This is a genomic window from Reinekea marinisedimentorum (assembly GCF_004341165.1).
In the GTDB taxonomy this organism is placed as follows: domain Bacteria; phylum Pseudomonadota; class Gammaproteobacteria; order Pseudomonadales; family Natronospirillaceae; genus Reinekea; species Reinekea marinisedimentorum.
The window spans coordinates 2,418-58,771 of sequence record NZ_SLZR01000020.1 but is presented as its reverse complement, the minus strand read 5'-3'; the positions used below and the strand labels follow the sequence as shown (position 1 = coordinate 58,771).

The 56,354-nt window shown below is 47.7% G+C and carries 54 protein-coding genes and 2 rRNA genes; 22 read left to right on the top strand and 34 right to left on the bottom strand.

What is annotated here, in order from left to right; all coding sequences use genetic code 11:
- The first annotated feature begins 63 nt into the window (after positions 1–63).
- Positions 64–792, top strand: a complete 729-nt coding sequence (locus BCF53_RS16790) for an IS4 family transposase (protein ID WP_424511409.1) — start codon at positions 64–66, stop codon at positions 790–792.
- A 68-nt stretch (positions 793–860) separates the two neighbouring features.
- On the opposite strand, the gene BCF53_RS16785 is transcribed toward BCF53_RS16790, so the two are convergent.
- From BCF53_RS16785 to BCF53_RS16755, 7 genes are all read right to left on the bottom strand, one after another.
- The gene (locus BCF53_RS16785; protein ID WP_132703491.1) at positions 861–1,901 is read right to left on the bottom strand and encodes a GMP reductase; all 1,041 of its coding nucleotides are present in this window, start codon (positions 1,899–1,901) and stop codon (positions 861–863) included.
- Positions 1,902–1,990: 89 nt separating this feature from the next.
- Positions 1,991–2,809, bottom strand: a complete 819-nt coding sequence (locus BCF53_RS16780) for a mechanosensitive ion channel family protein (protein ID WP_207902763.1) — start codon at positions 2,807–2,809, stop codon at positions 1,991–1,993.
- A gap of 93 nt (positions 2,810–2,902) precedes the next feature.
- Positions 2,903–3,157: a YfhL family 4Fe-4S dicluster ferredoxin gene (locus BCF53_RS16775; protein ID WP_132703489.1), complete on the bottom strand. Its 255-nt coding sequence runs from the start codon at positions 3,155–3,157 to the stop codon at positions 2,903–2,905.
- 34 nt (positions 3,158–3,191) lie between these two features.
- Positions 3,192–3,683 (bottom strand): pantetheine-phosphate adenylyltransferase, encoded by a 492-nt coding sequence (gene coaD / locus BCF53_RS16770; RefSeq protein ID WP_132703487.1) that lies wholly within the window; start codon positions 3,681–3,683, stop codon positions 3,192–3,194.
- A 64-nt stretch (positions 3,684–3,747) separates the two neighbouring features.
- Positions 3,748–5,181 carry a coniferyl aldehyde dehydrogenase gene (locus BCF53_RS16765; protein WP_132703485.1) on the bottom strand — a complete coding sequence of 478 codons (1,434 nt, stop codon included), beginning with the start codon at positions 5,179–5,181 and terminating at the stop codon, positions 3,748–3,750.
- Positions 5,182–5,209: 28 nt separating this feature from the next.
- Positions 5,210–5,803, bottom strand: a complete 594-nt coding sequence (gene rsmD, locus BCF53_RS16760; RefSeq protein WP_132703483.1) for a 16S rRNA (guanine(966)-N(2))-methyltransferase RsmD — start codon at positions 5,801–5,803, stop codon at positions 5,210–5,212.
- Entirely contained in the window at positions 5,775–6,668 is an 894-nt protein-coding gene (locus BCF53_RS16755) for a hypothetical protein (protein WP_132703481.1), read from the bottom strand. Before BCF53_RS16755 ends, rsmD begins: the two co-directional genes overlap by 29 nt.
- A gap of 79 nt (positions 6,669–6,747) precedes the next feature.
- On the opposite strand from BCF53_RS16755, the gene ftsY reads away from it, so the two are divergent.
- The 6 genes from ftsY to trmB all read left to right on the top strand — a co-directional run bounded on the left by ftsY (position 6,748) and on the right by trmB (position 11,649).
- Entirely contained in the window at positions 6,748–7,815 is a 1,068-nt protein-coding gene (gene ftsY, locus BCF53_RS16750; protein WP_132703479.1) for a signal recognition particle-docking protein FtsY, read from the top strand.
- Complete coding sequence (ftsE, locus tag BCF53_RS16745) at positions 7,812–8,495, top strand: cell division ATP-binding protein FtsE (protein ID WP_132703477.1); 684 nt, start codon at positions 7,812–7,814, stop codon at positions 8,493–8,495. The genes ftsY and ftsE overlap by 4 nt, the downstream gene beginning before the upstream one ends.
- On the top strand, positions 8,492–9,457 hold the full coding sequence (gene ftsX / locus BCF53_RS16740) for a permease-like cell division protein FtsX (RefSeq protein ID WP_132703475.1): 966 nt from the start codon (positions 8,492–8,494) through the stop codon (positions 9,455–9,457). The genes ftsE and ftsX overlap by 4 nt, the downstream gene beginning before the upstream one ends.
- 179 nt (positions 9,458–9,636) lie before the next feature.
- Positions 9,637–10,509, top strand: a complete 873-nt coding sequence (gene rpoH / locus BCF53_RS16735) for an RNA polymerase sigma factor RpoH (RefSeq protein ID WP_132703473.1) — start codon at positions 9,637–9,639, stop codon at positions 10,507–10,509.
- Between the two features lie 67 nt (positions 10,510–10,576).
- Positions 10,577–10,951: a DUF423 domain-containing protein gene (locus BCF53_RS16730; RefSeq protein ID WP_165901961.1), complete on the top strand. Its 375-nt coding sequence runs from the start codon at positions 10,577–10,579 to the stop codon at positions 10,949–10,951.
- Positions 10,948–11,649 (top strand): tRNA (guanosine(46)-N7)-methyltransferase TrmB, encoded by a 702-nt coding sequence (gene trmB / locus BCF53_RS16725; protein WP_132703469.1) that lies wholly within the window; start codon positions 10,948–10,950, stop codon positions 11,647–11,649. Before BCF53_RS16730 ends, trmB begins: the two co-directional genes overlap by 4 nt.
- A 175-nt stretch (positions 11,650–11,824) precedes the next feature.
- Here trmB and djlA read toward each other — a convergent pair whose 3' ends face one another.
- Entirely contained in the window at positions 11,825–12,628 is an 804-nt protein-coding gene (gene djlA / locus BCF53_RS16720; protein WP_132703467.1) for a co-chaperone DjlA, read from the bottom strand.
- A gap of 176 nt (positions 12,629–12,804) precedes the next feature.
- Between djlA and BCF53_RS16715 the strand changes: the two genes are divergently transcribed.
- The 8 genes from BCF53_RS16715 (at position 12,805) to BCF53_RS16680 (ending at position 23,386) form a co-directional block, all read left to right on the top strand.
- A complete protein-coding gene (locus tag BCF53_RS16715; RefSeq protein WP_165901960.1) occupies positions 12,805–15,237 on the top strand; it encodes an LPS-assembly protein LptD in 2,433 nt (810 codons plus the stop codon).
- A gap of 14 nt (positions 15,238–15,251) precedes the next feature.
- The gene (locus BCF53_RS16710; RefSeq protein ID WP_132703463.1) at positions 15,252–16,469 is read left to right on the top strand and encodes a peptidylprolyl isomerase; all 1,218 of its coding nucleotides are present in this window, start codon (positions 15,252–15,254) and stop codon (positions 16,467–16,469) included.
- Positions 16,456–17,463, top strand: coding sequence for a 4-hydroxythreonine-4-phosphate dehydrogenase PdxA (gene pdxA / locus BCF53_RS16705; protein WP_132703461.1), 1,008 nt, complete (start codon positions 16,456–16,458; stop codon positions 17,461–17,463). The genes BCF53_RS16710 and pdxA overlap by 14 nt, the downstream gene beginning before the upstream one ends.
- Before the next feature lie 189 nt (positions 17,464–17,652).
- Positions 17,653–18,762 carry an outer membrane beta-barrel protein gene (locus BCF53_RS16700; RefSeq protein WP_132703459.1) on the top strand — a complete coding sequence of 370 codons (1,110 nt, stop codon included), beginning with the start codon at positions 17,653–17,655 and terminating at the stop codon, positions 18,760–18,762.
- Between the two features lie 11 nt (positions 18,763–18,773).
- Entirely contained in the window at positions 18,774–19,373 is a 600-nt protein-coding gene (locus BCF53_RS16695; protein WP_243645855.1) for a polysaccharide biosynthesis/export family protein, read from the top strand.
- Between the two features lie 29 nt (positions 19,374–19,402).
- Positions 19,403–21,652, top strand: coding sequence for a GumC family protein (locus BCF53_RS16690; protein WP_165901959.1), 2,250 nt, complete (start codon positions 19,403–19,405; stop codon positions 21,650–21,652).
- Positions 21,653–21,668: 16 nt separating this feature from the next.
- On the top strand, positions 21,669–22,382 hold the full coding sequence (locus BCF53_RS16685; protein WP_132703455.1) for a tyrosine-protein phosphatase: 714 nt from the start codon (positions 21,669–21,671) through the stop codon (positions 22,380–22,382).
- Between the two features lie 8 nt (positions 22,383–22,390).
- Positions 22,391–23,386, top strand: coding sequence for a VanZ family protein (locus BCF53_RS16680; protein WP_132703453.1), 996 nt, complete (start codon positions 22,391–22,393; stop codon positions 23,384–23,386).
- A 402-nt stretch (positions 23,387–23,788) separates the two neighbouring features.
- Here BCF53_RS16680 and BCF53_RS19585 read toward each other — a convergent pair whose 3' ends face one another.
- The 15 genes from BCF53_RS19585 to BCF53_RS16605 all read right to left on the bottom strand — a co-directional run bounded on the left by BCF53_RS19585 (position 23,789) and on the right by BCF53_RS16605 (position 38,745).
- Positions 23,789–24,373 (bottom strand): DapH/DapD/GlmU-related protein, encoded by a 585-nt coding sequence (locus BCF53_RS19585; RefSeq protein ID WP_132703451.1) that lies wholly within the window; start codon positions 24,371–24,373, stop codon positions 23,789–23,791.
- A gap of 7 nt (positions 24,374–24,380) precedes the next feature.
- Positions 24,381–25,325 (bottom strand): hypothetical protein, encoded by a 945-nt coding sequence (locus BCF53_RS16670; protein WP_132703449.1) that lies wholly within the window; start codon positions 25,323–25,325, stop codon positions 24,381–24,383.
- An 11-nt stretch (positions 25,326–25,336) separates the two neighbouring features.
- A complete protein-coding gene (locus BCF53_RS16665; protein WP_132703447.1) occupies positions 25,337–26,209 on the bottom strand; it encodes a hypothetical protein in 873 nt (290 codons plus the stop codon).
- A 26-nt stretch (positions 26,210–26,235) separates the two neighbouring features.
- Entirely contained in the window at positions 26,236–27,072 is an 837-nt protein-coding gene (locus BCF53_RS16660; RefSeq protein WP_132703445.1) for a glycosyltransferase family 2 protein, read from the bottom strand.
- Positions 27,073–27,174: 102 nt separating this feature from the next.
- Complete coding sequence (locus BCF53_RS16655; RefSeq protein ID WP_132703443.1) at positions 27,175–28,377, bottom strand: hypothetical protein; 1,203 nt, start codon at positions 28,375–28,377, stop codon at positions 27,175–27,177.
- Complete coding sequence (locus tag BCF53_RS16650) at positions 28,367–28,990, bottom strand: acyltransferase (protein WP_165901958.1); 624 nt, start codon at positions 28,988–28,990, stop codon at positions 28,367–28,369. The genes BCF53_RS16655 and BCF53_RS16650 overlap by 11 nt, the downstream gene beginning before the upstream one ends.
- Positions 28,977–30,173, bottom strand: coding sequence for a glycosyltransferase family 4 protein (locus tag BCF53_RS16645; RefSeq protein ID WP_132703439.1), 1,197 nt, complete (start codon positions 30,171–30,173; stop codon positions 28,977–28,979). Before BCF53_RS16645 ends, BCF53_RS16650 begins: the two co-directional genes overlap by 14 nt.
- Positions 30,174–30,184: 11 nt before the next feature.
- Complete coding sequence (locus tag BCF53_RS16640; protein WP_132703437.1) at positions 30,185–31,729, bottom strand: lipopolysaccharide biosynthesis protein; 1,545 nt, start codon at positions 31,727–31,729, stop codon at positions 30,185–30,187.
- 66 nt (positions 31,730–31,795) lie between these two features.
- Positions 31,796–32,758 (bottom strand): GDP-L-fucose synthase, encoded by a 963-nt coding sequence (gene fcl, locus BCF53_RS16635; protein WP_132703435.1) that lies wholly within the window; start codon positions 32,756–32,758, stop codon positions 31,796–31,798.
- 177 nt (positions 32,759–32,935) lie between these two features.
- Positions 32,936–33,283 (bottom strand): four helix bundle protein, encoded by a 348-nt coding sequence (locus BCF53_RS16630; protein ID WP_132703433.1) that lies wholly within the window; start codon positions 33,281–33,283, stop codon positions 32,936–32,938.
- A 178-nt stretch (positions 33,284–33,461) separates the two neighbouring features.
- Entirely contained in the window at positions 33,462–34,580 is a 1,119-nt protein-coding gene (gmd, locus tag BCF53_RS16625; protein ID WP_132703431.1) for a GDP-mannose 4,6-dehydratase, read from the bottom strand.
- A gap of 19 nt (positions 34,581–34,599) precedes the next feature.
- Positions 34,600–35,355 (bottom strand): WecB/TagA/CpsF family glycosyltransferase, encoded by a 756-nt coding sequence (locus tag BCF53_RS16620; RefSeq protein WP_132703429.1) that lies wholly within the window; start codon positions 35,353–35,355, stop codon positions 34,600–34,602.
- A gap of 137 nt (positions 35,356–35,492) precedes the next feature.
- Positions 35,493–36,536, bottom strand: a complete 1,044-nt coding sequence (locus BCF53_RS16615; RefSeq protein WP_132703427.1) for a nucleotidyltransferase domain-containing protein — start codon at positions 36,534–36,536, stop codon at positions 35,493–35,495.
- 17 nt (positions 36,537–36,553) lie between these two features.
- Entirely contained in the window at positions 36,554–37,942 is a 1,389-nt protein-coding gene (locus tag BCF53_RS16610; RefSeq protein ID WP_207902762.1) for an undecaprenyl-phosphate glucose phosphotransferase, read from the bottom strand.
- 179 nt (positions 37,943–38,121) lie between these two features.
- A complete protein-coding gene (locus BCF53_RS16605) occupies positions 38,122–38,745 on the bottom strand; it encodes a hypothetical protein (RefSeq protein WP_132703423.1) in 624 nt (207 codons plus the stop codon).
- Between BCF53_RS16605 and BCF53_RS16600 the strand changes: the two genes are divergently transcribed.
- Complete coding sequence (locus tag BCF53_RS16600; RefSeq protein ID WP_132703421.1) at positions 38,740–39,093, top strand: hypothetical protein; 354 nt, start codon at positions 38,740–38,742, stop codon at positions 39,091–39,093. The two genes, BCF53_RS16605 and BCF53_RS16600, sit on opposite strands and share 6 nt — an antisense overlap.
- Before the next feature lie 73 nt (positions 39,094–39,166).
- On the opposite strand, the gene BCF53_RS16595 is transcribed toward BCF53_RS16600, so the two are convergent.
- Both BCF53_RS16595 and BCF53_RS16590 read right to left on the bottom strand, forming a co-directional pair.
- Positions 39,167–39,337, bottom strand: a complete 171-nt coding sequence (locus BCF53_RS16595; RefSeq protein ID WP_132703419.1) for a lasso RiPP family leader peptide-containing protein — start codon at positions 39,335–39,337, stop codon at positions 39,167–39,169.
- Positions 39,322–39,990 carry a PEP-CTERM sorting domain-containing protein gene (locus tag BCF53_RS16590; protein WP_132703417.1) on the bottom strand — a complete coding sequence of 223 codons (669 nt, stop codon included), beginning with the start codon at positions 39,988–39,990 and terminating at the stop codon, positions 39,322–39,324. The genes BCF53_RS16595 and BCF53_RS16590 overlap by 16 nt, the downstream gene beginning before the upstream one ends.
- Positions 39,991–40,419: 429 nt before the next feature.
- Here BCF53_RS16590 and BCF53_RS16585 point away from each other — a divergent pair, with 429 nt between their 5' ends.
- Positions 40,420–42,306, top strand: a complete 1,887-nt coding sequence (locus BCF53_RS16585) for an asparagine synthase-related protein (protein WP_132703415.1) — start codon at positions 40,420–40,422, stop codon at positions 42,304–42,306.
- Positions 42,307–42,329: 23 nt separating this feature from the next.
- Here the strand turns inward: BCF53_RS16585 and BCF53_RS16580 are convergent, their stop codons facing one another.
- The 3 genes from BCF53_RS16580 to BCF53_RS16570 are packed head-to-tail and all read right to left on the bottom strand — an operon-like array spanning position 42,330 to position 44,769.
- The gene (locus BCF53_RS16580; protein ID WP_243645856.1) at positions 42,330–42,794 is read right to left on the bottom strand and encodes a lasso peptide biosynthesis B2 protein; all 465 of its coding nucleotides are present in this window, start codon (positions 42,792–42,794) and stop codon (positions 42,330–42,332) included.
- 10 nt (positions 42,795–42,804) lie between these two features.
- Positions 42,805–43,074, bottom strand: a complete 270-nt coding sequence (locus BCF53_RS16575) for a PqqD family protein (protein ID WP_132703411.1) — start codon at positions 43,072–43,074, stop codon at positions 42,805–42,807.
- A 39-nt stretch (positions 43,075–43,113) separates the two neighbouring features.
- On the bottom strand, positions 43,114–44,769 hold the full coding sequence (locus tag BCF53_RS16570; RefSeq protein ID WP_165901957.1) for an ABC transporter ATP-binding protein: 1,656 nt from the start codon (positions 44,767–44,769) through the stop codon (positions 43,114–43,116).
- Positions 44,770–45,178: 409 nt separating this feature from the next.
- Between BCF53_RS16570 and rsmA the strand changes: the two genes are divergently transcribed.
- Together rsmA and BCF53_RS16560 are read left to right on the top strand one after the other, a co-directional pair.
- The gene (rsmA, locus tag BCF53_RS16565; protein ID WP_132703407.1) at positions 45,179–45,979 is read left to right on the top strand and encodes a 16S rRNA (adenine(1518)-N(6)/adenine(1519)-N(6))-dimethyltransferase RsmA; all 801 of its coding nucleotides are present in this window, start codon (positions 45,179–45,181) and stop codon (positions 45,977–45,979) included.
- Positions 45,979–46,839: a symmetrical bis(5'-nucleosyl)-tetraphosphatase gene (locus BCF53_RS16560; protein ID WP_132703405.1), complete on the top strand. Its 861-nt coding sequence runs from the start codon at positions 45,979–45,981 to the stop codon at positions 46,837–46,839. Before rsmA ends, BCF53_RS16560 begins: the two co-directional genes overlap by 1 nt.
- Before the next feature lie 42 nt (positions 46,840–46,881).
- Here the strand turns inward: BCF53_RS16560 and BCF53_RS16555 are convergent, their stop codons facing one another.
- Positions 46,882–48,108: a flagellar assembly protein T N-terminal domain-containing protein gene (locus BCF53_RS16555; RefSeq protein ID WP_132703403.1), complete on the bottom strand. Its 1,227-nt coding sequence runs from the start codon at positions 48,106–48,108 to the stop codon at positions 46,882–46,884.
- Positions 48,109–48,138: 30 nt separating this feature from the next.
- Entirely contained in the window at positions 48,139–48,735 is a 597-nt protein-coding gene (locus BCF53_RS16550) for an LPP20 family lipoprotein (protein WP_132703401.1), read from the bottom strand.
- 209 nt (positions 48,736–48,944) lie between these two features.
- Between BCF53_RS16550 and BCF53_RS16545 the strand changes: the two genes are divergently transcribed.
- Positions 48,945–50,165, top strand: a complete 1,221-nt coding sequence (locus tag BCF53_RS16545; protein WP_132703399.1) for a multifunctional CCA addition/repair protein — start codon at positions 48,945–48,947, stop codon at positions 50,163–50,165.
- 1 nt (position 50,166) lies between these two features.
- On the opposite strand, the gene BCF53_RS16540 is transcribed toward BCF53_RS16545, so the two are convergent.
- Positions 50,167–50,763 (bottom strand): flavin prenyltransferase UbiX, encoded by a 597-nt coding sequence (locus BCF53_RS16540; RefSeq protein ID WP_132703397.1) that lies wholly within the window; start codon positions 50,761–50,763, stop codon positions 50,167–50,169.
- On the bottom strand, positions 50,760–51,626 hold the full coding sequence (locus tag BCF53_RS16535) for an acyl-CoA thioesterase (RefSeq protein ID WP_132703395.1): 867 nt from the start codon (positions 51,624–51,626) through the stop codon (positions 50,760–50,762). Before BCF53_RS16535 ends, BCF53_RS16540 begins: the two co-directional genes overlap by 4 nt.
- 225 nt (positions 51,627–51,851) lie before the next feature.
- On the opposite strand from BCF53_RS16535, the gene BCF53_RS16530 reads away from it, so the two are divergent.
- A complete protein-coding gene (locus BCF53_RS16530; RefSeq protein ID WP_132703393.1) occupies positions 51,852–52,445 on the top strand; it encodes a hypothetical protein in 594 nt (197 codons plus the stop codon).
- Between the two features lie 112 nt (positions 52,446–52,557).
- The gene (locus tag BCF53_RS16525; RefSeq protein WP_132703391.1) at positions 52,558–52,893 is read left to right on the top strand and encodes a hypothetical protein; all 336 of its coding nucleotides are present in this window, start codon (positions 52,558–52,560) and stop codon (positions 52,891–52,893) included.
- A 297-nt stretch (positions 52,894–53,190) separates the two neighbouring features.
- On the opposite strand, the gene rrf is transcribed toward BCF53_RS16525, so the two are convergent.
- A 5S ribosomal RNA gene (rrf, locus tag BCF53_RS16520) occupies positions 53,191–53,306 on the bottom strand.
- A gap of 145 nt (positions 53,307–53,451) precedes the next feature.
- A 23S ribosomal RNA gene (locus BCF53_RS16515) occupies positions 53,452–56,339 on the bottom strand.
- Positions 56,340–56,354: the final 15 nt, after the last annotated feature.

The window sequence follows — 56,354 nt, the reverse complement described above, 5'->3', positions numbered from 1 at the left end:
GGCCTGGGCTACGAGTGGACTCATGGCTGTCATAATCATCGAACGCACGGCCTAAAAGTTCACATGCTTTATGAAGCTAACAGCACGCTCCCTATGCATGCATCCATTACACCGGCCAACATCAATGACATTAATGTTGGTCGAACACTCCCAATTGAAACTGGTGCAACCTATGTCTTCGACAAGGGTTATTACGACTATAACTGGTGGTTTAAGCTGGATCAGGCGGAGTCTTACTTTGTGACCCGATTTAAACACAATGCCGGATTAAATCAGCTTAAAACTCGATCTTTAACTCAGAAAGATGAGGACTACGGCATCTTAAATGATGAGGTCGTTGCGTTTAAGAATCGTCGCCCTGGTGGTGGGAGAATCAACCATTATCATGGCACAGCCCTGAGACGGGTAACCGTCTCTCGACCCGATAAAACAACGGATTTAGTGATTGCAACAAACGACTTCCAGCGCTCAGCGCAAGAGGTTTCCGAACTTTATAAAAAGCGATGGGGCATTGAATTGTTCTTCAAATGGTTGAAACAAAACTTAAAGATTAAGCGTTTTCTTGGTCGTAGTGAAAATGCTGTTCGCCTTCAAATTTTTACTGCCATCATTACTTATCTGCTGGCGTATTTAGCCCACCGAAGATCGAGTACCCACCAGAGCTTAACACTCTGGCTAGTTGAATTAAGAGAAGGACTTTTTCTCCGTAAGGATACAGCGTATGCCACCGAGAAAAGGCGAAGGCAAGAAGTGCAGGAACTGGCCAGAACCCAGGGAGCATTACTGCTATGAAATTATTCCGGACAGTAGTGGGGGTGCGCGGGCGTCTCGCCCGCGGTTCAAACCGGGTACGCTTTAAATTAGGAGGTGAAGACCCGGTTTTCCTGTTCCTGAACGCGAATAAAGGTGGTGCGCTTGGAAAGCTCCTTCAGCTCTGAAGCCCCCACATAGGTGCAGGTTGAACGAACGCCGCCCTGAATATCCAGCAGCGTATTGGCGATCGGCCCGCGGTAAGGCACCTTCACGGTTTTACCTTCACTGGCGCGATAGTTGGCCACGCCGCCGTGGTATTTTTCCATCGCGGTATCCGAGCTCATGCCGTAGAACAGCTTGAATTGCTTGCCGTCTTCTTCCACCAGCTCACCACCGCTTTCATCGTGCCCGGCCAGCATGCCGCCAAGCATGACAAAATCGGCACCGGCACCAAAGGCCTTGGAAACATCACCCGGGCAGGAGCAGCCACCGTCCGAGATCACATGACCGCGCAAGCCATGCGCCGCATCGGCACATTCGATCACCGCCGAAACCTGTGGATAACCCACACCGGTTTTCACCCGCGTGGTACAGACAGAACCGGGGCCAATGCCAACCTTTACAATATCGGCACCGGAAAGCAGCAGTTCTTCGGTCATCTCGCCGGTCACCACATTGCCGGCAACAATGGTGATTTCCGGGTAGTCGCCTCGCACCCTGCGCAGAAAGTCGACAAAGTGCTGTGAATAGCCGTTGGCAACATCGATGCACACAAACTCAATGCCGGCATTCAGCGCGAGAATCTGCTTCAGGCGCTCATAGTCATTATCGGATGTACCGGTACTGACCATGATGTAGGGCAGCTGGTCGGCAGGCAGCTCAGCTAAAAACGCCTGCCATTGCTCAACGCTGTAGTGCTTGTGCATGGCGGTAAGAATTTTGGACTGAGCCAAAACCCTGGCCGCTTCAAAGGTACCCACGGTATCCATATTGGCGGCAATCAACGGCACGCCGGTCCAGCGCTTACCGCTGTTCAGAAAGGTATAGGTACGTTCGAGGGAAACCTGGGATCGGGATTTCAAAGTAGACCGCTTCGGGCGGATCATGACATCTTTAAAACCCAGCTTAATATCGTTTTCAACGTGCATTCGGAGACTCCGGCTGTAGATTTTTTGCAAACCGGAGCTGAAGGCTAGCACGTCAATTTGCATTCAACAAATAATTTTTGACCAGGTAGTCAACCCAGCATACGAACCTCGCGCTGAGGGAATGGAATCTGAATATTCGCCTCACGCAGTGCGTCCCAAACGGCCCGGTTGGCGGCATACTTAAGCTCAAAATGCCGGTCAGTCGGTGCCCAAAAGCGCACGCCAAAGTTAATCGAGAAGTCACCAAAGTTATCAATACCCACCTGAACCGAAGCGTCAGCCGCCAGGCCTTCAACCGACTGCACAGCGCTCTTGATCACACGGGTGACCTGCTCCGGGTCGGAGTCATAGGTGACGCCGATTTTTAGCTCAATCAGCAGGTTTTTCGCAGAGTTGTGGATAATCTCACCAACGATGTGGCGGTTGGGAATTTGAATGCGAACGTTATCTTCATCAATCAAAAAGACATACCCCAGGTGCACCGAGTCGACAATGCCGGTCACCCCTAAAAGCGAGATGGTATCGCCAACAATAAAGGGCCGGGTAATGATGATGGTAAAACCGGCGGCATAGTTCGAGAGCATGCCCTGAACCGCCAGACCGGCACCAATACCCAGTGCACCAATGGCTGCCACAAAGGGCGTGACGCTGATGCCCAAGTTACTCAGCGAGATCACCAACACCATCACCAGCAGCACAATCTTGGCAATACTGCCGGTAAAACGACTCAGGGTTACGTCGATCTTCTTACCCAGCATCAACCGCTCAACAAGGTTCCCTACCTTGCTGGCCAGCCAGTAGCCAATGATGATAATGATAAACGCGCCAAGAATCTGAAAGCTGTAGGTCACAACAAACTCGGTGAGCATGTCGTAGATTTTTTGCGCCTGTTCGAGTTCTATTTCCACCTTCTGCTCCCTGCAAAGTTAATCAGTGTAGCGTTTATTTTCAGCAGATAAAAAAAAGCCCGACATCTGCCGGGCTCTTATTTTCGCTGTCTATCAGGCCTGAGCGGCCATAATACGCTCGTATTTTTCCATCAGCTGGTCACGGTTTTCGACGTGCGCCGGATCGTTAGGAATACAATCCACCGGGCAAACCTGCTGACACTGAGGCTCATCGTAGTGACCAACACACTCGGTACAGAGGTTTGGGTCAATCTCGTAAATCTCGTCGCCTTCAGAAATCGCGCTGTTCGGGCACTCCGGCTCGCATACATCGCAGTTAATGCATTCATCAGTAATAATCAGTGCCATTTTGTAGTCCTCAATATTTATCGCTTGCGCAGCGTTATCGCCCTAAATCGGCAAACGTTTTGTTCAGAGCCGCTTCCACCTTGGGGTGTACCATTTTTGAAACATCCCCTTTCAGGAATGAGATCTCCCGAACAAAGGTGGATGAAATAAATGAAAACTGCTCTGAAGGTGTTAGAAACAGGCTTTCCAGATCAGGTGCCAATACGCGGTTCATGTTCGCCAGCTGAAACTCGTATTCAAAATCGCTGACGACCCGCAAACCCCGCAGAATGGCCTTTGCACCGTGCTCGCGGGCGAAATCCACCAGCAGATTGCTGAAGCCAATCACCTCGATATTGCCCATACCTTCGGTGACGTCTTTGGCTAAGGCGACCCGGTTTTCAAGGCTGAACAAAGGCTTTTTCTTGGGGCTGGCAGCAACCGCAACAATGAGTTTGTCGAAGTGGCGTAAACCGCGCTCGATCAAATCCATATGACCCAGGGTAATAGGGTCGAATGTACCTGGGTATACAACTATTCTGGACATTGACTTTCCATTATCTGAACTAAAAAGCGCGCGAATGTTACCGTAAGCACGGGCTGCAAACAAATCAGCCGCGCATCAGCTTCAGCAGCAGGTTCAAAAGCCAGCTTTTATAGGGCGGATACATCAGCTTCAGGGTACTGATCCGCTCTTTCGAAACCACCGGTTTGAACTTGGAAAAGGTGTTGAAGCCATACTTGCCATGATAGTGCCCCATACCACTGGCCCCCACACCGCCAAAAGGCAGGTTTTCCATGGCGACATGAATCAGCGCCTCGTTGAACAGCAGTGCGCCGCTCTGGGTTCGGTGTTCAAACAGCTGGCGAAGCCGGGCATCATAGCCAAACACGTAGAGCGCCAGCGGGTGCGGCCGGGAATTAATGTACTGCAGCACATCGGGTAAATCACCGTACTCCACCACCGGCAGGATCGGGCCGAAAATCTCCTCGGTCATCACCTTGCAGTGGGGCGGTACGTTTTTCAGCAAGACGGGGGGCAGCTTATTGCCGTAGTCGTTCAGGTTTTCGGAGTCACCGGCAATATAAACCTCGGCCCCTGCCGCCTTCGCTTCATCGATATAGCCGATCAGGCGCTGGCGCTGCGAGCTGTTGATAATGCAGGAGAAATCCTCATTCAGTTTTATATCACCGTACTGACGCTTGGCTTCCGCGATATAGCGCTGAATAAAGTCATCCACCTGCTCTTCCGGACACAAGACATAATCCGGCGCGACACAGGTTTGGCCAGCGTTAAGGCATTTGGGGAAGACCAGTCGTTCAACGGCTTCAGCAATGGGCATAGAGCGGTCGATCACCGCCGGGCTTTTACCGCCCAGCTCCAGCGTCACCGGTGTCAGGTTGTCACTGGCGGCACGCATCACATGCTTACCCACTGCCGTTGAGCCGGTGAACAACAGATGATCAAACGGCAGCGCACTGAACGCCCGCGCGACCTCAACCTCGCCGTTAACGACCGTAATAAGGCTCTGCGGAAAATAGCGCGCCACCAAATCGGCAAACAGCTGACCAAACTGAGGGGTGAATTCCGACATCTTAATCATGGCGTGATTGCCCGCCGCAAGCGCACCGACCAGCGGGCCGATTGCCAGGTACAGAGGGTAGTTCCACGGCACAATAACACCAACAATACCCAACGGCTGCGCGACCACCTTGGCCATTGCCGGCTGAAACATCCAGGGTGCCATTTTATGCTTTGGTTTCATCCAGCCTTTAACATGCCAGAGCGCATCATTAATAGACATGATGCTGGGCAGGTACTCTGCGCTCAGGGTTTCATGGCTGGAACGACCCGAAAAATCGGCATCGATGGCTTTGCAGATATCGTCTTTGTTTTCCACCAGCATTTGCTTTAACCGGCGCAGACGCTCGCGACGCAGGGCCGCACCGGCGCAAGGGGTTTCACGAAAAGCCTCGTACTGATTCAGTAAAATATCGGCAAGGCGTTGTTCAACGCTGCTCTCAATTGTGGTGTGAATCGCCATGTTACTTACCTCTGGTCATGCACTGCGTTCAGGCAGCTGTTAATTTCAGCAACCTGAAGCGCACCTGACCTGCAGTTTTATCTTTAATGGTTTCCAGCTCATCGGGAATCTGAATCTGCTGATTTTTCGGGCACTCAACGTAAACATAGCCATTTTCGGCCACGGTGCCATTAGCCAGAAGTTGGGTAAGGATTGAATCCCACAAATTCAGCGCAAACGGCGGGTCAACGAAGATCAGATCTGCGGTTTCCTGATAACCGTTGAGAAATACCTCAGCTTTTTGCGCCACCACCTCGGCATTGCTCTGGTTCAGGGTTGCCAGCGACTGGCGGATAGCACTCGCAGCGGCACTCTGCGGCTCAACAAAAACCGCGCTCGCGGCACCGCGGGAAAGAGACTCCAGCCCCAGGGCGCCGGTTCCGGCAAACAGATCAATCACCTTCATACCGTTGATGTCGAACTGCAGCCAATTGAACAGAGTTTCTCGTATACGGTCGGCCGTGGGCCTTAAGCCCTCCAGCTCAGGAATGGGCAATTTGCGGCCGCGATGACTGCCACCGACAATGCGAAGTGTACTGCCAGCCTGTTTCGGGCTAGCGCTTTTCTTTCTGGATCTGTTCAAGTGCGTCTTCTCTTACTTGGTTTACGGCATCTAAGCTGATGGCCTGCAGCCGTTGCTGCTGATCAACAAAGAAGCTGAATGGTAGTTCATAAGCCACCGCGGTAACGGCGTAGCGATGCAACTGGGCGGCGCTGCGCTGACGCTGTTGCGCTGTTTGCAGGTAGGCCTGAAGAATCGGGTCGAGTTCGTCGTTTTCAACCGGGCGGAAATCTTCCGTATGCAGTGTACTGGAAAAGCTGACATAGCTGGCACTGCCGCGATGATCCCACTGAAGGGTGACATCGTAACCGGCCAGGCGCTGCTTGAGTACCTCGACCCACATTAAAAAGGGTAACTGCTCGCTACTGCCCAGCGGCGGGCTTTGCAAAACGCCCAGCCCGGAGGCCTGGCCAGGCTGGTATTCAGCGCCGGTGCCAATGTAACCGTCGCTAAGGCTTTCCAGCAGCTCGGTGGTATTGCCATCCAAATTGCCTGACACCACAATCTGCTTGCCGGCTTCCGGCAGCCACTCCCGCAAAAAACTGATCGCCGTTTTAATATTTGCACGGCTCGCCGCCGTTGTGACCGTCACAATAAACTGGCCGCCCTGTGCCGTGGCCGAAATCTGCAGGGCCGAAGGCACCTCCAGCCGGGTCGTAGGCATCATGCCGCTCAATACGCTGATTTGCAGCGTTTCTGCGCCGGGCAAAGGCAGCGAACACAGCTGTTCGGCACAGCTCATCTGTACCTCATCGAGCGACCAGCTGCTGACCGATTGAGCATCCGGCTGGTCGGAATCATCTGGCCCCAGGCTGTTCAAAATAATTATCAGTGGAATCGTCACGTAAATAATGATCCAGAGCGTACGACGACTGAAATGAAACATGGACCCATCCGTTTTTTAGTGACTCTGTTCTATGTTAGTGTAGGCGACCTTTTTAACTGTTTATTGGCACCTTCACACCATGTTCGGATTTTCAAAACGCAAAGACAAGACCCCAGCCCAGGAAAAGCCCGAAGCGCAAGCCCAAACACCCGCAGAGCAGCCGCCAGCGCCGGCGCCTGAGCAACCCGTCGCGGAAGCACCGGCCGAGCCTTCAAAGAAGCGTTGGGTCGACCGGGTTAAATCCGGTTTAGGCAAAACCCGCGAGCAATTCTCCAGCGGCGTGGCAACGGCCGTTCTGGGTAAGAAAACCCTCGATGAAGACATTCTCGACGCCCTGGAAATGCTGCTGCTGACCTCCGATGTAGGCATAGAATCGACCAAAACCATTCTCGACAGCGTTATTGAGCGCCTGTCGCGCAAAGAACTGGGCACCGATGGCAACGCCATTATGATGGCCCTGCGCGATGTGATGGTTGAAATTCTCACCCCGGTTGAGGCCCCGCTGGTGATCGATACCAGCAAAAGCCCGTACGTCATACTGGTTGTCGGCGTGAATGGCGTTGGTAAAACCACCACCATCGGCAAGATGACCAAGCGCTTCCAGTCGGAAGGCCACTCGGTGATGCTCGCCGCAGGCGATACCTTCCGTGCTGCCGCCGTAGAGCAGCTGCAAACCTGGGGCGAACGCAACAATGTGCCGGTGATTGCCCAGCATACCGGTGCCGACAGCGCCTCGGTCATTTTTGATGCGGTACAGGCAGCCAAAGCCAGAAATGTAGATGTTGTCATTGCCGATACCGCCGGCCGTCTGCACAACAAAGACAACCTGATGACCGAGCTGGAAAAGGTTCAGCGGGTAATTAAAAAATTCGACCAGGACGCGCCGCACGAAGTGTTGCTGGTCTTGGATGCCGGTACTGGCCAGAACGCCGTGAACCAGGCCGAAGCTTTCACCAAAGCGACACCGCTGACCGGCCTGGCATTAACCAAGCTGGATGGCACCGCCAAAGGCGGCATTATCTTCTCGCTGGCCAACAAACTGGATATTCCGGTGCGCTACATTGGCGTTGGTGAACAGGCTGAAGACCTGAACCGCTTTGCGGCTCAGGAATTTGTCCATGCCATGCTTGGTTTAAAGGCACCATGATCCGATTCGAGCAAGTCAGCAAACGCTACGATGGCGGGCACGAAGCGCTTTCGAGCCTGTCGTTTCATATTGAAAAGGGCGAACTGGTGTTTTTAACCGGCCGCTCCGGCGCCGGTAAAAGTACCCTGCTGAAGCTGATCACCGCGATTGAAAAGCCCTCGTCCGGTTCGGTACGCGTCAATGGCGCACTGCTGAAAAACTACAACCGCAAAGACATCGCCTTCTATCGCCGCAGCCTGGGCATTATCCATCAGGACCACCAGCTGATGATGAACCATTCTGTGTTCGATAACGTCGCTCAGCCGCTCTATATTGCCGGTGAAAAACCAGCCGATGTGAAACGCCGGGTGCACGCCGCGCTCGATAAAGTCGGCCTGCTCAGCAAAGTCAGCTTCCGGCCCATTCAGCTTTCCGGCGGTGAACAGCAGCGTGTGGGCATTGCCCGCGCGGTGGTGAAACGCCCTGTTCTGATCCTGGCCGATGAACCTACCGGCAACCTCGACCCGGAGCTTTCCAAAGACATCATGGAGCTGTTTGAACAGTTCAACCAGCTGGGCACCACCGTGCTGATTGCCAGCCACGACCTGGGCCTGATAGCCCGTTTGAATTACCGGGTGATGTCGCTCAGCAACGGTCAATTGGTAGAAACACCTTTCGCGAGTCGCGGAGGCCAATCTTGAGCAACACTAAAAAAACTTCGAACCGCAAGCGTCAGCAGGTCAAGCCGCAAACCGACATTGGCGGCTGGGCCCGCCACCACCTGAAATGCGCAAGCGATGCCTTTCTAACACTGGTACGACAGCCAATATCCAGCGCCCTTACCTGGCTGGTGATTGCCATTGCCCTGATGTTGCCAGCGCTGTTTTACATCATGCTGCAGGCCGCAGCCAGCCAAACCAGCCACTGGCAGGAAGGCGGCCAAATTACGCTGTACCTGGCCGATGCCACCAGCGAATCTGCCGGCACCACGCTCGCCAACGAGCTGGCATTACGGCCAGAGGTTCTGAAAACCGAGTTCATCAGCAAAGAGCAGGCGTGGCAGAGCTTCCGCCCGGTCATCAGCGAAAACACTGAGCTGCAGCTGGAAAGCAACCCACTGCCCGCCAGCGTGGTCGTGATACCCACCCTGCAGGATCAGGCCGATCTGGAAGCGCTGATACTGACGCTGCAGGATTTACCGGAAATTAACGACATTCAAATTGATCTGGCCTGGATTGCCCGGCTGAACAGCCTGCTGGATATCGCCCGCTCAACCGTTCATCTGCTCGGCATTATCCTCTCCGTAGCGGTGCTGTTGATTGTCGGCAATACCATTCGACTGTCGGTTGAGTCACGCAAATCCGAAATTGAAATCACCAAGCTGCTGGGCGCAACCGATGCCTTTGTTCGCCGGCCCTTTCTGTATCTGGGCGCGTGGTACGGGCTTTTCGGCGGCATTGCAGCCTGTGTGTTACTGACACTGATCAGCGTAAATTTTCAGTCAGTGCTGGAACCCTTCCTGGCAGGCTACGGTCTGAGTGCTCCGGCCATCTGGTTAAATGCAGGCGAACTGGGAACATTACTTTTCGCATCTATACTTGTGAGTCTGGCAGGCGCAAGAATAGCGTTATGGCGACATTTACGGGATACAGACCCTAAATAGCCAAAAGTCTCCATATTTCTTGCCATTTACCATGAAAGAATGAGTGAAACGCCGTCGAACAGCGGTACATCACCCCTAAGTACTATGTTCGGGTATGAAATGGGGTTTAAACTTATGATTGTTACAGCCTATAATTGACGGCTGGCAAAAATTACCACCCTATCCAATAAGGAGTGAGTGTGAAATTAAATAATAGCGTTCCGACATTAGCACTGGATACATTATCACCAGGTCAGAACCTCGAAGCCTATATTCAAACGGTAAACACCTTCGAGCTGCTCAGTGCTGAGGAAGAAAAGGCGTTAGCTGAAAGCCTCTATTATGATCAGGATCTATCCAGTGCCCGTCGCCTGGTTATGTCCCATCTTCGCTTTGTTGTGCACATTGCGAAAACCTATTCCGGTTACGGACTGAACCAGGGCGACCTGATTCAGGAAGGCAACGTTGGCCTGATGAAAGCAGTACGTCGCTTCAACCCTGAAGTGGGTGTACGCCTGGTCTCCTTCGCCGTTCACTGGATTAAAGCTGAGATTCAGGAATTCATTCTGCGCAACTGGCGCATTGTGAAGATCGCCACCACTAAAGCTCAGCGTAAGCTGTTCTTTAACCTGCGCAGCTCTAAAAAGCGCCTTGGCTGGCTGAACGAAACCGAAGCTCAGGATATCGCCGACGCGCTTGGCGTAACCAAGAAAACGGTTTACGACATGGAAGGCCGGTTAACCGCTTCCGATGCCGCCTTTGATGGCTTCAACGACGATGATGATGACGGTGTTGCATTCCACCCTTCAGATTACCTGCAGGATGAAAATGACGACCCGGCACTGACCGTTGAACGCGCAAACCACACAGATGACGCTAACAGTCAGCTGTTTACCGCGCTGGAAGACCTGGACGACCGCTCACGCGATATTATCCAGCAGCGCTGGTTGAGCGAAGAAAAGGCAACATTGCACGATCTGGCCGAAAAGTACGGTGTTTCTGCTGAACGTATTCGTCAGCTGGAAAAGAATGCAATGAACAAAGTTAAAAAGGTGATGACGATCGAATTCTGATCCGCATCGACCTGCTAATAAATTGATAAGCCGCTTATGCGGCTTTTTTGTTGTAATGAGCAAGCAAATGAACCATAAAACCGCAGCCCTGGGCGCACTGCTTTGTGCCGCATCTGTCGCCCTGGGGGCCTTTGGTGCACACCTGATAGCCGATCATGTCAGTGCCGAGCGACTGGCCACCTGGCACACCGCGACCCGCTATTTGGGCACGCAAGGCCTTGGCGTTCTGCTGCTTAGCCTGGCAAAACAGGAGATGAAGCTGCCGATAATACTGCTGATTTCCGGCACACTCGTGTTCTGTTCTGCTTTACTGTTGATTGTTTTAACCAATACCAGCTGGCTGGGCGCCATAGCCCCTATTGGCGGGCTGTTAATGATAGGCGGCTGGCTAACGGCTGCTTTTAAATTTTATCGCTGCGAATCCCCTGAGAATTCAAAATGACCTCTGAAACCACCCCATTCCCAAGAAAGATCAAAAGCTTCGTTTTACGCGCCGCACGCATGACCGAAAGCCAAAAGGCCAGCCTGGAGCAGAACTGGCAAACCTATGGCAAAACTATCGATCAGGGCGTATTAGAAGCCGAGCCAACCTTTGGCCGTGAAGCCGATACCGTACTGGAAATCGGCTTTGGTATGGGCGATTCACTGGTCGATATGGCCATTGCAGCACCGGAAAAAGACTTCATCGGCATTGAAGTACACCTGCCGGGCGTCGGCCGAATGCTCAACCGCGTTGAAACCGAAAATGTGCCCAACATTCGCTGTTACAAAGAAGATGCCATTGAAGTGTTAAACCAGTGCATCAAAGATGAAAGCCTGGCCACCCTGCAACTGTTCTTCCCCGACCCGTGGCACAAAAAGCGTCACCACAAGCGCCGCATCGTCAACGCTGAATTTGCCCAACTGGTGCGCAGCAAACTGAAACCGGGCGGCACCTTCCACATGGCGACCGACTGGGAAAACTACGCCGAGCACATGCTGGAAGTCATGGAAGCCGCTGAAGGCTTTGAAAACACAGCCGGTCAAGGAAATTTCCAGCCGGGGCGCCCGGAGCACCGCCCGGTCACCAAGTTTGAAAAACGCGGCCAGCGCCTTGGGCACGGGGTTTGGGATTTAATTTACAAGAAGGCTATGTTTTAAGATGCTAGATGGCTAGATGGCTAGGTGCTAGATGCTAGATGCTAGATGCTAGATGCTAGATGCTAGATAACTAGATGCTAGATGCGAGATGCTAGATTCTAGTATCTCGCATCTCGCATCTCGCATCTCGCATCTCGCATCTCGCATCTCGCATCTCGCATCTCGCATCTCGCATCTAACGTCTCGCCCCCTTCACCTGCTCATAAGCCTGCTGAATTTCCTGCGTGCGCTCTTTCGCCAACTGCATCATCTGCTCTGGCAACCCCTTAGCCACCAGCTTATCCGGATGGTGCTGGCTCATCAAACGCCGGTAAGCGCGCTTCAGTTCCGCATCGGAAACATCCGCCTCAACGCCCAGCACCTTGTAGGCATCTGCCAGTGAGCTTGCCTGCGTAGCCGAAGAGGAAGAGCTGCGGCGATGCTCCGAAAAACGCATCTGAGCCCGAATACGCTGATGAATAATCTCGAACTGAACCCGGTTGATCCCCAAGTGCATACTGATGCTGTGCAGCAGATCGCGCTCGTTCACCGTCAACTGACCATCGGCGTATGCCGCCAGCAGCTGAATTTCCATGAATATCTGGGCCAGCGTTACCCTCCGGCCAATAACCTCGCCTAAATCGGCCAGAATGGCATCCGCTGAAAAATCCGGAGACTTACCTTCGTTAAATAGGCGCATGGCCTCAAGACGCTGATTTTCACTCAACGCCATTCGCGCCATTATGTGGCGGGCCAACTCAATCTCTTTTTCACTGACCCGGCCGTCGGATTTGGCAATTTTACCCATCACCATAAAGGTGGCCTGAAAAAAGGTGGTTTGCAGTACGCCCAGAGAGCCTTCAGCAACATCACCACCAAAGCGCCTTTGCGCCGTTCGGTCGAAGGCGTTGCCCAATAAAACACCCAGCACCAACCCCACCAGGTTACCGGTGTAGAAGCCCACGGCTCCGCCTATTATCTTGCCTGTCCAATACTTCATGCTGTTAATGCCACTCGGTAAATCATCACCCGCCCTTATCCTGCATCCGTCTTGTAAGAAATCTAATTTTTACGCGCTAAGAACTGCGCTTATTGAGTAATTTCGCTATGATCGCAGCTTTTGTTAAGACAAGAATATTTGTGCCTTACCCATCATTCAAACAACTTAGCATTTTAGTGACATTTAGCGCCTTTGGGCCAGCGTTTGCCGAATCTGTAACGGTTACCGACTGGCAGGCGTGGGAATCACTGTCTGATGCAGAAAAAGCCAATATCGCGCCCTATTGCGGCGGCAGCTTTGTTGCACCTGTGGTTGCTGTTCCGGCAGACCTGCCTGCCCAGCAAACCTACTTTACGTTTAACCAGAGCGTCAGTGACAAAGAGCTAAACCATACCCTAACCGGCGATGTGAATATTCACTCCGCGCAAGGCACCCTTGCTGCCGATGAAGTCTTTTACTCGACTACCACCCGCAAAGGTGACCTGCAGGGCAACGTGGTGATGCGGACAGAAAATGAAGGCATTAGCGGTAACGATGCCGAGGTCAACCTGGAAACCTACTACTCGCTGATCAAAGAGGCTCAGTTTGTCCTGTACGAGCAAGATATTCACGGCGAAGCCAATGAAATGGAACGCACCGATCAGGACACCTACAAGGCAAGGCAAATTACCTTTACTCGCTGCGTACCTTCTTCCAATGCCTGGAACATCAAAGCCTCCAAGCTGACGGTGGATAACGAAGAGGGAATGGCCACGGCCTGGAATGCCCGCATTGAAGTACAGAACGTTCCGGTTTTATATACGCCCTATATCGCCTTCCCGCTGGATGACCGGCCAAGAACCGGCCTGTTAACGCCAACCTTTGGTAGCGCCAACAGCTTGCCGTATTATATTCACCTGGCACCCAACTATGATGACACGGTCACCCCGATCATCACCGCAGATGACGGTACAGTTCTCGATAACGAATTCCGTTTTTTAACCGAGAACCACAGCGCCACCAATCAGATTGCCTATCAGGTGATCGATGGCGAAGACAGCAGCGACCGCTGGGGCGTCTCGCATGAGCAAACGGGCACACTGCCCGGCGACATCAGCTACGATTTCAGCACCAAATGGGTGAGCGACGTCTACTTTGATTCCACCTATTACCGGGGCTCGGATGAAGTTGACGAGCAGGAGCTTTCTTTCGACCTGAAAAAGAAGCTGGCAGGCTTTAACAATACCCTTGCCTTCGACTACACCCGCCCGGTTGACGATAGCACCGAAGACTTTGAAACCTACAGCACTAAGCTGAGCACCAGCAAAGGCATTTTCAGCAGCACCCTGCTCTATGAAACGCAGGAAGAATACGAAGAAACCAGCGATGCCGATGCAGACGATTACGACTACATGCGCGCACCGGAGCTGGCACTGACCTTCAAGCCGAAGACAACGCTGCTGGGGTTCAGCACGCAAGAGAAATTCCGCGCCGGTTACTTCACCCGCGAGCTCTCCGATGCCCAGATCGATGACCTGAGTGGTGACGATCTCGATTACGCCACCAACGCCTACCGCGCCCATGGCTCGCTGCAGCTGTACCGAACCTACAAGGCGGATCGCGGCTTTTACTTCAAGCCGAATCTGGAGATGTTTGCCACCGGCTATGACATGAGCAACGATGAAGGCTTTGACTTAGAAGAGGAATACGGCGGCAGCTCAGTTTCGCAGTATGCCTGGCGCACCAGCTTTGATACCGGCTTCAATCTGATCAGCGGCATCAATACGGTGTCACCGCGGCTCTACTATGCCTATGCGCCACTGACCGATCAGGATGGCCCGATACTCGACAGTGATGAATCAACCAGCTTTAACCTGTTTACCGCCAGCCGCTTTTCCGGTTACGACCGGGTGGGCGATATGAGCCGGCTTTCCGGCAGCCTGACCTACAAATACCGACCGGATAGCCGAGACACCGATCTGTTCAGCGCCACCTTCAGCAAGGGCATAATGCTGGCTCAGGAGCGCCTAACCGAAGACGGGGTAGATGACGTTGATGATGACTGGAGCCCGGAATACAGCGACTGGAATCTCGACCTAACCTACACACCCGGCACCGACTGGACCTTTAAAGCCTCTGCCGAGGTTTACCACGACTGGGACGACTTCGAAAGCTACTCAGCCTCTGCCCATTACAACCCTTCCGGCAACGGCTTCGCCTATTTTGAAGCCCTGCGCGAAGAGGAAGATGATGAAGACGATGAAGATTACGAAACCGTATTCGACTACCTTTCCGCCGGCTTTTACCTGCCCGTTTGGCAGAATATTGCGGTCATCGGCTATGCCAGCGTAGAGAAAGAAGCGGAAGACATCGGCCTGGATCAGTACCAGTTTTCCAAACTGCTGTACGGACTGGAATACGACAACTGCTGCTGGAGCTTCCGCTTCGCGACATTGGAAACCGCCTCAGATGACGATGAAAGCAATGCACTTTACCCAACCAGCACCGACACAAGCTATTATGTTGAGGTTACGCTGAAGGGCATCGGTACCGATACCGGTAGCAGCATTGAATCTATATTGAACCGCCTGGACTTCGGATACACAGGCAGACTCTTTAACTACCAATAACAGATATAAAAAACATGACAAAACTGTCCCTGCTCAAAGCTGCTTTAGTAAGCAGCCTTTTAATTACCGGCGCGCTGGCTGTTGCCAAACCGCTCGATCGCATCATTGTTGTTGTTAACGATGACATCGTCACTCAGCAGGAGCTGGATCAGCGCACTGCCTACATTAAAGATCAGTACAAGGCTGCAGCACGACGCATGCCCGCGGACGACGTTCTGCAACAGCAGATTCTGGATGCACTGATTCTGGAATCACTGCAAATGCAGCTGGCGGAAAAAGGTAAAATCACCATTTCTGACCAGAAAATCGATGCCGCCATCAGCAACATCGCCAAGCGACAAAAACTCACCACGGCTCAGTTTTACCAGGCCATGAAGGCCAATGGCCTGGCAGAAGCGGATGTTCGCAAACAGATCACAACCGAGCTGACACTGAATGAACTGCAGCAAAAGCTGGTTGCCCGTCAGGTTTACGTTTCCGATGCCGAGATTGATCGCTTTATGGCGACCCAATCCGGTCAGTCATTCACCGAAACCGAATACCAATTGGCTTACAAGCGCTTTGAGCTGACCGAAAAAGAACAGGCCAATGCCCTGCTGAAAAAAGTGAATGCCGGCACGCCCCTGCTCAGCGAAGAAGACGCACGCGATTTGGGCCTTCGCCAACTGGAGGAAGTCCCCTCTATTTTCCGTACGCTGGTTCCGGTACTGAAAGATAAAGAAGCCGTGTTGATTGAAAAGAACGGCGCGCTGCATATGGCACAACTGGTGGATAAAACCGAAGCCCAATCGATCAACGTTGAAGAGTTTGCGATCCGTCATATTCTGATTCAAACCGATATCGTTTTTGACGAACAGGCGGCGCAAAGCCTGCTTACAGAGCTGCGCGAAAAGATTCTGGCCGGTGAATCGATGGCAGACCTTGCCGATGAATACAGCCAGGATGAAGGCACCAAAGGCCGCGGTGGTCTGCTCGACTGGAGCACGCTGGATGCCTACGTTGCTGAGTTTTCCGATGAGGTAAAAGCAACCCCGGTTGGCGAGGTTTCTGAGGTGTTCCGCTCGCCTTATGGCTTCCATATTCTGCGGGTTGAAGACAGCCGAGTGCGCGATGTTAGCGTTGATGTGATTCGCCAACAGATTCGCGCCCAACTGGGGCAGGCACGCTACACCGAAGCACTGGAGCGCTGGAAAACCGAACTGCTGGCGGAGTCTTTTGTTGAGTACCGTTAAACCTGCCCCCATCGTTATTACTTCCGGCGAACCCGCCGGAATTGGGCCCGATATTGTACTGATGCAGGCCGCTCAAGGCTTTGATAAGCCTACGGCCGTTATTGGTAATTTGGCACTGTTTGCTGAAAGAGCAAAGCAGCTGGGGCTGGGCATTACCATCCGCGCGGTTTCAGAAGACGATTTAGCGCAGCTTAAAGTTGAAGCCAACACACTGGCCGTTCTGGATATTCCATTACAAGCCGAAGTTGTACCCGGCGTGTTGAACAAAGCCAATGGCGCTTACGTTATAACGATGCTGGATAAGGCGATAAAACTGGCGCTGAGCAACAAGGCATCGGCCATTGTCACCGGCCCGGTGCACAAAGGCATTATCAACGACAGCGGCCTGGCCTTTACCGGCCATACCGAATACCTGCGCGACAACAGCCGCACGGAAGAAGTGGTTATGATGCTCGCCACCGAAGGGCTGCGCGTTGCATTAGTGACCACTCACTTGCCGCTAAAAGACGTAAGCGCGGCCATTACCGGCGATAAAATTAAGCGTGTCAGCCGCATTCTGCACCGCTCGCTGATCAACCAGTTTGGTTGTGAAAAACCCAACATTCTGGTCACCGGGCTGAACCCGCATGCTGGCGAAGATGGCCACCTGGGTATGGAAGAAATCGACACCATTATTCCGGCACTGCAACAGCTGGCGAACGAAGGCATTGAAACGCAAGGGCCATTACCGGCCGATACCCTGTTCCAGCCGCACTACCTGGAAAAGGCCGATGCCGTTCTGGCGATGTATCACGACCAGGGCCTACCCGTTTTAAAGTACAAAGGCTTCGGCAACGCGGTGAACATTACCCTGGGGCTGCCGTTTATTCGTACCTCGGTTGATCACGGTACCGCGCTCGATTTAGCCGGCACCGGCAAAGCCAACCCGGGCTCACTGCAGGTTGCTTTAAACTACGCGAATCAAATGGCGGCGCAGCAACAAAGAACCTTGTAAAAGCGTTAACTGGCTCTGTTTAAATTACAGACTAATCGGTAGCACGCATTGCTTCGGGATTGGTTTTTGGCATACTCTGTACGTAAAGGAATTACATAACAGGAATATTAAGTTGTGACTTCTTGTTTTAGGAAAAAGCAGGGGCATTTCAAAAAGCATTCTCTCGTTGCTTTTATTTCGTCTTCTATTATGTTTTCAAGTTCTTGCCTGTTCGGGCAAGATCAGCAAAACATAGGCTATAACATTGGTTTAACCGCCCTTCACGAAGACAATATTTTCAATCAATCGTCTGCCGTTGGTGATAATTCGTTATCGCTTACGCCAGAGGTTGCCGCCCTAAAATATTTTGGTAAACACCAGCTCACCGCAGGCTATGAAGGCGAATATACCGCCTACGCTGATTACGATGAATTGAATTACATCCTTCACACTATAGGCTCAGAGTTTATTTACGATCACTCTCAGCGCATCAATTTAGAACTGGGGCTCACACACCAGCAAAATAAAGAATCGCCCGGCACAACCAATGCTTCGACCAATACCTTAGATGACTTTGTTTTTTATGACCAAAGTGGTGCATCGGCAACATTAAAGTATGGAACAAGCGACAGCGTGGGGCAGATTGTTGGCAGCTACAAATACAGCCAAAAGCGCTTCGACGATTCAGACCAGACCTACCGGGATGTAAACCTAAACGCCTTTACGGCGGCTTTTTACTACCGAGTGGCACCAAAAACGCGCACTTTTCTGGAAGTAACGCTGGCCGATTACAACTACATTGATACCTCTGGCGCCAGCGATCAAAGCAGTAATAATTACCTCTACCTAGGCGGTATAGAGTGGGACCTTGCCAATAAAACCACCGGCGTTTTTAAGCTGGGTTATCAGGATAAAAACTACGACGCCGATTACTTTTCAGAAATTACCAACCTTTACTACTCGCTGGATATGATCTGGCGGCCAAACACTTACTCTACAGTAACGCTCACCGCAGGCCGCGAGAATCAGGAATCGGCCCTGGAAGGTTATAGTGGCTATGTCAGCAATTTTTATTCTTTAGAGCTGAGTCACGAGTTTACACATCGACTCAACGTTGGCATTGAATATCAGTACGATACATACGAGATTTCAGACAGAACGGATAACAGTCATGATCTCGCAATCAACCTAACGCACTCTTTATCAACCTGGTTAGAAGTGAGCCTGGCATACGACTACCAGCAGAGGGATTCCAACTACGATGAGTACGCGTACACTTCAAATAGCGTGGCACTTTCTTTGCAGACCAAATTTGAATAACTGGACTTTACATGGATTTAAGTAGGTTAACTTTCACGATGAATAACATATTCTCTTCATATAGGGTTAATAACATCACCCTGCAGTACTTGTTGATAACACTTATGATTTTTTCCTGCTTTGGGGCTGCCGTCGGAGCTTCAGCAGAAGAATATGAATACCGTTTATCCTCAGACGATATCATCTCCATCACCGTATTTAACGAGCCCGATTTAGACGTAAATGAAGCGCGGATAAGCAACGAAGGCACTGTTTCGTTACCGCTGCTGGGTCAGGTTGTGGTTGAAGGTTTAACGACACTGCAAATTGAACAAAAGATCGCGTCCTTATTACTCGATGGCTACTTAAAGAAACCTAACGTCACCGTCTCTATTGCAGAATACCGGCCTTTTTATATTAATGGCGAAGTGGTTAAACCGGGCAGTTACCCTTACAGAAAGGGGCTAACGGTTGAAAAAGCAATCACGCTGGCCGGAGGCTTTACAGAAAGAGCCTCGCGCAAAAACATCCGATTAATCAGTGAAGATGACCAGGAAGAATCAGAAAAGGTTTCATTAAACGAACCTGTGAGCCCTGGCGATATCATTACTGTGAGCGAAAGCTTCTTTTAAAACCTGTTTATCGAATTATGGACAATCATATGAACCAGCCAATAACGGACAAAACCTTCAGACAGCCGGTTGCAGGCAATGAGAGCTTTATAAGAGCCACCCCTTCGGAAGAAGTGATTGATCTTTCGGCCTATATCAGCCTGCTTATACGCAATATTTGGGGCATCGCTGCCATTACCCTTCTTTGCCTGCTGATTGGCGGCTATGTTGCCTTCTCTTCAACGCCTGTTTACCGCGCTACCGCCACGGTTAAGGCTTCGCCGCTGGAATCTAACGCAAGCAATACCGAGCAATACCTTGCCACCGCGCTTGTGCTGCTGTTTTACGAAACACAGTACGAAATTATCGGTTCGCGCAATGTGGCTGAAAAGGTTGTCGATAAACTAGACCTGATAACACTCTATAAAGAAAAACAAGCCGCACAGGCCGCAGAAGAAAAGAGTTTTGTAGAGCAAACCATCGCCACCGTTAAAACCGAAATTAAAGCTCTGCTTGGCTCTGTGGAAGAAACGACCGAAGAGAAGAAAGAACCGACTGATGATCAGCTTAGGGTTGCTATTGCGAAAAGCATTCAGGCAAACCTTAATGTTTCCGGCGGTACCCAAAGCCAAATTATCAACATTAGCTATTCCAATGAAGACCCAGAGCTGGCTACCGAGGTAGTAAACGCCATAGCCGAAACCTACATCCAGTTTGGTCTGGATGCCCGCCTGGCCGAGTTTAGAAATACCGGCTCGTGGCTGAGCGACCAGTATGAAGAACTAGAGCAACAACTGAGAGATTCTGAAGACCGCCTAACCAAATACACCGCCGAAAATGGCCTGGTAGACACCGCACAACAGGAACGTGTGGTGAATTCCCAGCTGCAAACGCTAAACACCGAGCTGATAAGAGCACAAACCCAGCTGAGCTCTATTGAAGAAGAGTACCTTGCAATTCAGGGCGCAGATGCCAGCGACCTTTACTCCATCAGCGCGGTTATTTCTAACAACAGCGTACAAGACAGAATGCAGATTCAGGCGCGCCAACTTCAACAGGTGAATGAACTCTCTGAACGGTATGGTGAACGCCACCCAACCATGATTAAGGCAAAATCTGAACTGGCCAGTGCCATTAAGAACACCGATGCTGAAGTTGCAAAAGTGGTCGAAAACATTGAAAAGAATTACCGGCTGGCACAGGTTCAGGTAAGCAACATCAAAAACCTGATCAACGAACAACAGCGCAACATTCAAGGCTTACAGGATAAAAACTTAACCCTGGTCAGCCTGGAAAGAGAAGTAGAGAACAACCGCACCGTTTATGAAAACTTCCAGTCGAGCCTGTTAGAAGCCAACCTGCGCAGTGAATATACCGGGTCTAATGTGCAAATACTGGATTCCGCAACCACACCTGACGCACCGTTTGCACCCAACACCAAGCTGATTATTGCGTTATCTGGCATTATTGGCCTGTTTATTGGTATTGCCATCGTATTCTTAAGAGATGCGCTGGATAACACCTTTAAAACCCCTTCCGATATTGAAGACAAACTCGGCGTTCCTTCTTTGGGTATTTCCCCTAAAGTGCAGAAGGGTAAACGCAATGCTCCGCCGCAAATGCAATACCTGGAAAACATGCGCAGCCCGTTTTCAGAGAACATTAATACCATTCGTACCGGCTTGCAGTTTTCTAATATCGATTCGCCACCAAAAACTATTCTGGTGACATCTGCGACCGGTTCGGAAGGTAAAACCACCTTATCAATTAACCTGGCGGCAGCCTTTAGCCAACAGGGTAAAACCCTATTGCTGGAGCTGGATTTACGCAAGCCCAGCATCGCCCACTACCTGAAGCTAAAAGAGAAAAAGGGCTTTACCGATTTAATGCTTTCTACCAAACCGTTAGAAGAAAGCATTACTTCAACAATAGGCAACCTAACCATTCTTACCTGTGGCTCACAGCCACCCAGCCCGCAGGAACTCATTTCATCTGAAAAGTTCAGCAAACTATTGAGTACCTTAAGCAACCAATATAGCCATATCATCATCGATGCCCCGCCTACCCTGCCGGTGAGTGATTCTTGCATACTTGCCAACAAAGTCGATGGCGTCATACTGGCCGTGAAGGCGAACGAAACAGCCATTAAAGCCTCTAAAGAAGCGATAGACAGGTTGCAAAGCCACAATGCCAATATCATTGGTGCCGTACTGAGCGTTGTTGAACCGAAGAAGATGAGTTACTACGGCTCGCACTACTACGCGGGCGAGTACTACGGCAACGAAGCGACATCTTCCTAAGGGTGCAGGCCGGCAAATGATTGATATTCACAGCCATATTCTGCCGAGTGTAGACGATGGCGCTAAAACGCTGGATATGGCCCTGAGTATGCTGCGCACAGCAGTAAAAAGCGGGGTCTCGACTCAGGTATTAACCCCGCATATTCAGCCAGGGAAGTTCAACAACAATAAAACCGACCTGGAAAAGAAGTTCAACGCCTTTAAAGCCGTTGTTGAAAACCTGAAGATTGGCATTAACCTGAAGTTAGCGGCCGAGGTTAGAATTGGCCCAGAAATAATCGCCCTGCTGGATAACGATGAGATACCTCTGCTAGGCGAATACCTGGGCAGAAAAACCTTTTTGTTAGAGTTCCCCGCTTACGATGTGCCATTTGGCAGCGATAACCTGGTGAAGTTTTTAATGCAAAAGGGTTACCTGCCCATCATCGTACACCCGGAAAGGAACCGTACCTTTACCGACCACCCCAAAAAGCTGCATCCCTTTTTAGACCTTGGTTGCCCGGTACAGATTACCGCCGCCAGCCTAAGCGGCAAGTTTGGCGATGAAGCCAAAGCCTTCTCTTTAAAGCTGCTGGAAAGCTACCCGAACAGCATGATCGCAACGGATTGCCACAACTTAACATCCCGAGCGCCAGACTTCGACACCGGCGTATCTCTATTAGAAAAGCACTTCAGCCCTGATAGAGTGCAAAGTATCTTAGCCATGCCTAAACAATTTATTAGTGCATAAAAAAATCCATGAGCACAGAAACAAAAAATATAGAAAAACAAATTCAAAAGACTTTCATGTACTGGGCTTTGTACAGTTTAGTTTGTATTCTTGTTTATACACTGTCGCCTTTTGAATTTAAACCTAACCAGGTAACGGAGTTTTCTTGGAAATATAATTTGCGGGACATTTTACAAAACATACTATTAATGCTCCCCTTAGGTTTTTTTGGCGTACTCAGTTCAAAACGATTCAAACCTAAAAATCTGATTACTTACTTTATTTTCGGCATATTATTAAGCAGCTTAATTGAATCAATTCAACTTACCATAGGAGATAGATATAGCCAATATTGGGATATTATTTGCAACTCTGTTGGATTGCTTATTGGCGCAATTACTGCCTCGTTACTACAAAAAAAAATTTTCGCGCATATGACCATATTAAACGAAGATACTTTCTTTCTAATAAATATCCTATTCTTAAACGGCATCATTATTAAAACTATTCAACTCCAAACACTAGATGAATACCCGACTATTATAAGACTTTTCATGCTAGGCTCAGCTGGCGTTATTGCTTTAGCTTACTATCACTCAAAAAAAATAAGAACCTGGGAATTAATTGGCAAGTCTTTCATTTTTTCTGCTGGTTACTACAGCCTTTTAACAACACCCTACTTTTTTATAAACCCTAGGCATGCGTTCTCAGAAGTAATCTTTTTTGCAATAGCAAGCTCTTTTTTGATATTCATTCTTTCGTGTAATAGAAATATTAAAATCAGCGCACCAAAAATATTAGCCACGCTAGGGCTTACGTACATCCCAATTCTCGTTTATTCTCTATTTATCTCATTGAATATCGGCGGAAGCCCATGGCTTCTGAATAATTTAACACTTACGGACATTTCTGGTAGAGAGCTTGGTATTTATATAATGCTAATATTGACCGTATTGCTAACCTTTATACTGGTTTTCCATTATGGGTACCTAACCATTACAAAGCTCAGAAATAATAATTTATAATAGCTCCGCATAATCTTCCAAAACTTTCACTAATATAGTTTAATTCGAGCGAATCAAGCATAGGCATGTTTTTTTGGTTTGTCTGATTGGAAATCAAGCCATACAAAAAAATTAACTTAAGATAAATTAGTTCAGATTTATTTTAAAAGACTCTTTATTCCAAGCTACTCCTCAATAAAATGTTATCAAAGATCCTAAGCTGCCGAAGATAAGTAGTGAGATCTGGATATCAAAGCACTCTTCTACAAAATACATATTAGAGCTCTAATAACTGACTACGGTTTACGTCTAATTTTGACATTAGTCCCAAAAACTACGAGCGACGTACAAACTCAAATCAAAATAATGAACGATAATCGCCTAAAAAAGTTATGACAAAGATTTCAAACAATATTGAAACGGCTATTTCTTGTTGTGACCATCAGCCAACATAATTTCATGGGATACTATTTCATCGGCACTAAATCGCTTTTTAATCTCTCTTGCCGGGTTACCGGCTACGATAGAATATGGCTCTACATCTTTTGTTAAAACTGACCCTGCGGCAACTATAGCCCCCTTTCCAATCCTAACGCCGGCAATAATAATTGCGCCATGCCCAATCCAAACATCATCTTCAACATAGGTTTTATAGCTATCTCCCCTAGGAGAATCCCATATGGTTCTCCCGAGAGCATCAAACCGGTGATCATCTCGCCCTACAAAAGCAACGTTTCTAGCCACCAAAATATCATTAGCAAAATGAATATCGCACTGAATAAGACTATTCTTACCTAACTGAACTCTATGACCGAAGGTCACATCTTTGTGAGGAGCCCAAACATCAACTGACCATGGAATTCTTAACATTCCTTCTGTTTTAACCCAACGACAACGAAAATTAATAAACATAAAGCTACGAATTGAGTTTAAGACCAGCCTAGCTTTAAAAATAATCGGGTTGGTTCCAGGCCTGACATTCGTTGATTCTGCAATAGTATTTTTCATAGGGCACTTAATCTTGATTCTTAAACAATCGCCGCTTTAACCACTCCAGCCTAACGCCAACGGATTTACTATAAATGTTATCTTCAATCCATGTATCTGCTAAAGCAAAAGCTACCTTTTCTACATGAGAAGACAGAACTGGAAATGATAGATCGCGGCCATAAACCCGCGGCATATAGGGCTCAGTAATCGATGTATGAGTAGAATCCGCACCGAAGCCATTATTTACTACCAAGTTTGAAGCAGGATACACGTGAAGACCGCCTTTTAAGAAGCAAGTTATCATCCAGCAGTATGCCCAGGAGCTCCGTTTACCGGTTACAACCATTTGATAAAGAATAAACCAGTAAAAACCCGCACGATAACTTCCCAGAATACCTTTTAGGGTTCTAATAAGTTGAAAGCTCGAAAGATATCCAAAATTATCACTATAGTGAGTCCAAGCTCTTCTCCAAGTAGCCCATCCCCAACAATTATTATAGGTTGAAAAGAAGTACTGGCTTTGTTCAATTACTCCAGGGTAAGTTTTTGTGCCACACACAGACATGACCTCTGGTGAATCAGCGTAAGCCTCCAACATTTCATCACAGTATTTAAAAAACATAGGAGAGGGAGATAAATCGTCTTCTAGAATGATGGCTCGCTCAGTTCTTTCAAATACCCAATCAAGCCCAGTAGATATTCGAACTTTGCATCCTAGGTTTTTATCTGAAATATTAAACTGAACCTGCCCCGGCCAATCCTTAAAAATTGATACGCACTCCTCAACAAGCGCACGTTCACCTACCTTACTACCTCTTGGCCCATCGACTATTACGTACAGGTCACGACTTTCCTGATCAACTAGCAACCTACGTAATGCGCGCGCATGATCTGGCCTATTGAAAACGACGACAACTAAAGGAGTACTACTAGAATTCATGTTCATATCACTCACTTTTGAAATTTTCATTAGTGAAACTGTTACCAATAGCAGCCTTGCTCAACTTTATCTGCCTGTGTGGGGATATCTTCACTGGAAGGCCGAACCCAATAGTCATTGTAGAGAGAGCTTATAACAGGGTGATTATCCCAACGCTTCCCTTTTATACCAAAGAGGATTTGGGTTGCCCCACCAAGGTGAATTGCTGTCTTGCCCATTCGCTTAATATGAGCAGCTAGAGGAAAGCCGTATGCACCGCAGCCTAATATAGCTACATCATAATCTATCACATCTATACTGCTTTTCATGAAATCTAAAGCTTCAAACCAATTAGCAAACTCAGACTTAGTACCCGCTATAGTTTGCACCGCCTTTACTACTTTCAGAGATCTAAATTCAGGCAAGACATTCTTATCACTGAACAAATGAGCTCGATTTGAATAGTACTGCTGCTCGATAGTTTTATTAAATGGATGCACAACTAGAACTTTCTTTCCTACTAAGCTTTGAGACCAAGGCTTCAAAGAAAGATAAGGTTCTAGATAGCTTAGTTTTACTTTCGTTGCGTTAGGATAGTTCTTATTAAGAAGCTTTTCTTCTAACCTCCATGATCCTAGTACATCCAATTGTTTCATATCTTCTATCATAATCGATGAAAATTGCCCGACTTCTTCATCAGAAATAGAAAAGAAACCTGCGTTATTATACATTGAGTTAAATACACGATTCTTAAAGATGGCTCTAATTAAAGTTGGCATCATAGGGTAAAGAACGCCCTTAATTTCTACGGAACCGAACCTCGCAATCATAGAAGGCTTACCACTATCAACTATATCTATAATTGCCTCCGATACTTCACTTATATCCATATCTGTAGAATTAAGGTTACTATTTATAAAATCGTGAATACTCAAATTACTACCCCCTTATACATGCAAAATCACCATGAGGTTTTACGCCAATTCCAAACAACAGGAAACAGTAACCTCAAATGTATTGATACATAATGCTTAACCGCAGTGCCAATACCAAAGTTTCTTTTCTCATATATAAAAAAGTAATATGGATGTGAATTACCTAGTGGGGAATAAAGTGATTTAACTCGCTTAAAAATATTGGTTTCGGGCAAACACCATGCTGGAGCAGAATCGTGACTTTCGCAGGTACCAACATATTCACTAGCAACGAACGAACTAATATTCTTACGATATGCCCTCATAGCATAATCAAAATCTCCAATTGCATGAATATAAACAGAGTCTAGTATTCCGATATTTTGGTAAACATATTTAGGGACTAAAACTACGTTCCCATTAAACTCAATACATTTTTGAGCCTCGCCATTTGGCACTATCTTAGGCCCGCTTGGAATTGAACCACCATAGGTGATCTGCTTGTCTTTCCCAGACTGTACACTTCCACATATTATTGAATTAGGTTCTCTATTATGGTCTCTTATCAGGCATTCCAGTGAGCTGTTGTATAGAATGACATCATCATTAAGCCAGAGATAAAAGTCGTAATCATCATGAGCTATAGCTCTCTCCCACGCCAGAACCATACCGCGATTCCAATAGAGATCACCGCTGCCGGTTATTACTTTTACATTAGGAAATTCACTGGTAACGGCTTGTTTAGTTCCATCTGTGGAACCATCATCTACCAAGTAAACATCAAACTCATAACCTGCCGGAATCTTTGCATCGTATAGTGATTTTAAGCAACTAATCGTTTTTAGTCGCCTATTGAAGCATGTTAATAAAACTGCAATTTTCATTAGCAATATAACCTCTATAAATATACGTAAAATACTATTCTGTTATATTAAGTTAAACTTCCTTTGATAGAGCCTCTACATTCAAATCCAACTTAATCAACCCTACTCAAATTTACCTTTCACCCTCTTTGAATAGACGAATGCATAAGTACAAAGAACGAACATCACCCAGGGTTCGAAGCTTGACAAACTATTATTCATCATTCCAACACCAAAAAATGAAGTAATTATGTGAAGTTTACCAATGCTAGTATTATTTGAAATTAAGCTAACTATCCACCCAAACCAACATATAACTAGTGGCAGTACAATTACGACACCAAACCTAAGAATAATTACAATTAAAGAGTTTTCGACACCTGCTGCGCCGATTCTATAAGTCAAGTATGAATACGTAGATGGGTCACCAAAAAATAGCTCAAATGGTGAGAGATATTTAAGAGCAAAAAGTGAGTCTATACGTGCTAGAGCACTTGCATCTATAAGTTGCGAATTAAATAGCCTGCCGCCTATATCAAAGTGAATTATTGAGAAGAATAGTGTAAGAATTAACACAACCGAAAATCCTAAAAAACTGATCAATATGAGAGGATTGCCTTTACGCTTTCTGACTTGGTTAAATATAAACAATGAAATATTAAAAGCCCCCATAATGGCAGCCCCACGAGCATTGAAAGAGAGGATAGACAGAAAGCCAATTATCGACAAAACGAGCTTAGAAGAGATAGATAAGTTATGTGATGCTAAAATAAATCCAATGAAAGTACTAACGATTAATGCGTTGTTTAGCGGGTGACCTAATAAAGAGTTACTCCTGAACTGCCATGTTTGAATATCAATATAACCAACAATATCTTCAGGGGTAAAATAGGGGAAAAGAAGATCTTGGACTGCACGCTCATAGATAGCTAAGAAACACTCTATCAAGTAAAATAATATCAGTAAATTTCTTAGCGTAACGGCCCGCCTCTCATACTGAAACCGAATTGCAGCTGATATTAAAGGAGGAAATATGATGAAGAAAAAGGCTAACTTAAAACCACTGTAACCATCTGCATAAACTCTCATGGCGAGACAGAAAAAACCTACGAATACAATGTAAAATTCACTTTTATTAGCAGAAAAATACATGCTGCCTTTTCTAAGAAAGGCTATAAAGCAAAATAAAGCAACCAGAAACGTCTTGGGTAAAAGAACTGAATCTATTCCAATACTTTCGGCTGTAGTTTCCGTTAAAAATAAAAAAACTATGACGCCGCTGACGAACACAAATGATTCGAACTTTGCAAAGTAGCTATTGATCATCAAGCGTCCCAATTAGTTTTGCTGGCTGGCCCGCCCAAATTTCATTCGCTGGAACATCTGACCTTACTAAAGAACCAGCTCCTATTATTGAATTTTCTCCAATAGATGCACCTTTCAAAACAATGCTATTTGTTCCTATGAATATGTTGTCACCAATATTTACAGGGTTTACCTGAATGTCATCCGGGTCATTATTGTAGCGCCGACCTTCTGGTTTAATTGGGTGAAAGTCCGTATCTGCAATAACTACATTTGCACCAATCAAACACTCTTTACCAATTGAAACCTTTTCTGCTGAACAAACCGTAGTACCACTTAACCCGGAGTTATTTCCTATCGACAATAAAGCACCAGATCTCATAGCTCTTAAGATAACTGGGTGATTTACACCCAGTGCAGTAAATCTTGAGTCAGAACACAGAGTGACATTATCTCCAATACAAATACGAGCGCCCTTCTCCTTAGTGACTATAGGCATCCCATAGAATGTTACATTTTTGCCAAGCTCTACACCGATAGCTTTCAACCTTAGAGGAACTATAAAATTCCAATATATTGTTATTACTTTATTCCAGGCTCGACGGAAGAATGAAGCTATATTAAATATGGACATCTGGATTACTCTTGCCTTTCTGCAATATGGATTCATACAAATCTATGTGTTTCTTGCCAACTTCTGTTAATTCAAAATTGGCTATAGCATGGGACATTCCTGACTTTTGAAACGCCTCATACTTACTTTTATCAGTAATCAGCTCAATTGCTTTCTCGGCTATCTGGTTAGCATCAGTAATATCTGTTAATACACCAGCACTGCCAAACCCAAGCACCCATGGCACAGCTCCACTAGACTTCCCTGCAATAACGGGTATAGAAAGCGCCATGGCCTCTACAAGCACATTACCGAATGACTCCTCTATTGAAGGGTGGATCATAATGGTTGCTTCCTTTATAACCTTCATCACTTCTGAATAGTCTAATGGCCCTAAGAAAGATATGTTCTCGCTATATAATTCATTTTTCCTAGCCCAAAGTTCTGCATCTCCACCTTTTTCATAGCCAAAACCCACAAGATACAGCTCAACATCCTTAATCTTTGAGCTAATAATCGAATATGCCCGAAGCAACTCCTTTGTGTTTTTTCTATCATCAAACCCATTATTAACACTGACGATATATGTTTTTTTACCTTCGCCTATCCGCTCAGCTACCGGCATTTTTAATAGTTCATCGTTCATAGGGTTAGGAATGATTGGAGTTTTAATTGAATACTTCTGCGATATTAATTCACTCATATAGTATGAATTAGAAACAATGTTTTTAGCTTTTGAAAAAACCCAGTTATTCATAAGCAGACGGGGGAATCGATAATAGTATGGAGGCACAGTCTTCAAGACTAATGGTGCCCAGTCTCGAACTGTTATCACATGAGGGACATTTGCTTTAACAGCTGCGATAGCGAATTCATATGTCCAGTGGGCATGAATAATATCAGGCGGATCCTCTGCTATCATTTTTTCCAAGTCATGAATTTCTTTACGAAAGAAGTCTATAAATCTAAACTTTCGCGTATAGCTGCCATAATAGATTGTCAGCTTCCCATTTTTTAATACCTTATTTTGGCTAACATCTGGGGATAACGTATACACAATAACTTCATGACCAAGAGATACTAAAGACTTTATCAACAAGTTTACCGAAGTCCCGCCTATTCCAACTGGTATTTCGTCAATTGGCGATTTCAATAGGCTTTGAAGCTCAGCTCTTGATATTGGAGATGATATTCCTATTTTCATATTACCCTTTTTTAACTTTGGGAGTGTTTTCGGCGTATTAAGGGTAGTCTTCTGCTCAGTAGAGACTTTAAATTAATTCTTTCCGCGTGAGTTAACCCTAAAATCGAAACTAGTATTAGCAACGTTAAATTTGAAGTTAGAAATATAAATAGAAGCCTTAGAACACCTTCGTTAAACATTAGCGTTATGCACCAGTCTATAAAAAAAGTAATGATGGCTATGGGTAAGCATTTAAGTATAACCAAGCTTACATAATCACTAATGATTAGGCCGCATTTCTTTGAACAAAAATATAATGCGACCGCCATTCTCACTAAAGAAAATATTATGAATATTAAGTAAAGGGACCATGGTTGTGCTGAATAGTAAAATGCTAAGCATGACAAAACTAGCGGGCAGAGTGAGACGAAGGACAATGTAATTTGAAATGCCTTAATGTCTCCTACGGCCTTAATAGATTCAAATAAAGTTATAAATAACTGCTCTACAAGACTTCTTATAAGTAAGAGGCTGCAAAAAGCGACTGCATACTGAGGAACATTCTTAAGCCATAAGGATAAAATGAATGGCATCTCCACTATCGCAGGAACACATAAAATGCAAAGGAGGTAAAAACCAAATTTACTACCAGCTAGAGAGGCCTTTAGCATTTGTTCTCGCGCCCCACTTCCTTCACTCTTGACAAGCATAGGGTTTAAGGCTTTAAGCATGGTTGTGCCAAGCGCGCATACTTGACCGTTTAATTGTAATGCAATGCCTTGAGCTGAATTGACAGTAGTTCCAAAGAACTTGTTTATAGCGATGCTTTGCCCGTAGGAAGCAATCATTGTGGATGCACTTCCTAATAACGACCACCCTCCAAAAAATAGCATTTCAATAAATAATGGGCGTGAGTAATACTTTCTTGGTGCAAATTGACATTCAGAATACTTCGATTGGCAATATAGAACTCTCACTAAAAACAGAATAGCCATCATGCAGGCCATTAGTAGCCCGTAAACAGCTAATTTGTCAGATGATGTATATGAAACATACAACGCAATTGCTAGTTTGCTAAGTGATTCTAGTGTACTTAAAATAGCAAAAAACAGCATATTCTCACGGGCGGTAATTACAGCATCGTAAGGCACTGAGATAATCGTAAAGAAGGTACTAATCACCACAAAGTGATAGACTATTTTTGCAATTTCCAAACGGTCCGGGTCAATATCAAGGAACCCACTGAATAGAAACAGGCCAATTAGCTCCAAAACTAAAGCCATGATAGCGCCAATACTTATGTGTATCAGAAAACTGGTATTGAAGATTGCTATCTGCTTATTCTCATCTCGCTGACCATGCGCATATGACATAAAACGTTGACTTGCAGAAGACATACTCGCATTAAGAAAACCCAGCATCGCAACTGCACTACCAATTACAGCAAAAATACCGAAGTCATTAGCACCAAGAGATGCCAGTAAAATTCGAGTTGCATAAAGAGATATGAATACCGTAATCGCCATCCGAACGTACAATATTCCTGTATTCTTAATGACTCTATTTGCTGCTTTCATATGGCTCGATGCTTACCTATTACACAAAGTAGTTACTAGATGCTAGATGCTAGATGCTAGAAAATATTAAGACTCTCGGAACTTGTCCTGGTTTTCCAAAAACCAGTCATAAGCATGCTTTAAACCCTCACTCAGGTTATAGCTGTGCTGCCAACCCAGGGAATGCAATCTACCTACATTCATCAGTTTACGCGGTGCGCCATCTGGCTTAGTGCTATCAAACTCGATATCACCTTTAAAGCCGGTAACGGCTGCTACTGTTTCTACCAGTTCACGGATGGTGCAGTCTTCACCCGTACCTACATTTATGTGGCTCAACATTGGCTGTGTATGCTCTTGATAGGTACTTTCTGGCAGGTTCATAACGAATACCGAAGCTGCGGCCATATCATCTACATGCAGGAACTCTCGCATAGGCTTACCACTGCCCCAGGCAACTACCTTAGCGTCGCCATTCATCTTGGCTTCGTGGAAGCGGCGTATAAGGGCGGGTATTACGTGGGAGTTTTCCGGGTGGAAGTTATCGTGCGGCCCGTAAAGGTTAGTGGGCATTACGCTTCGGTAATCTACGCCATACTGCCGGTTATAAGATTCGCACAATTTAATGCCCGCGATCTTGGCGATGGCATACGGCTCGTTAGTCGGTTCCAGCGTGCCCGTTAACAAGGCAGATTCCGCCATAGGCTGTTCGGCCATTCTGGGGTAAATACAGGAAGAGCCTAAAAACAGCAGCTTGGTGATTCCGCTTTTGAATGCAGAGTGAATAATGTTGCACTCTATCATTAGGTTTTCGTAGATGAACTCGGCTGGGTAGGTGTTGTTGGCATGTATGCCTCCGACCTTCGCCGCAGCAAGGTAAACTTCATCGATCGCTTCCTGCTGAAAGAAGTCACTCACAGCCTGCTGATTGGTTAAATCCAGTTCTGAGCGAGATTTGGTTACAATCTCGATTGATTGATCGGATTCCAATTGACGTACGATGGCGGATCCAACCATGCCGCGGTGGCCAGCAACGAATACTTTTTTCATAGTTGAAGGGCAGATGCTAGGTGTTAGATTCTAGATGCTAGATGCTAGATGCTAGATGCTAGGTGCTAGGTGCTAGGTGCTAGATCTAGGCTCTCGTATCTAGTAACTCGTATCTAGTAACTCGTATCTAGTAACTCGTATCTAGTAGCTCGTATCTAGTATCTAATCTCTAAAGCTCTACCCCTTTCTCCTTATTGATTCAATTAAACTTGATAGCATTTTGGCTAGCTCTGAAGATTCATCTAGCCACTGTGCTGCAATATTCGGATTCAAAAAGCCTGCATCAATTCCAATGCCTGCTTGAGTTTTGAATTCACCTAAAGATCCTTTAGCAATATCCAAAAATCGGATTCGTTCTTTCAGTGAAGAACGTTCGCAGCCTTCTGCAATATTGCTAGGTACCGATAACATTGAACGCGTTATTTGATCCCTAAAGCCATAGTTACGGCAATTGTCTAGCTCTTTATAAACAGCTACAGACATTGCTCGGCTTCGCTTCCATACATCCAGGTTTTCGTAAAGCATCCTTGCTTTTCCTTTTTAGTTAGATGCGAGGAGATAGATGCTAGATGCTAGGTTCTAGATGCTAGAATCTCGCATCTAGAATCTCGTATCTTTCCCTAGAATCTCGTATCTAAAATCTCGCATCTAAAATCTCGTATCTTTCCCCTAGCATCTCGCATCTAGAATCTCGTATCTACTATCATTCTTTAGCCACCGAAACCTTATAACCATGCTCTTTCAACAATGCATGCTGCTTAGCTACCTGAAGGTCTGATGCGACCATTTCACCGCACATTTCTTCAACGGTGATCTCCGGTACCCAGCCGAGTTTCTCTTTAGCTTTGGCAGGGTCGCCCAGTAGGGTTTCTACTTCGGCTGGTCGGAAGTAGCGTGGGTCTACTTTCACAATTACGTCGCCTACGCTCACGCCTGGTGCTGTTTCACTATTTACTGCGGTTACTGTGGCAATTTCATCGACACCTTCGCCAGAAAACTCAAGCGTGATGCCTGCTTCCTGTGCAGACATGCGTACAAATTCACGTACGGAAATCTGCTTACCGGTGGCAATAACGAAATCTTCTGGTTGGTCTTGTTGCAGCATCATCCACTGCATGCGTACATAATCTTTTGCGTGGCCCCAATCCCGCAGCGAGTCCATGTTGCCCAGGTACAAGCAAGGCTCTAAGCCCTGTGCAATATTGGCAATGCCTCGGGTTATTTTACGGGTTACAAAGGTTTCACCACGGCGGGGTGATTCGTGGTTAAACAATATGCCGTTACAGGCATAAATACCGTACGACTCGCGGTAGTTTACCGTTATCCAGTAGGCGTACATCTTTGCTACGGCGTAAGGCGAGCGCGGGTAAAAAGGTGTTGTTTCTTTTTGGGGTATTTCCTGCACTAAGCCGTATAGCTCTGAAGTAGAAGCCTGATAGAACCGGGTTTTCTTTTCCAGCCCTAAAAAGCGTATGGCTTCCAGCAAACGCAGTGTTCCCATTGCGTCTACATCTGCCGTGTACTCAGGGGATTCAAAAGAAACCGCTACGTGCGATTGCGCGCCCAGGTTGTACAGTTCATCTGGCTGAACTTCCCGCAGAATACGCGTTAGGTTTGAGGTATCGGTTAAATCGCCATAGTGTAGCTTGAAGCGTGCGTTCTCTATGTGTGGGTCTTCGTAGATGTGATCTACGCGTTCGGTGTTAAATAATGAAGACCGGCGTTTAATACCATGAACTTCATAGCCCTTTTCCAACAGGAATTCCGCCAGGTATGAACCATCCTGACCTGTAACACCGGTGATTAAAGCAACTTTAGCCAAAGCAAACTCCTTTTAATTTCTAATCAAATGCTCTTTTAAACAGCCATTGCTGCATAAAGTACCAAATATAACGGGGGTTATGTTTGAAGTAACGCTTCCATAAGCGCTTAGGTTCAGAAAGCAAACGGAACAGCCATTCAAACCCAATTTTTTGAATCCAACGCGGTGCATGTTTTTTGTTGCCTGCGATAAAATCGAATGCGGCACCCACACCCAGCATCACACAATTTAGTTTCTCTTTGTGCTCTGCCATCCAAATTTCTTGTTTTGGGCAGCCAATACCCACAAACAACACATCGACTTCACTGCTGTTAATGGTGGCTACAACTTCATTATCTTCGTCAGCTGTGAGTGCCCGGAAAGGCGGTGAGTAAGCGTAAGTGATGTTAATTCCCGGGTAGCTGGCTTTTAGGTTGCCTTCTACCTGTTTCAAAACAGAATCGGAACTGCCACCGTAGAAGCCTATTTTAAGGTTCTCTTCGCCGCTGAGTGCGCACAGTGCGTTCATAATGTCTTGCCCACGCACCTGATCCGCCTGTTTTTGGCCTAATAGCTTTTGGGCTATTGATATGGGCTTGCCATCGGGGATGACCATATCTGCGCCGTTTACTACGCTTCTAAAACTTTGAGAATCAAAAGCTTCCATACACATATGGACATTTGAAACACAAACATAGCGGCCCGCTTTTTCTTTAGACCAGTCTGAAACGGTTTTAACGGCTGATGCGATGTTTACAACATCAACTTCCATATTAATGATTGGGATACGCTTCATTCCTTATCTGTACTCTTAAAATCGATGTTCAATTAAAAACAAATATTTATACGATATTCATTTAGCCATTCAATTGACTGTTACCACCGGCCGTGAATTCAAGCCTGGAATTCCACTATTTAACCTTAAACACCTTACTAATAAGCCTTAACCGACCTGGAGATAAAACGATTATACAGACTGATAACGCCTCTTTTGTTATCGGGTAACAGGTAAAGCAGTATGGCCTGCACTACTCTCGATACAAATGAGTTTCGCGTTTGCCTTTTAGTCTTCATTAACCATTCAACTAGTTTGAAATCAACACCTTTTGAGTGTTGGCTGTTTATGCCGCCTTTCACCGAGCCTTCCAATACACTGTAGGATGCTAAAAACAGCGAGAGCACTTTAGAGCAGCCTAGCGCCTTGGCGCGGGCTTCAACGCTCTCGAAGATGACATCGTGAGATTCTTTAAGGCAGTGAAAATCGACAAGTGAGTATCTGTTGAAATCAAAATCCCGGTAGCAATGAATAGCCTGGTGGATGATGCTGTCTTCTTTCGATAAAACTCTGACGTACTCACTGCAATAATTAGGGTGTTCCAGGCTTCTTTGCCACAATTGGCATTCATCAATATTGAATACTTGCGGGTAAGTAATGGATTTGTGCAGGTCGATAGCCATACCCGATTTACCCTTGGGTATAAATGACTCTTCATATAGGCCAATGAGCGGCCCGGCGCCGGGGGCTGTGTAGCTATCCATTATTTCTTGCAGAAGGGATTTGGCTTTTTCGAAATCCTTTTCTTTTACCAGCATGTCTATATCCCTTGAACCTCTGGGGTAGGCATCGTCATAAATCCAGCCGGAAAATGCCATACCTTTCAGCAAAATACAGGGTACTTCGTTCGCTTTAAATAGAGCCAAAACTGAGGCCAGCTGGCTTTTCATAGCCAAGTTATTGGCCACAGATTTTTGCGTTGTTGCTTTAAGCTTACTTTGAAGTTCAGGGCTTAACTGGCTGAATAAACCTGCCTTAATTAAATTTTGATGAATTAAGGGCAAAACACGCCAGTGCTTTGTTTCTTCTTGAAATGCCAGTTGCAGTACGCCTTCAATATTAGAAGGTACCCTTCGTTTGAATTGCTCTTCATCCCAACAGGCAAGCGCTAATATTGGCAGTGTATCGTCTTTAGTTTGCATTCAATGACCAACAGGAATCAGTAAACATTCTTGCCGACAAACCCTTTATAAAAAGTCCAAAGCACTATTTTGAAATCCATCCATAGTGACCAGTTTTTGATGTAGTCCAGATCGTACTCTACACGCATTTCCATTTTCTCTACGGTATCTGTTTCACCCCGCCAGCCGTTCACTTGGGCCCAACCGGTAATACCTGGCTTAACCTTGTGTCGCAGCATGTAATAACTTACCTGCTTACGGTAGCTTTCGTTGTGCGAAACAGCATGTGGCCGCGGGCCCACAACAGACATATCGCCCTTCAGTACATTGATAAACTGCGGTAGCTCATCTAATGAAGTTTTTCTTAAGAACGCGCCCACCGGCGTTATTCGGGCATCGCCTTTTTTGGCCTGCACTACGTTGGCACCATTATCGGTCACTGTCATAGAGCGGAACTTCCAGACTTTAATTTTTCGGCCACCTAAGCCATAGCGATCTTGCTTGAATATTATCGGGCCAGGAGATGTAACTTTAATGGCAATGGATATAAGCAACATTGGAATTGCGATTACAGACAGCACCATGAGTGATATTAGAATGTCTTCTGCGCGCTTCAGTGCAGCACTGGAACCCTGCATTGGGTTATCGAATACGCTGATGGTTTGCATTTCGCCCACATGCGACATAGAAGCGCTCATTAGGCAATAAACGAACAGATTAGGAACCAGATGAACAGTAGCGGTGGTATCGCCCAGTAAATAGAGAATTTCCTGAATGCGCTCTTCCGCCTTCATAGGCAGGGCCACATACACAACTTCAAACTCATTCTGCTTGGCGCGCTCTACGCCTTCTTTAATGCTGCCTTGCAAATGCTGGCTAACTGATGGGTTCACTCGCTCAACAGAACGGTCGTCAAATACGGCCTGAATTCGATAACCCGTTGATGGGTTCTTTTCTATTTCATGAATGAGCTGCTCACCAATATCGCCCAAACCAATAATGGCGACCGACCGGGTATTTCTGCCGGCTGCCCGTATTCGCTTTAAGAACAAAGCAAACGCAAAGCGCCAACCGATTAACGAGGCATAGGTTCCTACAAACCATAAACCCAGCGTTATTCGGGAAAATTGAGTACCCGTTTTAGTGAAAAACAGATAAGCCATGACCAAAGAGGCAGCGATAACACAGGAAATAAAGGTATAAAAAGCGATTTGTCGAAAGAACCCTGCCCGCCAGGAACGGTAAAGTGCAAAAGACTCTGCTGATAGCATGAAACACATTGAACAAAGCAGAGCGATTAACAAGTAATTTTCACCAAAAACCGCATGATGATAGGAGGTAATAATAAGAAGTAACACTAGCTGAATAACAACTAAATCGACCAACCGATAGACGATGGCAAACTTATTCACGTTATTCTTGATCATTCCATTTTTACTTAACATTCTAAGCACCCTCTTCCATTAAACTGCTTAAACAGAGCTTACTCACTGCAGACTGCTGCTGCAGCCTCACCTGATCGCCCGGTTTAACTAACCCAACACAAACCAATAACGCGTAAAAAACTTAGAATGTTATTGGCAACTTATGCTGCACAACCACTGGGTTAGCCTTTTGCATCTTGCTTGATCATTTCACAAACCGTATCTAAATGATCAAACCCAGATCTAAAATTTACCTGCTTCATTTGTACGCTATTGACTACGTTACTCAGCGCCTGGAACCGCTCTTCTTCCAACCCAATTTTTTGAAAAGCGCTGCCTAACATGCTGTTTTGCAATAGTTGCACCAACGCTACCGACTTAGACATTGGTTTTATTTCGCACACCGAATCTTTAATAACTTCGCTATCCGATTTTTTTTCACCCGGCTCAACACGGTTCAAAAAGTAGATTGTTTCTAAACGCTTTTTTGCAGAATCTCTGCCTTCAACGGCCAGCTTTACCTTAGAGAATTGCTCGTGAACTTTATCTGTATTTTTCAGATTAAACCCACTGGCCTTCAGGCTGTCTGGCCAAAGCCTCACTTCGGGCCAGCCAGGGTAAACCTCTACGGTGCACTGTGCGTTGCCAGTTGCACTTGATTGATGCAGAGCTAACATATCGTCTGTCATCATTTCAAAGCCATTGCCGGCCAGCGCTACTGTAAGCGTGGTTTTTCCTGTTCTGCTGGGTGCCAGCAAAGCGATTGCTTTATTCGTACCGGTGAGCGATAGCGCATTGGCATGCACACACTGCACGCGCTTACGCTCAAGCCACAAGGCTATCGCCATTGTTTGGAAGTAATGATTGGAATCTGTTCCGCCCTGATCCCAGTCGATTACTATTTCGCCATCGGTAATTTCAAAACTACCCTTACCCTGGCAATCGATTTTCAGAAAATCGGCATTTGCTTCCGTGTACAACTCCACTCTGGTTTCATAGCGCTCGCCCTTATCGGTGAGCAGCCAATCGGCCTCTCTTTTTTGCCTTGCGGGCAGCCGCTGCTCTCTAACACGCAGCCTGTAACGCTGCTCATGCTCTTCGAAGAGACAATAAGGCTCACAAGCCACACCATGCAGCGGCAAAGAATAAAGTAGATTCATACGGGAAAATGCAGCAAAAATGCCAAGAAGCAGCCTCCATGCCGCACTTTTGAATTTAGAGTATTAGCTAGCCAACAAATGGATTCCGTTTGGTATGGCCACCCTGCTCATCCGGAATACTTCCGGAAAAGCCCTGGGTTAGCTCTACCAGGCTACCTGCTTTTACTAACTTTGGAGAAGAGTACGCTTTCAGCTCTTTGCTCTTCTTTTCGTTGCTATTCATTACATTGCTATCCATTTTTTGCTCCTTGCACGGGAAGCCACTAAGCCGAACAGGCCAGCGCCGAAAAGCATTAGCGTTGAAGGCTCGGGAACATACGCATCGGTATCAGCCCAGAACGTGAGAGTGGTTACGCCAGTTAGGCTATCCAGAGTCAGTGTCGTGAACAGCTCTTCCAAAAACAGACCGCTGTAGCCTGCAAAATAACTGGATGACGCACCTTCTAGCAGAGTAGAAGCATCAACATCAACTTCAGAGAAAATGCGCCCCTGACCACTGCCATTGGTATCGTCACTTAAATCATCGATGAATGCCGTGTCGAAAACAATACCGGTATCGAGTGTATCAATGATTAAACTCTCAACACTTCCGTCACTGGTGAAAGTCCAAAGGCCGTAGATGGTATCTGTAGACGAATCATACTCACCTAGGGTTGAGCCTTCCTGAGTTAATGACCAGCTAGTTTCACTAACACCACCAGACTCGCTACCGGTTGCACTCCAAATAACCGTGTCGCTGGTGCCATCTGTATAGATTGCGGTCACGGAAATGCCGGCCATATCGGCACCGGTTACAGTTGTTTCAAAATCCAGAAGCGTTGCGTTAGCCCCTGAACTAAACATTACCAGGGCACAAAATACGCTCCCTAACGTCCATTTACTGATATTCATATCATTCCTCTCAAGGTGAAGAATTTAACTTCCTTTGTGATTTGCAACTTCTAATTGCTCATTTTAGGTATCGCAAAGCAAAAACCAATCCAGAATATTTTAAGCCTTTAAAAACAATAACTTAGGCTAATGCACCGTGGAATATTTTATAAAGCTGTAAAATATCCCGACGTTTTTCCTATGCTTTGCTGAACGATGCTCCAAAATTGAGCGATAACTCACATAGCGTTCGTTTCTTTGTTTCTTTTATTCCAACCTGTAGAAACAACCAACAGCCGCGGATTAAACCATGCCTGTTAAAACTTGAATGTTACATAGCTCAATAAACTGTACATTCCTGCCTTTACAGTTTGATGAAATTTTGAAACTCTGTGAAGCACTGCAGTATTCTTGGCCGCTGCACTCAATAGGATTGCGATAGGGAAATCCATGCAAGATTTCATTTTGCTAACTGGCAATAGGCACAATTTAGAAAACATTCGTGACCATCTGCGTAAAGCATTTCATTGCCCACCCGATTCGGCTTTACCCGTCATTGCCCAAGCAGACCAGACTGGTGTTGCTTGTTTAGCTTTTGAGCTTGATCAAAAAAACGGCACTGTTAAAAATACCAACACTCCAACTGAAGCCATCGGCCTTGTTGCCATTGGCAGTGTTCAACAAAACCTAAACTCATCGCTTTATGAAAAGAACGCAAGCATTCCGGCTTACTCAGATGGTACTAAGCCGCAACATGATTTAATCCACGCCGCCTATCAGAAGTGGGGCGGCAACATGGCGCATCATTTAACAGGCCAATTCAGTTACTGTGTGCGTGACCCAAAAACTGGAGGCATCCAGGGTGCGCTCTCCCCTTTTAATAGCAGCTTATTATTTGTTTTTCAGTTTCAGGGGCTGACTGCTGTAACAACCGATGCGCGGCTTTTAAAACATATACCCGGCGTTAAATTTACGCCGAATAAATCCAGCTTAGCCTGTTGGCTAGCCGGCCAACCCGACCCTCACGCGCCAATGTTTGAAGAGCTGACGGCTATTCCCCCCGGGCATAGCTTTTCTATTTTAAACGGGCGCTTAGCGCTGGAGAAATTCTGGGATGTCGACCCAAACGCACAAATCAGATTCGCTCAGACCACTGAATATGAACATCATTTCCTGACCTTATTACAAGCAACTGTAGAGGAGCACCTTCTAAACGCTGAAGGCACTGTATTCAGCCAAATGAGCGGCGGGATGGATTCAACATCCGTTAGTTATCTGACAGCAAAGATATGCCGGGAAAGAAACCTACCTTTCCATACAATATCTCATCAGTACCCTGAAAAGGCTAATTGCGATGAATCTGATTTAATTCAGCTAATGATCGATCGAATTAAACCTGCGGGCGCTCACTTTATTGATATTAATGAGTTGAACCGTTCTTTATCTTTCTCTGAAAGATACCCGACGGATTTCAACAACCCGGGCATTGTTCATGCGCCCCAATACATTGAAGAACTGGAACTTCTGAATACGCACGGTGCCAGCACATTATTTACCGGCAATGGCGGTGATGAAATATGCTGGGGCCATAGTTCTGTTTATACGTCACGATTTATGCGGGGCGATGTAAAAGTGGTTCCCGAGGTTTTTAGAAGCAGCAAGGAACTTAACGTCTCGTTTACCAGAACAGCTTACCGGCTTTTTTTGAAGCCATTCCTGCCTGGCTTTTTGTTGAACACAGCGAACCTACTGCGAGGAAAGACCCCGCAATCTGACTGGCCCGCCTGGTTAACGCCTACGGCAGTAGATGCAGCTTCTGCTTCGGTTAATCAGAATGATTATTTCGTTAACCCCTATTCAAAACGTTTTAACCCCGCTAAATTTGCCCGCTATCAGAGCCTTCATCGTACGTCTACCTACAACTCTCTGCGGTCCTATCAACATTTGGCAAAGGCTTATGGTATTGAGGTTTGCCACCCCTTCTTTCACCCTAAAGTGATTGAATTCAGTTTCGCCATTCCCGAAAAGTTATTAATTCAGGGCAAGTACCCTAAGTGGCTGTTGCGCAGAAGCATGAACGGTCATTTACCGGATGAAGTGTGCTGGAAACAAACTAAAGTTGTTTTCGACCAGCACTTTGCCAGCCTGGTAAGGCAGAATGCAGATGAATTAATATCTCTGCTATCACATGAAGGGTTACAGGGCTTGGGTTTAATTGATAACACACGGGTTTTGAAGGCATTCAACGAGATACTTACCGACCCAGGCAAACACCTGAACGTTGACCTGCTGTATGTCATTCTCACCCAATCCTGGTATCAAACGCATTGTTTATAAGGGCGAATTTATTGAATACTGAATCAATGGGGTGATGCCAGCAAAGCAGACAGCGAAGGTGCTGTTATTTCCTTCAGCTCGGAATAGCTTTCCACGACTTCCGGGGAATCGTTAATGACGATTCCGTTCCATACCAACCAGCAATGGGCATCTATCCTGCCGGCCGTCAACTTAACACCAAAATGAATGGTGACCGGCACTTGTCGCTTTGTGAGCATCTGTTTTTGAGTTAGGCAGCGCCGCAGGCAATTCACTTTTACAAAATGATGCCTGCCGGCGATTTCGATAATTCTGATGATGGCGAGCACTTCACTAAGCGATGCACTGCCAGGGCCATTCGTAGTGGCATTTGAAATGTTTTTACGCCAGCTTTCGTAGGCTTTTTTTTGCAGCCGGCGATCCCAAATAATAAAAAGCAACCATGCCTCTAGCAGTTGCTTCCACTGAGCAGGAGAGAGCTTTACCGATGATTTAAATTTTTGCCACATCACTTGTAGCTCAAACTTTTGAGAGAAGTCCGAGGCTCTCCATCTCTTTTACAATAGCTTCCAAGTCAGTTTTGAACTGCTCTTGAGTGACGTCATAAACAGAGCACGCCTGCTTTACAATTTCAGATAGATTCACGCCAGAAGTCATGACATCCAGTATATAAGTGCCGACGGAATCGAGCGTAAAGTAGTTGCCCGTTTCCGGCTCTAGCAGTACAGATTCATCATCCACCTTCTGGAATAGAACCCCTTCTTTAATTTGATAGATATCGTCTTCCATAGCGACTCTTGTAGTTACGTTCAACCCTAATGGCTAGGCTTAAAACTCTAGCACTTGATCCGCCAGTTTGACCAGCTCATCGTCGTGACTGGCAATGATAACGGTCATATCCTTAAGGATGCTGGCAAATTGATCTTTAAACCGGATGCTACTGGCCATATCGAACATAGAGGTTGGCTCATCTAACAGCATAATTTTTGGTTTGGACATCAGTGCCCTGGCCAATGCAATCTTTTGGCGCTGGCCACCCGATAACTTAACGCCTTCTTCGCCAACCGGTGTCATGTAGCCTTTATCGAGCTGTTCAATAAAGCGATGTGCGCCGGCCTTTCTGGCTGCTTTTTCGATCTCGGCTGATGTCGCCTGTGGATAACCAAAGGCAATATTATCGTTAATAGTACCTTCATACAGAGAGACCTCCTGCGATACAAGCCCAATCTGTTGCCGAAGTGCACGCAGGTTAATTTCGTGTATGTTGTAGCCATCCATGAAAATAGTGCCCTGTTGAGGCTCTATGAACCTCATTAGCAGATGCAGTATTGTCGACTTACCTCGGCCGTTTGGCCCACGCAGTACCACGATTTGACCAGGGCGAATGTCAAATGACAAACCCCGGATGACCGCCTGCCCCGGTGTGTATGAAAAGGTGACATCCTTTAGCGTGATGCTTCCGGTTATAGTAACGCTCTTTGTTCCTTCATCCACGGGTTCTGGAAGAGTGTTTAACGTTTCCAATATGCGGTGGGAAGCCCCTTTTGCTTGCTGCACCTGGCCATAAAGGTGAGCCAGGTTGCTGATTGGCCGAACAAACAGGAAGCCATACATAAGCAATGAAATAATATCTGACATTCCCAGCGCACCCGCCTGGTAGTTAACGACCGTTATCAATATGACCGCCAGAACCCCGCAGGAAACCATAAGCTGAATGAACGGCGAGAGCAGCGCCTGAAGGTGCAACTGCTTCTTTCGTAACCTGTAAAGCTCGTCAGCTTTGGCTTTAAATTTGTGTAGTTCGTGATCTTCCCGGTTAAAGGTTTTTATCAGTTTAATCTGGCTTATGTTTTCACTTGAAATAGCCAGTTGGCCTGCTTGTTTTGCAACCAGTTCCTGACTAATGGGTGCCAAGCCTTTGCCCAGTAATTTCAACACCACATAAAACAACGGGATCAATGCCAAGATGACCAGCCCGGTGACGGAATGGATCGACACCATCATAAAGGCCGCACCGATCAGGATAAGCGCCGATGGCACCAGGCTGGTTAAGATGCCGGATAAGAAATGACTGATAATGGCTATATCGTTACTTAGCAGAGATAGAATAGCCCCTTTTTTTCTATCGATAAAATAGCCCATAGGGAGCATTTGAATATGCTCATAAAGGCGGCAACTTAAATTGGTGAGTATCTTTGAGCCGATCAGGTTTAAGCGGAAAACGGACAGGTAGCGGAGAACCGCCTGCACTGAAAACAACGCAACCCAAACGATAAAAACTTGAGCCGTGGTGAGGCCAAAGAGCAACTCTTGCGCAAATACAGCTTTTGCAAACTGCCCGGCGAACCAGGGGATTACAAGGCTTACGCCACTTTCTATGAGCATCAGAAATATCGTTAGCACCAGGCTGATTCGATATTGAGAGAGATACGAGAAAAGATATGAAAAGGATTTTGGTTTGCTGTTCATTACTTTTGAATCCATTTTAAATTCCAGTACTGAAAACCAAAGTAACCTCCACTTATTCATCAAGCAGGTGCCCGGCATTGTTCCTTCATGGCGCAGCCTGTTGATACGCATTTGAAACTGCACCGGCTATTGTATCTGGTTGTGAGCCAGCCGGATGATCAGATTATGACCTAGATAGTGAACTGCTTGCCAGTTTTTTAAGAAAGCGGGAAGCCCACGGGTTTAGTCATGAATAGCGTTTGGCCGCCTACCGGTCGCTTCTTTGCAGACCCCATTTTTCCTATAAGGTGATATAATCTTGGGGTTACTTTCTCACCCTACCCACGGGTGAGTATTGCTGAGAGTCCATCTGGCAAACTAATCTATCTCTGCGGATTCTAGGTCGGCGGAGCATCACCATTACAATTGAATTAAAGGAGTTTGCATGGGCAATCCGCCGGTACATAAAGCGCGCAAGAGGTTCGGCCAGAACTTCCTGAATGATGACCATGTGATTGATAAGATCGTTAAAAGCATTAGCCCTAAACCGGGTCAGCATCTTATCGAAATTGGCCCGGGTCAGGGCGCGATTACCGAGCCTCTGCTAGAAGCACTGGAGGGTAATCTGGATGTGATCGAGCTGGACCGTGACTTGATCCCTATTTTAAAGGCCAAGCTATTCCGCCATGAGGGCCTGCAGATTCATGAAGCCGATGCGCTGAAGTTCGATTTCGCTTCGCTGGCATCCGATGGTCGCCCTCTGCGCATGGTGGGCAACCTGCCGTATAACATCTCTACACCGCTGATGTTCCACCTGCTTGAGTATTCCGACATTGTGGAAGACATGCACTTCATGCTGCAAAAAGAGGTGGTTCAGCGTTTGTGTGCAGCCCCGGGGGACAGCGCCTATGGTCGCCTTGGCATTATGATGCAATACCGCTGTGAGGCCCGCTATCTGTTTACGGTACCGCCGGGCTCCTTTAGCCCGCCGCCGAAGGTCGACTCTGCCATTGTGCGCTTAACCCCGCGTAAAGAGCTGCCCTACACGGCCAGTAACTTTGAGCTGTTCGCTCAGGTGGTTAAGGCGGCCTTTGCTCAGCGGCGAAAAACGCTGCGCAATAACCTGAAAGGCATGATCGATGATGCCGGGCTGGAAGCACTGGGCATTAACCCGGGTATTCGTGCTGAGATGCTCGGTATTGAGGCCTTCGTCAACATTGCCAACGCGATTGATAAGGCCGCCTAATGGCGCTTTACGCCGTTGGTGATTTACAAGGCTGCTTGCACCCGCTGGAGCGCCTGCTGGAATACGTCAACTTTGACCCGGCGGTCGATACGCTCTGGCTCACCGGAGATTTAGTCTGCCGTGGGCCCGATTCAATTGGCTCTCTGCAGTTTGTTCGCTCGCTGGCTGCATCGGCGAAAACCGTTCTGGGCAACCACGATCTGCACTTGCTTGCCTGTTTCGATACCGGCAAGATTAAGCCCGGCTCTGAAATTGACGGTATTCTGAACCACCCGGATGCCCCTGAACTGATGGATTGGCTGGCACGCCAGCCAATGCTGATTCAGGATGAAACGCGCGGTTTGATGATGACCCATGCCGGCATTCCGCCGCAGTGGTCCGATGATAAAGCGATCCGACGTGCGCGCGAGCTGGAGACCTGCCTGGCAGATAAAACCAGTCGCAGTGACTTTTTTAAAGCCATGTATGGCAACAAGCCCAGCAGCTGGTCCGGAAAGCTCACCGGCAACGAGCGGCTGCGCTATATCGTCAATGCCTTTACCCGCATGCGTTTCTGCGGTCAGGGTGGTGAACTGGAATTTAAGTTCGATAAATCGCCGGATAAGGGCCCTATCGGCATGAAGCCCTGGTATGAATGGCCTGCACACAAACGCAGCCACAAGCTGATTTTCGGCCACTGGGCGGCCCTGATGGGCATGACCCGGAAAGCAAACTTCATCTCACTGGATTCAGGCTACGTTTGGGGCAATTACCTGACACTGATGAACCTGGACAGCGACATCCGCTTCTGCTGCGATACCAACGGCCACATCAGCGAAATACACGAGTCAGACTTCTTAACACTGAAGCGCCCGCTTTAATGGGCGCTAGTGGGCCATGCGCAAAGTTAGGTAACGGGTCGCTTACCAGGCCATGACGATATCTTCTACCTGTAGATTAAGCCGCTCGGCACCTATGGCGAGCTCTGCCACGGCATAGTAGGGCTGTACCTGCTTCACTTCGGCTACCAGGCGGGTGTCGGAAATCTGCCAAAAGCTGTCGCCTTCGCGGTTAAACTTCTGACTGGTGCGATATACCGACAGGAAGTCGCCCGGTCGAAGGCCACTTTCAGCGCCGCTGGAAACATAAATCCGCTGACCATCCACCTGTGCAATGGTTGCCATAAAGGGCTGGCACTGTACGGTTTTTTGCAGGTCGTTCACCGCCTGATCTATCAACAGACGAACTTGCTGACCATAGTCTGTAGAGAAAAACTTAGCGGTACCGAAGCCGACCTCGGCATGATTCTTTTCATTCCACAAGCCGTAGGTTTTATAGCGGCTCTGAAACACCAGCGCGCCGGAATAACCATCGTGCACGAAAACATCAAAGACAAAATGGCGGGTGCGCTTGGCCTTACTGATGCCAACCTTCTTCAGCCAGTTATCCCAGTTGCCGGCTCGCGGGGCATCCGGGTTTTCCATCGCCATGTCGCGAATGACACCGGAAACAATAAACTGCACACCCAGATCTTTAGCGGTAGAAACGGCACGGGTTAGTGTCATACGCGGGGAAATTTGCGTGGGTGCATTGGGCGTATTCGGGTACAGGGTCATGTAGTTCGCGCTGAGTGCGCGAATACCCTGACGGCCATTCAGATCATTCACCAGCAGCGCGGCCAGCGAACGGTCTACCGAGCCTAAACGGCCAAGAGTGGAATGCTCCGGATGCTCCATAGCAAACCCGGTGATCGCCACAGATTTGTGATAACTGTTGGAAACCACATTGGCGCATTGCTGGCTGGGTGCCACGGTCGCCTCTATCTTCACCTTGTAGAGGCCGCCCTCGTTCTGTTCAGACAAGACTTCAATACCGGAAACCTGAGCAGCGCTGTTCACCCGCAGGTAATCAACCGTCAGATTGCCGTTTTCCATCACCTGACTGCTTTGGACACTGGCACTGACCTGCATGGAGGCATTCTTGATGGCATTGCGCATGGCACGAACGCGGGCGCTGACTTCATCGCCGTACTCAACCGGAGCAACCCCCTCAGCTTCGACAACCTGGAAATCTGAGGCGTACGCCATTGAGCTGAATAACAGACCGAAACCGAATGTTATCCACAGGAATAGTTTGAATACGCTTTTCATAGCCTGCCCTCCTTCATGAGCCGGTACTGCCTACTCGATGAAATATAGGCCGCTGCCGGTCGATTCAACGCCCTGAGAAGACAAGCTGCTGCGGGTCAACGCGTCCAAATCGTGAACCGCATCGGATGCGCAACCGGAATTCATTTTCCCCTGCCCCTGAGAGGCCAGACAGTTACGGAAGCCTTCATCGATGATCATTTCCACCATGGTTTCATAGCTGCCATCTGGCATGACTTCCTGATAAACCACGTTCGCACCCAGCACCTTGGCATCCACAAAGGCGCGGTATTTATCGTTCTGCACGACCAGGTTCTCAACCGTAGAGTTACCGATGATCTGAGTGCCATAAACACGCTCAGCCAGTGTGCGGTAGGCATCCAGTTTTGAGGCGCGCATAGCCAACAGGCGCTTCTGTACTTCAGTAACACCGCGGGTCGTCGGATTAATCGCGCCATAGCCGGTTACACGCAGGACCATCGGCTCCATTGGCGGCAGCTTGTCATTAATTTCCTGTACCTGCGAAACGATCTCATCGACCTTTTCCTGTTTGCTGTTGAATGGCCACATGCTGCACCCGGATACAAAAAGGGCCAGCATTAGAATGGCAAGTAGACTGCGAATATTCATCTGTAAACTCCGTTCAGGGTCGCCTGAATAACCATGTTGCTTGGTTTATCGGCGCAGGAATAAAAAGCCTTAGCGTTTATTTTTCAGCCACACCACAACGCACGCAGCGGCCGCTATTGCAGTTGTTCACCGGCTCAGGTACTTCAGGAAACGACTATACTGGGCGAACTTAGTTATAATGTTGCGAATCTTTTTTTCACGAAGGGCGTATGGAAACCTATTTAGTTGGCGGTGCCGTCAGAGATGAATTGCTGGGTCTGGAGGTCAAAGACCGGGATTGGGTTGTCGTAGGCGCAACGCCTGCGCAGCTTCTTGAGCAGGGCTATCAGCAGGTTGGCGCAGACTTCCCTGTTTTTCTGCATCCGCAAACCAAAGAAGAATACGCTCTCGCCCGAACCGAGCGGAAATCCGGCGTGGGCTATAAAGGTTTTGAGGTCAACTTCGACCCTTCCGTTACACTGGAAGATGATTTGCTTCGCCGTGATCTGACCATTAATGCCATTGCGCAATCTAAGGATGGTCAACTGATTGATCCATACAACGGCAGGCGTGACCTGGAAAACCGAGTGTTGCGCCATGTTTCACCGGCCTTCCGTGAAGACCCACTTAGGGTATTACGGATAGCCAGATTCTATGCTCGCTTTGCTTACCTTGGCTTTAGCGTTCATGAACAGACCCTGAGCCTGATGACTGAAATGACGACCAGTGGTGAGTTGGAACATCTGGTTGCAGAAAGGGTGTGGTCGGAGATAAGCCGGGCTTTGACATCGCAAAGCCCTGAAGAGTTCTTCTTCTGTTTAAAACAAACCGGTGCACTCGCCGTGGTATTTCCGGAGCTGGACCGGCTGTTTGGCAAGCCACAGCCAATGCGCTGGCACCCGGAGGTAGACACCGGCATTCACGTGCTCATGGCGCTGAAGGTTGCGCGCACGATGACGTCAGACCCTGCTACGCTGCTGGCAGCCCTGTGTCATGACCTGGGCAAAGGCTTAACGGCAAGCGAGGTTTTGCCGTCTCACAAAGGGCATGAAGGCAAAGGTGCCGATCTAATTCCTGGAATCGCAAAGCGCATGAAGTGGCCGGTCAAGGCAGCGCAGCTAACAGAAGATGTCGCGCGCTACCATACCCATTGCCACGATATTGAAAAGCTTAAGCCAGCAACGGTGCTAAAGCTGCTTAAAAACATCAACGCCTTCCGTCAACCGGAGCGCGTGGAACAGTTTGCCATGGCCTGCGAAGCCGATTACCGCGGTCGCTCAGGGTTTGAAAATAATGTATACCGGCAAGCAGCGCTGCTCAAAGCACTGGCCGGTACTTGCGCGGACGTATCGGCTGAGCCGTTTATTGCGCAGGGCCTTAAAGGCAAAGACATTGGCGAAGCCATGGACAAAGAACGGCTTAATAGAATCAGGCAGTTGCGAGAGCGCTAACTCAGCGCCCCCATTCAGCCAGCAGCGTCTGTTCAAAGCCGGCACTTTTCAGAATTCTTGCCACAACAAAATCAATCAAGTCCGCGATTTGCTCCGGCTGATGATAAAAGCCCGGGCTCGCCGGCAGGATGACGGCACCGGCTCTTTTCAGCTTGAGCATGTTTTCCAGGTGGATCTCGCTTAATGGCGTTTCCCGCGGCACCAGAATCAGTTTTCCCTGCTCCTTCAGCACAACATCTGCGCCACGTTCGATCAGATTATCGCACTGGCCGGTTGCGATGCTGGCCAGAGTGCCGGTTGAGCACGGGCAAATGATCATCGTGGACGGAGCCCCGGAACCACTGGCAACCGGGCTCATCCAATCATCCCGGCCGTAAAGACTGAGCTTACCCTTGTCAGAAATTGAAGCCCTGATGAAATCGGCCAGTTTGTCATGATTAGCCGGCCATGACTGCCCCTGCTCAACGGCAGCGACCATGAGCGCAGCCTTGGAGATCAGCAGGTGAACATGGAACTCCATATTCAGCAGTACCTGTAAAAGACGATGAGCGTAAGGCGCACCTGAAGCGCCGGTTATCGCTAAGGTAATTTCTCTCACTTCTTACGCTCCCGAACACGAATCAGGCCTTCCTGGGTGGTACTGGCAACCAGCAAACCCTGTTGATTAAATATTTGCCCACGCACATAACCACGACCACCACTGGTTGCCGGTGAGTCGGCGACATACAGCAGCCATTCATCCAGACGGAACGGACGGTGGAACCAAATAGCGTGGTCAAGGCTGGCAATTGACAGGCCGGGGTGGATGATGGAAATGCCATGGGGCATTAACGCGGTTTCCAGGAACCCGTAGTCAGAGGTATAGGCCAGCATTGACTGGTGTATCAGCGGGTCATCCGGAAGCGGGGAGGACGACTTAATCCACATATGGCGCTTGGCAATACCATGGCGAGGTCGGAACGGGTTCTGAGCTTCTACGATGCGGTATTCGATCGGGCGTTCTGCAGTAAACAGATCTCGAACGTAATCCGGGATTTCTTCCGCGTGTTCCCGATAGATCTTTAACTCCGGTTCTAACACTTCCGGGCCAGGAACATTAGGCATGGCAACCTCATGCTCTAACCCCTCTTCCTCAACCTGGAATGATGCGGTCATCGCTATAATGGCCTTACCCTCCTGACTCGCTACAACGCGACGAACACTGAACGAGCCGCCATCGCGAACATTTTCCACCTCAAACTCGATGCTTTTAGTCGCATCACCCGGTCGAAGGAAGTAAGCGTGCAGAGAATGAGGCGGGCGATCAGTTATGGTTTGAGCTGCGGCAGATAACGCCTGACCAATCACCTGACCGCCAAATAACTTTCTATAGCCGAGGTCTTGCGAGTGGCCACGAAAACGATACTTTCCGATCGACTCCAACTTTAGTAATTCAATTAGGTTATTAACAACTTCCGACATATTCCCGCCTGATAACACTCTGTAAACACAAATGATTGCGTCAATAATTAGATTTTTAGCTCACAACCAAGACTCACAATTGCCAATAAGACAACTATCTGACACCTAACAACGATCAAGTATCAGGACTTTTGTGAAATCATCACACAATCTACGCAATATTCGCTAAATAAACCCGAATCATCCATTATACTTTATGGGCGAACTAGCATTTGGTGTAATGATATGACGGCAGTTCATCAAGAAAACAATGACCTCATCTGGAGCCTGGAAGGTTTTTCCAGACAAGAAATGGCGAAACGCTTCGTTACTCGCTTTGAATCTCGCCTGTGCGTTTACTCTCCCACCGTCAGACAGATATACACCAATTACTCTTTAGAGTTCCCCAATGGCGAATCTAACCGTATGGTTGTGCTGCCTAATCCTTATGCCTTCCACGACACATTTAACAGCATAGATTGTGAAGCCGTGCGTGATACCGGAATGTTCATCGTACCGGGTGCATTGATTAAAAAAACAGGCTTATTTCTGGTCGTAAAATACAAGAATCAGGCAATTAAGGCAGCGCCTATTCCGATTCGTCAGGCATTAAAACGGATGGTCAGAACCGGCACTGCAACAGACCCGTTTTTACCGATACTTATTAAAGGTGACCTCAGGGAGTTCAATTCCGAAACCCCCTGCCTGCACCTTCACCGGATTAAATTGCCTGAACTGTGCCAGTGCTCAGATTTCGAAAAGACAGCCATTAAGAAATCAATATTTAAAAAGATGGCAGATCTGTACGACTCTGCAGACGAGATTGCTGCAGGCTTCTGAATTTTGACGACAACCCAGATCTTTTGGACAAGCATTACTACTACGCTTGCTGTTCCCGCCCCTATATAATCCCCAGCCACACTAGCAATACCTAACAAAGTTTGAGGCATCAATGTCAACTACTGCAGAAAGCGCTGGCAACTGGTTAAAGGATAAAAACCCTTCAGCAGATGAAGTGAGCGTCATGCTCAGCAAGCTGACCAGCCGAATTGAAAACTGGACCGGAGATGAAGAGCAGATTCAGGGGTCAATTGATGCGGCCGATGTATTGCAGAGCTATCTTGATGCCAAAGCGTCACCTGAACTCCCTGATGAAGCTGCTGTTAATGCCCAGCTCGACACCTCTGAGCTTATTCCTGAAGGTAAACCAGTAGAGCTATCCCCAGAAGAGAAACTGGTCAAATTTAATGCTCTAAAGCAGAAGTTAGCGGGCTCAACTTTAAAGTAACGGCCCCACGGCTCTTCCGTGAGTTCTGGCAGTACTTTGCGGGCGAGACGCCCGCGTTCCCCACAGCGCCACCCTGGACCGCGGGCGTCTCGCCCGCTCTTTGCCTTACCATCCCTTTGCTCTCATTCCCGCAGGCAATAAAAAACCCCAGCAGAGCGCTCTGCTGAGGTGATTCGTTTGGAACGGTGCGACGCTTCGCTTTGACGATGGCCCTACTCGAGAGCAAGTCTCTCTTTTCAAACACCTAAACGTAAAAAAGCCCCACCGCAGTGCGGCAGGGCTTTCTTAACTTTGGAAGCTTGACGATGACCTACTCTCACATGGGGAGACCCCACACTACCATCGGCGATACGTCGTTTCACTTCTGAGTTCGGTATGGGATCAGGTGGTTCCAACGCTCTATCGTCGTCAAGCAAACTGGTTGATGTCGTTCGTGACCTTCTTCGTCGTCACGCCCAACTCAATTCGTTACTAGAATTCGTTCTCAATCAACTGTTACTCACTCAATTCTACGCGTCTTAACTTACTTGCGCACAGCCAAAACTTCTTCGGCGTTATATGGCCAAGCCTCACGGGCAATTAGTACAGGTTAGCTCAACGCCTCACAACGCTTACACACCCTGCCTATCAACCAGTTAGTCTTACTGGGCCCTTCAGAAGGCTCAAAGCCTAGGGAAAACTTATCTTGAAGGGGGCTTCCCGCTTAGATGCTTTCAGCGGTTATCCCGTCCGAACTTAGCTACCCGGCAATGCCATTGGCATGACAACCGGAACACCAGGGGTTCGTCCACTCCGGTCCTCTCGTACTAGGAGCAGCTCTTCTCAATTTTCCAACGTCCACGGCAGATAGGGACCGAACTGTCTCACGACGTTCTAAACCCAGCTCGCGTACCACTTTAAATGGCGAACAGCCATACCCTTGGGACCGGCTTCAGCCCCAGGATGTGATGAGCCGACATCGAGGTGCCAAACACCGCCGTCGATGTGAACTCTTGGGCGGTATCAGCCTGTTATCCCCGGAGTACCTTTTATCCGTTGAGCGATGGCCCTTCCATTCAGAACCACCGGATCACTATGACCTACTTTCGTACCTGCTCGACCTGTACGTCTCGCAGTCAAGCTGGCTTGTGCCATTACACTAACCTCCTGATTTCCGACCAGGATTAGCCAACCTTCGTGCTCCTCCGTTACTCTTTGGGAGGAGACCGCCCCAGTCAAACTACCCACCACACACGGTCCGCAACCTCGTTTCGAGGCCTGCGTTAGAACCTCAACGTTATCAGGGTGGTATTTCAAGGTCGGCTCCACGTAATCTAGCGACTACGCTTCAAAGCCTCCCACCTATCCTACACAAATAACGTCAAAGTCCAGTGTGAAGCTATAGTAAAGGTTCACGGGGTCTTTCCGTCTAGCCGCGGATACACTGCATCTTAACAGCGATTTCAATTTCACTGAGTCTCGGGTGGAGACAGCGCCCCCATCGTTACACCATTCGTGCAGGTCGGAACTTACCCGACAAGGAATTTCGCTACCTTAGGACCGTTATAGTTACGGCCGCCGTTTACCGGGGCTTCGATCAAGAGCTTCGCTTACGCTAACCCCATCAATTAACCTTCCGGCACCGGGCAGGTGTCACACCCTATACGTCCACTTTCGTGTTTGCAGAGTGCTGTGTTTTAAGTAAACAGTCGCAGGGGCCTGGTATCTTCGGCCTCCAACAGCTTAAGGCGTAAAGCCCATCACCATCAAAGGCGTGCCTTCTCCCGAAGTTACGGCACCATTTTGCCTAGTTCCTTCACCCGAGTTCTCTCAAGCGCCTTGGTATTCTCTACCTGATCACCTGTGTCGGTTTAGAGTACGGTTCCATTACAGCTGGAGCTTAGAGGCTTTTCCTGGAAGCAGGGCATCAATTACTTCGGTCTCCGTAGAGACACCGTCATCACGTCTCAGCCAAAGAATGTCCGGATTTTCCTAAACATTCGGCCTACTCGCTTGAACCACGACAACCAACGCGTGGATAACCTAGCCTTCTCCGTCCCCCCTTCGCACTGTAATAAAGTACAGGAATATTAACCTGTTTCCCATCGACTACGCTTCTCAGCCTCGCCTTAGGGGCCGACTCACCCTGCCCCGATTAACGTTGGACAGGAACCCTTGATCTTTCGGCGTGCGAGTTTTTCACTCGCATTATCGTTACTCATGTCAGCATTCGCACTTGTGATACCTCCAGCATGCTTCTCAACACACCTTCAACAGCTTACACAACGCTCCTCTACCACTTAACAAAGTTAAGTCCGTAGCTTCGGTACTATGTTTGAGCCCCGTTATATCTTCCGCGCGGGCCGACTCGACTAGTGAGCTATTACGCTTTCTTTAAAGGATGGCTGCTTCTAAGCCAACCTCCTAGCTGTCTGAGCCTTCCCACATCGTTTCCCACTTAACATAGATTTTGGGACCTTAGCTGACGGTCTGGGTTGTTTCCCTTTCCACGACGGACGTTAGCACCCGCCGTGTGTCTCCCGGATAGTACTCACTGGTATTCGGAGTTTGCATGGGGTTGGTAAGTCGGGATGACCCCCTAGCCCAAACAGTGCTCTACCCCCAGTGGTATTCGTCCGAGGCTCTACCTAAATAGATTTCGAGGAGAACCAGCTATCTCCGAGTTTGATTGGCCTTTCACCCCCAGCCACAGGTCATCCGCTAACTTTTCAACGGTAGTCGGTTCGGTCCTCCAGTTGATGTTACTCAACCTTCAACCTGCCCATGGCTAGATCACTCGGTTTCGGGTCTACACCTTGCAACTTGACGCCCAGTTAAGACTCGGTTTCCCTACGGCTCCCCTATGCGGTTAACCTTGCTACAAAATGTAAGTCGCTGACCCATTATACAAAAGGTACGCAGTCACAGAACAAGTCTGCTCCCACTGCTTGTACGTATACGGTTTCAGGGTCTATTTCACTCCCCTCACAGGGGTTCTTTTCGCCTTTCCCTCACGGTACTTGTTCACTATCGGTCAATCAGGAGTATTTAGCCTTGGAGGATGGTCCCCCCATATTCAGTCAAGATTTCTCGTGTCCCGACCTACTCGATTTCATGTTGATCAGCTTTCGTGTACGGGGCTATCACCCACTATGGCGGTACTTTCCAGAACCTTCCACTAACATTCACAACACTTAAGGGCTGTTCCCCGTTCGCTCGCCACTACTTAGGGAATCTCGGTTGATTTCTTTTCCTCCGGGTACTTAGATGTTTCAGTTCCCCGGGTTCGCCTCTTACACCTATGTATTCAGTGTAAGATACCCAACTTACATTGGGTGGGTTTCCCCATTCGGACATCGCTGGATCAAAGCTCGTTTATCAGCTCCCCAACGCTTTTCGCAGATTACCACGTCCTTCATCGCCTCTGATTGCCAAGGCATCCACCGTATACGCTTAGTCACTTGACCATATAACCCGAAAAA

Coding starts and splice junctions, on each gene's coding strand:
- BCF53_RS16585 (WP_132703415.1), top strand. CDS start 40,420: ATGCAAGATTTCATTTTGCTAACTGGCAATAGGCACAATTTAGAAAAC.
- BCF53_RS16590 (WP_132703417.1), bottom strand. CDS start 39,990: ATGAATATCAGTAAATGGACGTTAGGGAGCGTATTTTGTGCCCTGGTA.
- coaD (WP_132703487.1), bottom strand. CDS start 3,683: ATGTCCAGAATAGTTGTATACCCAGGTACATTCGACCCTATTACCCTG.
- BCF53_RS16530 (WP_132703393.1), top strand. CDS start 51,852: ATGACGGCAGTTCATCAAGAAAACAATGACCTCATCTGGAGCCTGGAA.
- BCF53_RS16680 (WP_132703453.1), top strand. CDS start 22,391: ATGAGCACAGAAACAAAAAATATAGAAAAACAAATTCAAAAGACTTTC.
- BCF53_RS16790 (WP_424511409.1), top strand. CDS start 64: ATGCTTTATGAAGCTAACAGCACGCTCCCTATGCATGCATCCATTACA.
- BCF53_RS16595 (WP_132703419.1), bottom strand. CDS start 39,337: ATGGATAGCAATGTAATGAATAGCAACGAAAAGAAGAGCAAAGAGCTG.
- BCF53_RS16615 (WP_132703427.1), bottom strand. CDS start 36,536: ATGCAAACTAAAGACGATACACTGCCAATATTAGCGCTTGCCTGTTGG.
- BCF53_RS16580 (WP_243645856.1), bottom strand. CDS start 42,794: ATGTGGCAAAAATTTAAATCATCGGTAAAGCTCTCTCCTGCTCAGTGG.
- BCF53_RS16755 (WP_132703481.1), bottom strand. CDS start 6,668: ATGTTTCATTTCAGTCGTCGTACGCTCTGGATCATTATTTACGTGACG.
- BCF53_RS16690 (WP_165901959.1), top strand. CDS start 19,403: ATGAACCAGCCAATAACGGACAAAACCTTCAGACAGCCGGTTGCAGGC.
- BCF53_RS16645 (WP_132703439.1), bottom strand. CDS start 30,173: ATGAAAATAGGAATATCATCTCCAATATCAAGAGCTGAGCTTCAAAGC.
- BCF53_RS16620 (WP_132703429.1), bottom strand. CDS start 35,355: ATGAAGCGTATCCCAATCATTAATATGGAAGTTGATGTTGTAAACATC.
- BCF53_RS16655 (WP_132703443.1), bottom strand. CDS start 28,377: ATGATCAATAGCTACTTTGCAAAGTTCGAATCATTTGTGTTCGTCAGC.
- BCF53_RS16560 (WP_132703405.1), top strand. CDS start 45,979: ATGGCGCTTTACGCCGTTGGTGATTTACAAGGCTGCTTGCACCCGCTG.
- BCF53_RS16525 (WP_132703391.1), top strand. CDS start 52,558: ATGTCAACTACTGCAGAAAGCGCTGGCAACTGGTTAAAGGATAAAAAC.
- BCF53_RS16710 (WP_132703463.1), top strand. CDS start 15,252: ATGACAAAACTGTCCCTGCTCAAAGCTGCTTTAGTAAGCAGCCTTTTA.
- BCF53_RS16610 (WP_207902762.1), bottom strand. CDS start 37,942: ATGATCAAGAATAACGTGAATAAGTTTGCCATCGTCTATCGGTTGGTC.
- BCF53_RS16765 (WP_132703485.1), bottom strand. CDS start 5,181: ATGGCGATTCACACCACAATTGAGAGCAGCGTTGAACAACGCCTTGCC.
- BCF53_RS16640 (WP_132703437.1), bottom strand. CDS start 31,729: ATGAAAGCAGCAAATAGAGTCATTAAGAATACAGGAATATTGTACGTT.
- BCF53_RS16575 (WP_132703411.1), bottom strand. CDS start 43,074: ATGGAAGACGATATCTATCAAATTAAAGAAGGGGTTCTATTCCAGAAG.
- BCF53_RS16650 (WP_165901958.1), bottom strand. CDS start 28,990: ATGTCCATATTTAATATAGCTTCATTCTTCCGTCGAGCCTGGAATAAA.
- ftsE (WP_132703477.1), top strand. CDS start 7,812: ATGATCCGATTCGAGCAAGTCAGCAAACGCTACGATGGCGGGCACGAA.
- BCF53_RS16695 (WP_243645855.1), top strand. CDS start 18,774: ATGGATTTAAGTAGGTTAACTTTCACGATGAATAACATATTCTCTTCA.
- BCF53_RS16670 (WP_132703449.1), bottom strand. CDS start 25,325: ATGAAAATTTCAAAAGTGAGTGATATGAACATGAATTCTAGTAGTACT.
- BCF53_RS16545 (WP_132703399.1), top strand. CDS start 48,945: ATGGAAACCTATTTAGTTGGCGGTGCCGTCAGAGATGAATTGCTGGGT.
- fcl (WP_132703435.1), bottom strand. CDS start 32,758: ATGAAAAAAGTATTCGTTGCTGGCCACCGCGGCATGGTTGGATCCGCC.
- BCF53_RS16555 (WP_132703403.1), bottom strand. CDS start 48,108: ATGAAAAGCGTATTCAAACTATTCCTGTGGATAACATTCGGTTTCGGT.
- BCF53_RS16630 (WP_132703433.1), bottom strand. CDS start 33,283: ATGCTTTACGAAAACCTGGATGTATGGAAGCGAAGCCGAGCAATGTCT.
- BCF53_RS16550 (WP_132703401.1), bottom strand. CDS start 48,735: ATGAATATTCGCAGTCTACTTGCCATTCTAATGCTGGCCCTTTTTGTA.
- rsmA (WP_132703407.1), top strand. CDS start 45,179: ATGGGCAATCCGCCGGTACATAAAGCGCGCAAGAGGTTCGGCCAGAAC.
- BCF53_RS16660 (WP_132703445.1), bottom strand. CDS start 27,072: ATGAAAATTGCAGTTTTATTAACATGCTTCAATAGGCGACTAAAAACG.
- BCF53_RS16600 (WP_132703421.1), top strand. CDS start 38,740: ATGCACACACTGCACGCGCTTACGCTCAAGCCACAAGGCTATCGCCAT.
- BCF53_RS16570 (WP_165901957.1), bottom strand. CDS start 44,769: ATGGATTCAAAAGTAATGAACAGCAAACCAAAATCCTTTTCATATCTT.
- BCF53_RS16730 (WP_165901961.1), top strand. CDS start 10,577: ATGAACCATAAAACCGCAGCCCTGGGCGCACTGCTTTGTGCCGCATCT.
- BCF53_RS16785 (WP_132703491.1), bottom strand. CDS start 1,901: ATGCACGTTGAAAACGATATTAAGCTGGGTTTTAAAGATGTCATGATC.
- BCF53_RS16700 (WP_132703459.1), top strand. CDS start 17,653: ATGTTTTCAAGTTCTTGCCTGTTCGGGCAAGATCAGCAAAACATAGGC.
- BCF53_RS16685 (WP_132703455.1), top strand. CDS start 21,669: ATGATTGATATTCACAGCCATATTCTGCCGAGTGTAGACGATGGCGCT.
- BCF53_RS16535 (WP_132703395.1), bottom strand. CDS start 51,626: ATGTCGGAAGTTGTTAATAACCTAATTGAATTACTAAAGTTGGAGTCG.
- ftsY (WP_132703479.1), top strand. CDS start 6,748: ATGTTCGGATTTTCAAAACGCAAAGACAAGACCCCAGCCCAGGAAAAG.
- BCF53_RS19585 (WP_132703451.1), bottom strand. CDS start 24,373: ATGAAAAATACTATTGCAGAATCAACGAATGTCAGGCCTGGAACCAAC.
- BCF53_RS16775 (WP_132703489.1), bottom strand. CDS start 3,157: ATGGCACTGATTATTACTGATGAATGCATTAACTGCGATGTATGCGAG.
- djlA (WP_132703467.1), bottom strand. CDS start 12,628: ATGAAGTATTGGACAGGCAAGATAATAGGCGGAGCCGTGGGCTTCTAC.
- trmB (WP_132703469.1), top strand. CDS start 10,948: ATGACCTCTGAAACCACCCCATTCCCAAGAAAGATCAAAAGCTTCGTT.